General features: G+C 57.5%; 58 protein-coding genes and 1 other RNA gene (1 of these 59 running past the window's edge). 17 read left to right on the top strand and 42 right to left on the bottom strand.

The genetic code is table 11. The annotated features are described in order from the left end of the window. A protein-coding gene (locus tag ACUVTU_RS02810; protein ID WP_445888447.1) for a hypothetical protein crosses the window boundary here: on the top strand, positions 1–93 show its 3' portion. The gene continues 48 nt to the left of window position 1, outside the view; 93 of the gene's 141 nt are visible here — the last part of the coding sequence; its start codon lies off the left edge, out of view; it ends in the stop codon at positions 91–93. Positions 94–175: 82 nt separating this feature from the next. On the opposite strand, the gene speB is transcribed toward ACUVTU_RS02810, so the two are convergent. From speB to ACUVTU_RS02795, 3 genes are all read right to left on the bottom strand, one after another. Next, positions 176–1,036: an agmatinase gene (speB, locus tag ACUVTU_RS02805; RefSeq protein WP_445888446.1), complete on the bottom strand. Its 861-nt coding sequence runs from the start codon at positions 1,034–1,036 to the stop codon at positions 176–178. Positions 1,037–1,055: 19 nt separating this feature from the next. Beyond that, a complete protein-coding gene (gene speE / locus ACUVTU_RS02800) occupies positions 1,056–1,886 on the bottom strand; it encodes a polyamine aminopropyltransferase (protein ID WP_445888445.1) in 831 nt (276 codons plus the stop codon). A 136-nt stretch (positions 1,887–2,022) separates the two neighbouring features. Beyond that, positions 2,023–2,481 (bottom strand): pyruvoyl-dependent arginine decarboxylase, encoded by a 459-nt coding sequence (locus ACUVTU_RS02795; protein WP_445888472.1) that lies wholly within the window; start codon positions 2,479–2,481, stop codon positions 2,023–2,025. Between the two features lie 195 nt (positions 2,482–2,676). On the opposite strand from ACUVTU_RS02795, the gene ACUVTU_RS02790 reads away from it, so the two are divergent. Next, the gene (locus tag ACUVTU_RS02790; protein WP_445888444.1) at positions 2,677–3,168 is read left to right on the top strand and encodes a hypothetical protein; all 492 of its coding nucleotides are present in this window, start codon (positions 2,677–2,679) and stop codon (positions 3,166–3,168) included. A 51-nt stretch (positions 3,169–3,219) separates the two neighbouring features. Here ACUVTU_RS02790 and ACUVTU_RS02785 read toward each other — a convergent pair whose 3' ends face one another. Then, positions 3,220–4,080 carry a TIM barrel protein gene (locus ACUVTU_RS02785; protein WP_445888443.1) on the bottom strand — a complete coding sequence of 287 codons (861 nt, stop codon included), beginning with the start codon at positions 4,078–4,080 and terminating at the stop codon, positions 3,220–3,222. Positions 4,081–4,213: 133 nt separating this feature from the next. Here ACUVTU_RS02785 and ACUVTU_RS02780 point away from each other — a divergent pair, with 133 nt between their 5' ends. The 6 genes from ACUVTU_RS02780 (at position 4,214) to ACUVTU_RS02755 (ending at position 8,953) form a co-directional block, all read left to right on the top strand. After that, entirely contained in the window at positions 4,214–4,702 is a 489-nt protein-coding gene (locus tag ACUVTU_RS02780) for a hypothetical protein (RefSeq protein ID WP_445888442.1), read from the top strand. Positions 4,703–4,858: 156 nt separating this feature from the next. Next, complete coding sequence (locus ACUVTU_RS02775; protein WP_445888441.1) at positions 4,859–5,104, top strand: hypothetical protein; 246 nt, start codon at positions 4,859–4,861, stop codon at positions 5,102–5,104. A gap of 168 nt (positions 5,105–5,272) precedes the next feature. Beyond that, positions 5,273–7,525, top strand: coding sequence for a DNA translocase FtsK 4TM domain-containing protein (locus ACUVTU_RS02770; RefSeq protein ID WP_445888440.1), 2,253 nt, complete (start codon positions 5,273–5,275; stop codon positions 7,523–7,525). A gap of 63 nt (positions 7,526–7,588) precedes the next feature. Then, positions 7,589–7,738, top strand: a complete 150-nt coding sequence (locus tag ACUVTU_RS02765; protein ID WP_445888439.1) for a hypothetical protein — start codon at positions 7,589–7,591, stop codon at positions 7,736–7,738. Positions 7,739–7,892: 154 nt separating this feature from the next. Then, complete coding sequence (locus ACUVTU_RS02760) at positions 7,893–8,765, top strand: Gmad2 immunoglobulin-like domain-containing protein (RefSeq protein WP_445888438.1); 873 nt, start codon at positions 7,893–7,895, stop codon at positions 8,763–8,765. Positions 8,766–8,809: 44 nt separating this feature from the next. Then, positions 8,810–8,953 carry a hypothetical protein gene (locus ACUVTU_RS02755; protein ID WP_445888437.1) on the top strand — a complete coding sequence of 48 codons (144 nt, stop codon included), beginning with the start codon at positions 8,810–8,812 and terminating at the stop codon, positions 8,951–8,953. Positions 8,954–9,025: 72 nt separating this feature from the next. On the opposite strand, the gene ACUVTU_RS02750 is transcribed toward ACUVTU_RS02755, so the two are convergent. Next, positions 9,026–9,295: a hypothetical protein gene (locus tag ACUVTU_RS02750; protein ID WP_445888436.1), complete on the bottom strand. Its 270-nt coding sequence runs from the start codon at positions 9,293–9,295 to the stop codon at positions 9,026–9,028. Positions 9,296–9,423: 128 nt separating this feature from the next. Here ACUVTU_RS02750 and ACUVTU_RS02745 point away from each other — a divergent pair, with 128 nt between their 5' ends. From ACUVTU_RS02745 to nagA, 3 genes are all read left to right on the top strand, one after another. Then, positions 9,424–10,491, top strand: coding sequence for a GNAT family N-acetyltransferase (locus ACUVTU_RS02745; RefSeq protein ID WP_445888435.1), 1,068 nt, complete (start codon positions 9,424–9,426; stop codon positions 10,489–10,491). Between the two features lie 99 nt (positions 10,492–10,590). After that, positions 10,591–10,725, top strand: a complete 135-nt coding sequence (locus ACUVTU_RS02740) for a hypothetical protein (RefSeq protein WP_445888434.1) — start codon at positions 10,591–10,593, stop codon at positions 10,723–10,725. 183 nt (positions 10,726–10,908) lie between these two features. Further along, positions 10,909–12,174: an N-acetylglucosamine-6-phosphate deacetylase gene (gene nagA / locus ACUVTU_RS02735; protein ID WP_445888433.1), complete on the top strand. Its 1,266-nt coding sequence runs from the start codon at positions 10,909–10,911 to the stop codon at positions 12,172–12,174. A 44-nt stretch (positions 12,175–12,218) separates the two neighbouring features. Here the strand turns inward: nagA and ACUVTU_RS02730 are convergent, their stop codons facing one another. From ACUVTU_RS02730 to tyrS, 32 genes are all read right to left on the bottom strand, one after another. Beyond that, positions 12,219–12,344, bottom strand: coding sequence for a hypothetical protein (locus ACUVTU_RS02730; RefSeq protein WP_445888432.1), 126 nt, complete (start codon positions 12,342–12,344; stop codon positions 12,219–12,221). A 103-nt stretch (positions 12,345–12,447) separates the two neighbouring features. Then, entirely contained in the window at positions 12,448–13,197 is a 750-nt protein-coding gene (locus ACUVTU_RS02725; protein WP_445888431.1) for a type 1 glutamine amidotransferase, read from the bottom strand. Next, entirely contained in the window at positions 13,148–14,569 is a 1,422-nt protein-coding gene (locus ACUVTU_RS02720; RefSeq protein ID WP_445888430.1) for a MurT ligase domain-containing protein, read from the bottom strand. Before ACUVTU_RS02720 ends, ACUVTU_RS02725 begins: the two co-directional genes overlap by 50 nt. Positions 14,570–14,677: 108 nt before the next feature. Beyond that, positions 14,678–15,403, bottom strand: coding sequence for a FadR/GntR family transcriptional regulator (locus ACUVTU_RS02715; protein WP_445888429.1), 726 nt, complete (start codon positions 15,401–15,403; stop codon positions 14,678–14,680). Between the two features lie 238 nt (positions 15,404–15,641). Next, positions 15,642–17,126, bottom strand: a complete 1,485-nt coding sequence (locus ACUVTU_RS02710) for an ATP-binding cassette domain-containing protein (RefSeq protein ID WP_445888471.1) — start codon at positions 17,124–17,126, stop codon at positions 15,642–15,644. A 43-nt stretch (positions 17,127–17,169) separates the two neighbouring features. After that, a complete protein-coding gene (gene cbiQ / locus ACUVTU_RS02705; RefSeq protein WP_445888428.1) occupies positions 17,170–17,994 on the bottom strand; it encodes a cobalt ECF transporter T component CbiQ in 825 nt (274 codons plus the stop codon). A gap of 190 nt (positions 17,995–18,184) precedes the next feature. Next, positions 18,185–19,546 carry an acetyl-CoA hydrolase/transferase family protein gene (locus tag ACUVTU_RS02700; protein ID WP_445888427.1) on the bottom strand — a complete coding sequence of 454 codons (1,362 nt, stop codon included), beginning with the start codon at positions 19,544–19,546 and terminating at the stop codon, positions 18,185–18,187. A gap of 322 nt (positions 19,547–19,868) precedes the next feature. Next, complete coding sequence (locus ACUVTU_RS02695; RefSeq protein WP_445888426.1) at positions 19,869–21,602, bottom strand: sigma 54-interacting transcriptional regulator; 1,734 nt, start codon at positions 21,600–21,602, stop codon at positions 19,869–19,871. Positions 21,603–21,719: 117 nt separating this feature from the next. Beyond that, entirely contained in the window at positions 21,720–22,355 is a 636-nt protein-coding gene (locus ACUVTU_RS02690) for a TraR/DksA C4-type zinc finger protein (protein ID WP_445888425.1), read from the bottom strand. 56 nt (positions 22,356–22,411) lie between these two features. After that, positions 22,412–22,729, bottom strand: a complete 318-nt coding sequence (locus ACUVTU_RS02685) for a DUF5665 domain-containing protein (protein ID WP_445888424.1) — start codon at positions 22,727–22,729, stop codon at positions 22,412–22,414. 99 nt (positions 22,730–22,828) lie between these two features. Continuing rightward, a complete protein-coding gene (gene secF / locus ACUVTU_RS02680; protein WP_445888423.1) occupies positions 22,829–23,704 on the bottom strand; it encodes a protein translocase subunit SecF in 876 nt (291 codons plus the stop codon). 12 nt (positions 23,705–23,716) lie between these two features. After that, positions 23,717–24,964, bottom strand: coding sequence for a protein translocase subunit SecD (gene secD / locus ACUVTU_RS02675; RefSeq protein ID WP_445888422.1), 1,248 nt, complete (start codon positions 24,962–24,964; stop codon positions 23,717–23,719). An 84-nt stretch (positions 24,965–25,048) separates the two neighbouring features. Continuing rightward, the gene (gene yajC, locus ACUVTU_RS02670) at positions 25,049–25,336 is read right to left on the bottom strand and encodes a preprotein translocase subunit YajC (RefSeq protein WP_445888421.1); all 288 of its coding nucleotides are present in this window, start codon (positions 25,334–25,336) and stop codon (positions 25,049–25,051) included. A gap of 80 nt (positions 25,337–25,416) precedes the next feature. Further along, positions 25,417–26,544, bottom strand: coding sequence for a tRNA guanosine(34) transglycosylase Tgt (gene tgt, locus ACUVTU_RS02665; RefSeq protein WP_445888420.1), 1,128 nt, complete (start codon positions 26,542–26,544; stop codon positions 25,417–25,419). A gap of 46 nt (positions 26,545–26,590) precedes the next feature. After that, on the bottom strand, positions 26,591–27,625 hold the full coding sequence (queA, locus tag ACUVTU_RS02660) for a tRNA preQ1(34) S-adenosylmethionine ribosyltransferase-isomerase QueA (protein WP_445888470.1): 1,035 nt from the start codon (positions 27,623–27,625) through the stop codon (positions 26,591–26,593). Positions 27,626–27,636: 11 nt separating this feature from the next. After that, positions 27,637–29,031 (bottom strand): SpoIID/LytB domain-containing protein, encoded by a 1,395-nt coding sequence (locus tag ACUVTU_RS02655; protein ID WP_445888419.1) that lies wholly within the window; start codon positions 29,029–29,031, stop codon positions 27,637–27,639. Positions 29,032–29,072: 41 nt separating this feature from the next. Then, positions 29,073–29,297 (bottom strand): DUF2905 domain-containing protein, encoded by a 225-nt coding sequence (locus ACUVTU_RS02650; RefSeq protein WP_445888418.1) that lies wholly within the window; start codon positions 29,295–29,297, stop codon positions 29,073–29,075. Beyond that, positions 29,294–29,842, bottom strand: a complete 549-nt coding sequence (locus ACUVTU_RS02645) for an epoxyqueuosine reductase QueH (RefSeq protein WP_445888417.1) — start codon at positions 29,840–29,842, stop codon at positions 29,294–29,296. Before ACUVTU_RS02645 ends, ACUVTU_RS02650 begins: the two co-directional genes overlap by 4 nt. A 14-nt stretch (positions 29,843–29,856) precedes the next feature. Then, complete coding sequence (gene ruvB / locus ACUVTU_RS02640) at positions 29,857–30,888, bottom strand: Holliday junction branch migration DNA helicase RuvB (protein WP_445888416.1); 1,032 nt, start codon at positions 30,886–30,888, stop codon at positions 29,857–29,859. Position 30,889: 1 nt separating this feature from the next. Then, on the bottom strand, positions 30,890–31,504 hold the full coding sequence (gene ruvA / locus ACUVTU_RS02635; protein WP_445888415.1) for a Holliday junction branch migration protein RuvA: 615 nt from the start codon (positions 31,502–31,504) through the stop codon (positions 30,890–30,892). Further along, positions 31,501–31,995: a crossover junction endodeoxyribonuclease RuvC gene (ruvC, locus tag ACUVTU_RS02630; RefSeq protein WP_445888469.1), complete on the bottom strand. Its 495-nt coding sequence runs from the start codon at positions 31,993–31,995 to the stop codon at positions 31,501–31,503. The genes ruvA and ruvC overlap by 4 nt, the downstream gene beginning before the upstream one ends. 4 nt (positions 31,996–31,999) lie before the next feature. After that, entirely contained in the window at positions 32,000–32,563 is a 564-nt protein-coding gene (locus ACUVTU_RS02625) for a hypothetical protein (RefSeq protein WP_445888414.1), read from the bottom strand. A 170-nt stretch (positions 32,564–32,733) separates the two neighbouring features. After that, the gene (locus ACUVTU_RS02620) at positions 32,734–33,351 is read right to left on the bottom strand and encodes a hypothetical protein (RefSeq protein WP_445888413.1); all 618 of its coding nucleotides are present in this window, start codon (positions 33,349–33,351) and stop codon (positions 32,734–32,736) included. Between the two features lie 99 nt (positions 33,352–33,450). After that, on the bottom strand, positions 33,451–34,182 hold the full coding sequence (locus ACUVTU_RS02615) for a YebC/PmpR family DNA-binding transcriptional regulator (protein ID WP_445888412.1): 732 nt from the start codon (positions 34,180–34,182) through the stop codon (positions 33,451–33,453). A gap of 51 nt (positions 34,183–34,233) precedes the next feature. After that, a complete protein-coding gene (locus ACUVTU_RS02610) occupies positions 34,234–35,676 on the bottom strand; it encodes a TrkH family potassium uptake protein (RefSeq protein WP_445888411.1) in 1,443 nt (480 codons plus the stop codon). A 2-nt stretch (positions 35,677–35,678) separates the two neighbouring features. Next, a complete protein-coding gene (gene trkA, locus ACUVTU_RS02605) occupies positions 35,679–37,025 on the bottom strand; it encodes a Trk system potassium transporter TrkA (RefSeq protein ID WP_445888410.1) in 1,347 nt (448 codons plus the stop codon). Positions 37,026–37,178: 153 nt separating this feature from the next. Then, a complete protein-coding gene (gene yunB, locus ACUVTU_RS02600) occupies positions 37,179–37,835 on the bottom strand; it encodes a sporulation protein YunB (protein WP_445888409.1) in 657 nt (218 codons plus the stop codon). 91 nt (positions 37,836–37,926) lie between these two features. Then, positions 37,927–39,477 (bottom strand): FGGY-family carbohydrate kinase, encoded by a 1,551-nt coding sequence (locus ACUVTU_RS02595; RefSeq protein ID WP_445888408.1) that lies wholly within the window; start codon positions 39,475–39,477, stop codon positions 37,927–37,929. Between the two features lie 9 nt (positions 39,478–39,486). Continuing rightward, the gene (locus ACUVTU_RS02590; protein ID WP_445888407.1) at positions 39,487–41,022 is read right to left on the bottom strand and encodes a glycerol-3-phosphate dehydrogenase/oxidase; all 1,536 of its coding nucleotides are present in this window, start codon (positions 41,020–41,022) and stop codon (positions 39,487–39,489) included. A 12-nt stretch (positions 41,023–41,034) separates the two neighbouring features. Continuing rightward, positions 41,035–42,624: an FAD-binding oxidoreductase gene (locus ACUVTU_RS02585; RefSeq protein WP_445888406.1), complete on the bottom strand. Its 1,590-nt coding sequence runs from the start codon at positions 42,622–42,624 to the stop codon at positions 41,035–41,037. Then, positions 42,596–43,339 (bottom strand): GntR family transcriptional regulator, encoded by a 744-nt coding sequence (locus tag ACUVTU_RS02580; protein WP_445888405.1) that lies wholly within the window; start codon positions 43,337–43,339, stop codon positions 42,596–42,598. The genes ACUVTU_RS02585 and ACUVTU_RS02580 overlap by 29 nt, the downstream gene beginning before the upstream one ends. Positions 43,340–43,510: 171 nt before the next feature. Beyond that, positions 43,511–44,737: a tyrosine--tRNA ligase gene (tyrS, locus tag ACUVTU_RS02575; protein ID WP_445888404.1), complete on the bottom strand. Its 1,227-nt coding sequence runs from the start codon at positions 44,735–44,737 to the stop codon at positions 43,511–43,513. Between the two features lie 201 nt (positions 44,738–44,938). On the opposite strand from tyrS, the gene ACUVTU_RS02570 reads away from it, so the two are divergent. Continuing rightward, a complete protein-coding gene (locus ACUVTU_RS02570; protein ID WP_445888403.1) occupies positions 44,939–47,125 on the top strand; it encodes a transglycosylase domain-containing protein in 2,187 nt (728 codons plus the stop codon). Positions 47,126–47,207: 82 nt separating this feature from the next. Here ACUVTU_RS02570 and rnpB read toward each other — a convergent pair. From rnpB to ACUVTU_RS02550, 4 genes are all read right to left on the bottom strand, one after another. Beyond that, an RNA gene (gene rnpB / locus ACUVTU_RS02565) (RNase P RNA component class B) lies at positions 47,208–47,547 on the bottom strand. 72 nt (positions 47,548–47,619) lie between these two features. Further along, a complete protein-coding gene (locus ACUVTU_RS02560; protein ID WP_445888402.1) occupies positions 47,620–48,408 on the bottom strand; it encodes a helix-turn-helix domain-containing protein in 789 nt (262 codons plus the stop codon). Beyond that, the gene (gene mnmH / locus ACUVTU_RS02555) at positions 48,320–49,486 is read right to left on the bottom strand and encodes a tRNA 2-selenouridine(34) synthase MnmH (RefSeq protein ID WP_445888401.1); all 1,167 of its coding nucleotides are present in this window, start codon (positions 49,484–49,486) and stop codon (positions 48,320–48,322) included. The genes ACUVTU_RS02560 and mnmH overlap by 89 nt, the downstream gene beginning before the upstream one ends. Before the next feature lie 173 nt (positions 49,487–49,659). Continuing rightward, positions 49,660–51,729 carry a DNA translocase FtsK gene (locus tag ACUVTU_RS02550; RefSeq protein ID WP_445888400.1) on the bottom strand — a complete coding sequence of 690 codons (2,070 nt, stop codon included), beginning with the start codon at positions 51,727–51,729 and terminating at the stop codon, positions 49,660–49,662. A 199-nt stretch (positions 51,730–51,928) separates the two neighbouring features. On the opposite strand from ACUVTU_RS02550, the gene ACUVTU_RS02545 reads away from it, so the two are divergent. Beyond that, positions 51,929–52,843 carry a DMT family transporter gene (locus ACUVTU_RS02545; RefSeq protein ID WP_445888399.1) on the top strand — a complete coding sequence of 305 codons (915 nt, stop codon included), beginning with the start codon at positions 51,929–51,931 and terminating at the stop codon, positions 52,841–52,843. A 19-nt stretch (positions 52,844–52,862) separates the two neighbouring features. Here ACUVTU_RS02545 and uppP read toward each other — a convergent pair whose 3' ends face one another. After that, positions 52,863–53,660 carry an undecaprenyl-diphosphatase UppP gene (gene uppP, locus ACUVTU_RS02540; protein ID WP_445888398.1) on the bottom strand — a complete coding sequence of 266 codons (798 nt, stop codon included), beginning with the start codon at positions 53,658–53,660 and terminating at the stop codon, positions 52,863–52,865. A gap of 518 nt (positions 53,661–54,178) precedes the next feature. Between uppP and ACUVTU_RS02535 the strand changes: the two genes are divergently transcribed. From ACUVTU_RS02535 to ACUVTU_RS02520, 4 genes are all read left to right on the top strand, one after another. Next, positions 54,179–54,469 carry a zinc-ribbon domain containing protein gene (locus tag ACUVTU_RS02535; RefSeq protein ID WP_445888397.1) on the top strand — a complete coding sequence of 97 codons (291 nt, stop codon included), beginning with the start codon at positions 54,179–54,181 and terminating at the stop codon, positions 54,467–54,469. Positions 54,470–54,613: 144 nt separating this feature from the next. Continuing rightward, a complete protein-coding gene (locus ACUVTU_RS02530) occupies positions 54,614–55,213 on the top strand; it encodes a hypothetical protein (protein WP_445888396.1) in 600 nt (199 codons plus the stop codon). A 118-nt stretch (positions 55,214–55,331) separates the two neighbouring features. Continuing rightward, positions 55,332–55,805, top strand: coding sequence for a GspH/FimT family pseudopilin (locus ACUVTU_RS02525; RefSeq protein ID WP_445888395.1), 474 nt, complete (start codon positions 55,332–55,334; stop codon positions 55,803–55,805). A gap of 74 nt (positions 55,806–55,879) precedes the next feature. After that, entirely contained in the window at positions 55,880–57,577 is a 1,698-nt protein-coding gene (locus ACUVTU_RS02520) for a GspE/PulE family protein (protein WP_445888394.1), read from the top strand. Positions 57,578–57,671 lie beyond the last annotated feature (94 nt).

Genomic DNA, 57,671 nt, shown 5'->3' with positions numbered 1-57,671 from the left:
TTGATTGCGCAGTCGGTGAGCGCCTCGGCCACCGATATCACGCTGGCTACCGGAGGTTTTGAAGCCAAAGACGACCACCACGGACATCATTAATATTAATTGATTCATTGTGCCTGTTCTTATAAGTGACGTAAAAACCGGCCCGCGGGGGCCGGTTTTTACTTTTCTCCATTGTTCAACGTGGCGGAGCCCAGAGCAGCACAGCTTCTCTGACCAGCTTGGCCGCCAGAATACTGGTCGCCCCGGAGGGGTCATAAACCGGACACACTTCCACAATGTCCAGGCCCACCACCTGCAGGCCGGCCAGCTGATAAAGTGCCTCAAACAGCGTCCGGGGCTCAATCCCGCCCGGTTCGGGCGTGCCGGTCCCCGGAGCAAAAGCCGGGTCCAGCACATCAATATCCAGGCTGATGTAAACCGGCCGGCCGGCCAGCCGCTGCACCAGCTCCTGCAGCTGTGGTGCCTCACAGCGGCGGTACAGATGACAGTGCTCCCGGGCAAAGGCAAACTCCTCCCGGGTTCCCGAGCGTATCCCGAACTGGTACAGATTCCCCGCCCCGATGATTTCGCACACCCGGCGCATCACTGTAGCATGGGAGAGGGTTTCCCCCAGGTACTCGTGCCGCAGGTCGGCATGAGCATCAAAATGCAGTACCGCCAGGTCGGGGTACACCCGGGCCGCTTCTTCAATGGCGGGCAGGCTGACCAAATGTTCCCCGCCCAGCAGCAATGGTATTTTGCCCGCCCGGTAGAGCGGGCGCAAAACCTCCGCTATGCGGCCTAGACTACCCGCCACCCGGCCGGGCTGCATGACCACATCTCCCCAATCGGCAAAGGCCACTTCATCCAGCTGGCGATCCAGTTCCGGGCTGTATTCCTCCAGCCCGGCACTGACCAGACGGATATGCCGGGGACCTTCCCGGGTACCGGTACGGAAACTCACCGTAAAGTCCATGGGGGCACCCACTATGACCAGCCGGGCCGGTTCCGGATCAGCGCCGGCAGCCAGAAAACGGCAGTCTTGCTCCAGGTACAACAGCCTGCCTCCCCGCAGATTACTTGATCAAATTGGCCACAAAGGGCGGCAGTTCAAAACAGGCCCGGTGGATACCCGGACTGTAGTACTTGGTGTTCAGATCCGGGATACGGCTAACATCCACCTGCAGCGGATCGTGCTTTTTGCTGCCCATGGTGAAGGTCCACAATCCCCCGGGGTAGGTGGGGATGCAGGCCAGATACAGTCTGGTTAAAGGAAAGGCGCTGGAAATTTCCTTATAAACCCGGGGAATCAAATCCTGATTGAAGAAAGGTGATTCGGTCTGGGCCACAAACAGGCCGTCCTCGGTTAGTGCTTCAGCCACACTGCGGTAAAACTCACCGGCAAAGAGGCCCACCGCCGGACCAATGGGATCGGTGGAGTCAACAATGATCATGTCGTACTGGTTTTTGCTCTGCTGCACATGCTTGATCCCGTCATCAATAACCACTTCTACCCGCGGATCGGTCAGCGCACAGCTGATTTCCGGCAGGTATTTCTGCGCCGCTTCCACCACTTTGGCATCAATTTCCACCAGGGTGGCTTTTTCCACACTGGGGTGTTTGATGATTTCCCGAATCACACCGCCGTCACCACCGCCCACCACCAGCACCCGACGGGGATGGGGCAGAGTGTTCAGACCCACATGGGCCATCATTTCATGATAAACAAACTCGTCCTTGACGTTGGTCTGGATGATGTTATCCAGAAAAAGCATCCGACCGAACTCGTATGTATCAACCACCATAAGTTCCTGATAGGGTGTTTGTTCATAGTGCAGCATTTTGGCTACCCGGCAGGATAGGCGCAGATTCGGTGTCTGCATTTCCGATGCCCAGAGTTCTTGCATTGGTCTTGCTCTCCTTCCCAGTAAATATTTCCTTTCAACAAATCCTGTATTAATATATACCAAAAACCGTCATAGAAAAAGGGCCTGGTCTAAAAATAATAAAAAAGCGCCCCCGGGAGCGCCCAATAAAGAAAAATTAATACCAGAGCGGAACGGCTGCCAGAGCGCAGCCCACTTTCTGCACCACGTGCTCTACCGCTTTCACTTCGGTGCGCACCAGTTCCATCCCGCGAGTGCGGAAGGCTTCCTCCAGCATGGCCAGTATCCTTTTTTCCGCTTCCTCCTTGCTGCACGTACCGGAAAACTCCATGATCACTCCGAAGGTATCCGCCGAAAAGCCAATTCCCACTGCCGCCGAGATCAGCTGACCGGGTTCTTTGCTCACGATGTACCCGTAAGCTGTGGGGACCAGCGAGCCGGGGGGAATTTTCAGCTCGGGATCGGGCCGGGCACCGGGAGGCAGGATGCTGCTCACCCGCAGGAGGTTGATGTTGCCAATACCACCTGCCAGAAGCGCGTTGTCAAATGCCGTCAAACCGCTTTCTCCTTCAGCAGCAGCGGCCGTGAGAAAATATTTTTGGGGGGTCGGCAGCATGTTCATTCTCCTTCCTCATGTGGATAAGGGCATAATAATGCAATTGTGCAGCATCAACAATGCATTAAAAACACAGCTATTATTATATTTTAACCGGACTCCCTTGACAACAATTTTTTGCATAGCTTTCCCTGAACTGTGAAAAGATATCGAAGGAACAATCATAATCATCTATGCGAGGAGGTTTTTGCTATAATGGCCAATACAGTACTGGGTGTTTTTCCGGATCGACACACGGCGGAACGGGCGGTTAACGAACTGCGCAGCAAGGGATTTGAGCAAGAAATATCCATTGTCGCCAGAGATGAAAAAGGCGAACGCGCTGATTATGTGGCCAGGGGCCACGCCCCGGCCACCGGCATGGACAGCATCACCAATGGAGTAACCGCGGGCGGCGCTGTGGGAGGGCTGCTGGGGCTGGCTGCCGGCGTGGGCGCTCTGGCCATTCCGGGAATTGGACCGGTGCTGGCAGCCGGACCGCTGGCCGGTTTTCTGACCGGTGCCGCTACCGGGGGACTGGCCGGCGGGCTGGCCGATTATGGTATACCCGCCGAAAGAGGGCGTTACTATGAGGAAAAAGTGAAACAGGGAAATGTACTGGTATCGGTAAGATGCGATCATGGCAAGATCAATGAGGCCAGCGATATCCTGCGCCGTTACGGAGCCAGCGATGTAGAAACCCACTAAAAAGGACAGCACTGCCCACCGGGCAGTGCTGTCTTTATTTGGTGCTGCTTTTTATGGGCTGGCATTCAACAGCTTCCGATACTGCCGCTGGTACTCCAGGGCATCCTCCACCTGCAGCCCGTCGGCTTCACAAATGATTGTACAATCCAGCCCGTACTCCACCATCAGCTCGGCCAGATGCTTAAAATCGGGGCCGAATCCCTCATCCCGCGTGGTCCGGTGGCGTTTTTCACCCGCCCGGGTGAATTCAATCTGGCTGAAATGGATGTGCAATCTTTGCAATATCGCCGCGCCCAGCTGTTTTTCTATTTTATCCAGAACGGACGCAAAATGCTCCTTTCTGGTAAAGCCACCCTGACTGGCAGCATGCAGATGAGCAAAATCCACCACGGGCACCACCCGAGAAGATACTGTGCAGAGAGCCAGCACCTCCTCCAGGGTACCCAGCTGGGCCGGTTTGCCCATGGTTTCGGCGCCCAGCAATACCTGGTCCAGACCGGCCGCCTCGGCTTGTTCAACAATTTCCGCTAGCAAACGCTGCGCCCGCAGCAGGGCCTGGGAACGATCCCCCTGTTTGCCCGCCCCGGGATGAAAAACCACCAGCCCAGCCCCCATCCAGTAAGCGGCCTGGAGCGACTTCATTAAATGCATTACGGTTTTTTCCCGGATACCGTCATCCAGGGTAGCCAGATTCACATAGTACGGTGCATGCAAACTCAAAGAGATATTGTTTTCCCTGGCTGCTTCCCCCAGGCGCCGCGCCGTCTGCTCCCCAATGGTCACACCCCGGCCGCACTGATATTCATAGGCGTCCAGTCCGAGCCGGGCCAGATAGCGGGGCATGTCCAGCGAACTCTTGAATCCCCTGGAGTAAAATGAGTCGGGATTACCAGCACTGCCAAAGCGGGGCATCTTTTCACCTTCTCCTGATATTTTACTTATAAAGCCCTGTTATGGCGATTTTATCAAAATTTCCGTGCATACATAAGCAATGAGATTGAAATAATATGGCCAGCAAAACAAATTTATTGGCAGGAGGATGATTATGCACCACACTCAACAATTGCAGCAGCAAATACAGCGCCTGCGGCAAGAGGTAAACGACATCACCCGCCGCCTGCAGCAAACCGCTACCGTACTGAATCAAGAAATGAACCAGATCACCAGCCTGGCCCAAATGCAGGATATCCAGCAAAGCCTGGGGCAGGCCGGGACATTCGCTCAGGCCGGATACGGCCAGCAGGCTTTCGGGGCCACCGGCATGCAGACGATGGGAGCACAGATGCAGCCATTCATTCCAGGTTACAGCCAGAGTGCCCAGTTCCAACCCCAGCAAGCCGGTCAGTACGCCCAGATGCAACCCCTGACCGGGTTTGTAGCCCAGAACTTTTCCGCTTCCCAGCTGCCCACCCTGATGCAGGGCCAGCAACAGCAAGCCGGCCCAATGGGCGCTCAGGCCGGAGCCGGCCTGCAGAGCGCAGGTTATCAGCAGCAATACATGCCCCAGGGGATCGGCCAGTACGGCTTCCGTTAATCGCCAATATGCAGCCACAGCAGACGGCAAAATTTTTGCCGTCTGCTTTTTTATTTTTACACATCTTACCTTTATATAACAAAATTAACCCGTGGGCAAATTACCATATTGTGGTTATTATTATATTATATAAATTCCGGAGGTGGGGTGGATAAATTGAGCCGGGCCATCCGCGAAGGTGCCTCATACAGCCAGAAAGATGTGGTGGATTTCCTGACCGAGTTTTCCAGCTTCAAGGACCGGGTCGAAAAAAAATTCAAGGAAGTGGCCAAAGAATTGAGCGGCAAGCACAACGAACATGAACTGTGGGTAAACCTCTACTTGATTTCCACCGATTACGCCGAAGAACTGGCCAACCGCAAGGGCAAAGCGGCTGAATCACAGATGCAAAAGGTTTCTTGAATCAGGAAGAGCACTTCTTCCTGATTTTTTATCGCACTGACCGGACTTGCCGGAGAGCCCAGTTTATGGTAAGCTCAAAAAAAACGGATGTACGCTGCAAGATGCCTTTAGCTGGTTTATATCCATATTTGACGCCTACCATATCTCATTCAGGGAGAGTACAGCGGCATGGCCACCAGAAGACCGACCAGAACAAGCCCCAAAGCCAGAAAAACCGTCCCCCTGCCCAAATTTTGGCGAGCTTTTAGCCTGCCCGCCCGGATTAAAACCGACCTCATGGCCCTGGCCCTGATGGCCAGCGGGGCACTCTGCCTGACCGTATTGCTGTCCGACGCTGTTGGTTTCGCCGGGCATCTGCTGCGCCAGGCCCTGTTGTTCACCTGCGGCCGGGGTAGCTACCTGCTCCCTCCGCTGCTGGTGGTAACTGGTTTCCGGCTGGTTCGTCAACCGGCGGAACCGCGACCCGGGGAAAGAATGCTGCTGCCTGTACTGGGAACCGTTATTTTAACCGTATGTGCTCTAACTTTAATTCAACTCCCCTATACCGGCGACACCTTCCAGCTATCCGATACTGTACATAACCAGCAGGGAGGAGGAGTCATCGGCGGTGTGGCCGCCTGGTTGCTGCTGAAGAGTTTTGGCCCGGTCGGCAGCTACATTATCATCATTACAGCGGTTTTGAGCGCCGTGCTCCTGCTGGCCAGCCGCCCCATCTCCCAGCTTGTGGCAGCCAGCCGCAGCAAGCTGGGGACGCCCCGCCTGAGCTTTGGCCAGATCATTGATTTCTTTTTCACCGAAGAGACCGCAGCAGAGCCTGTTCTGCGGACCAGACCGGCGCGTTCAGAACCGGAACCCGGGAAAGCATCCCCCAGGTCCCTGTCCGGCGGCGCAGAAACCAACCCGCCTGCCGCAGCCGCAGTACAGACTGCCGAAAAGAAGGCCGCTGTACCGGAAATGCCGGAACAGCAAACCCCGGCCCGGCCCGTTGCCCTCTCCGACGGCCGGCCCTACCGGTTGCCGCCGCTGTCCCTGCTGGGTTCTCCCCCGGCACCGGCCAGCAGCATGAATGATACCGAACTGAACCGGCGCATTAAAATACTGGAAGAAACTTTGGACAGCTTCGGTATCCCGGCCCGAGTGAGCGAAATTTGCGTTGGCCCGGCCATCACCCGCTACGAAATCCAGCCTCCGCCGGGGGTAAAAGTAAGCCGGATTGTGGGGCTGTCTGATGATATCGCCTTGAGCCTGGCCGCGCCGGGAGTGCGGATCGAGGCACCGGTACCGGGCAAGGCCGCTGTGGGCATTGAGGTACCCAACCCGGAGATAACCCCTGTACACTTAAGAGATCTATTGGAGAGCCGGGAGTTCACCCAACCCGCCTCCCGCCTCACCGTAGCCCTGGGCCGGGATATTGCCGGAACGCCGGTAGTGGCCGATCTGGGGAAAATGCCCCACCTGCTGGTAGCCGGCGCCACCGGGTCGGGGAAAAGTGTCTGCATCAACACTTTAATTGCCAGCATCTTATTCCGGGCCACACCGGATGAAGTCAAATTCTTGATGATTGACCCCAAAATGGTGGAACTGGCCACATACAACGGCATACCCCATTTAATATCGCCTGTGGTTACCGACCCCAAAAAAGCCGCCGGTACCCTGCGCTGGGCGGTCAAGGAAATGGAAAGGCGCTATGAGCTATTTGCCCAGCACGGTGTGCGGGATATCACCCGCTACAACCAGGTCAACCAACCGGCTCTGCCTTATATTATCGTCCTGATTGACGAACTGGCCGACCTGATGATGGTCGCCCCGGCCGATGTGGAAGATTCTATCTGCCGGCTGGCCCAGATGGCCCGGGCCGCGGGAATTCACCTGGTTATTGCCACCCAGCGACCGTCGGTGGACATCATCACCGGATTAATCAAGGCCAACATTCCGTCCCGGATTTCGTTCGCGGTATCCTCCCAAACCGATTCCCGCACCATTCTGGACATGGGCGGAGCGGAAAAATTGCTGGGCAAAGGCGATATGCTCTTCTTCCCGGTGGGAGCACCCAAGCCCGTTCGGGTACAGGGCGCTTATCTTTCTGACAGCGACGTGGAAGCGCTGGTCCAGTACCTGAAAGAACAGGCCCAGCCCGTCTACGATGAGCAGGTCCTCCAGGCGCCACCGGCGGAAGACAAAAAGGCAGCGGGCGATGAGTACGAAGACGATTTGCTGCCCCAGGCCGTAAAAATTTTCATCGAAGCGGGCACCGCTTCCATTTCGCTCCTGCAGCGCCGGCTGCACATTGGTTATGCCCGGGCCGCCCGTCTGGTGGACATCATGGAACAAAAGGGCATCGTCGGCGGTTTTGAAGGAAGCAAACCCCGGGCCATCCTGATGAATATGGAACAATACCGGCAGACCTTTCCGGAAAACTAAGTGCTTGACTGCTCAATAATCCAGTGATAGCATGAAAGAAAAAAGAAAGGAGTCGCCCCCGTCATGCCGGAAATGTTTGACTTCAGCATCTTCTACGCCAGCCTGGCTTTCTGCACGGCCATTGGTGTTTTATCGGTAGTTTTTGCCCGTCCCATCAAAGAGATCATCGCCGCAGTGGACCGTCAGTCCGACGGCCGCACTGCGCATCACTAAACCGGCACCTTCCCTCATCTGGGCCATTGTGCGACCTGGCAGAGACATCCAGGCCGCTTTTATTTTTAGCAATATTTAACAGACGGTAATCATTACCTGATACCGGTAAAATGTGTTATTATAAGATATATATAAATCCAAAGGAGAGCACACAGTGAGAAAATACCGTGCTGTCATTTACCTGCTGTTAATATTGCTATTGATCCCGAGCTGCCGTTTCTGGGGATCAGGTAAACCAGAGCCCCAACCGGCCGCACCACCGCCCCCGCCTCCTTCCACCAAAAAACAGACCGCTCAATATCTGGATCTGGCGGTATATTACCTGATGGATGATGGCAAGCAGCCTTACCTGGTGCGGGAAATCCACCGCGTGCCCTATACCACCGCGGTGGCCTCGGCCGCTCTGCATGAACTGATCAGCACCCCTCCCAGCACCCCGGGTGCCCACGCCGTTTTACCGCCCCGAACCAGAGTGCTGGGCATCAAGATTGAAAACGGCCTGTGCACCGTGAACTTTTCTGAAGAAGTATTGAAAGCCAACGTGGGGGCAGCCGGTGAAGCTCTGGGCATTCAAAGCATTGTGAACACACTGACCGAGTTTCCCGAAATCCGGCAGGTATCCTTTCAGGTGAACGGTCAGGTGGATGAAAGAATCAGGAACTGGTGGGGACATGTAGGTCTGTACAACCAGCCTTTTCAGCGCGATTTGAGCAATGTGCTCAAACCGGCCATCTGGGTGACCTACCCCCTGCCCAACCAGGTGGCCAGCGTCCCCCTGCTGGTCAAAGGCTCGGCCATGGTTTTTGAAGGTACCGTAAGTGCCCGTTTGAAAAATGAGCAGGGACAGGAAATAGCCCTGGGCCACACCACTGCGACCCAGGGAGCGCCCGGCCGGGGTGACTTTGAACTGCGCCTGACCTACCCCCAGCCGCCCAGCGGCAGCAAGGGCACTCTAGAGGTTTTCTGGGCCAGCCCCAAAGACGGCAGTGAGCTGGACAAAGTAACCATCCCGCTCATCTGGCCCTGACCACAGGGGTATAACATCTTTTAGAAAGGAAGGTTGGTAAAAATATGAGTCAAGCCAAAGCGGTTCCCCAGACGCTCAGCCTGGAAACCATCCAACAGCGTGTCAAAGCGGACATACTCTGGGTGGTCATAAGTGTGGCCATAGCGCTGGCTGCCGGCCTGGCAGCCGGTAATCTACTCCGGTTCTAGCCCGCAGCGGATGGCTGATCATGGTTAATTCCCGGAACACAAACCAGGGAGCGGTGCTTTCGAGCACCGCTCCTATTTTTTTAGCCACAACCACCAGATCGCGACGGCACACACCATTAAGGCTACCCGGACATAATCCAGTTTCTTCCCGGACAACAGTTTTTTCATTTTGAGCCATTCGGCAACCGCATACGGTACTACAAATATTAGAAAAATCAATCTGGCCACGGGCACAAAGCCGGCATGACCCAGGGTAAACAGCCATAAAATCAGGGACCAGAGCAGTATGGCCAGAGAAATGCGTACCGGACCAGGTAATTGCTGGTACTTCAAAATGCTCACCTCATCTTCGTATTATTAGCCGGAGCAGGCTAATCCAGCGTTAACATAATTTGCCATGAAACAACATATCCTGGTTAAAAGCATAACATATTATTATGTAATATTTTAAAACCCAGGAGGTTTTGGACGTGCCAATTACAGTAACTCCGGTACGATCATTCGGCGACCTGGTGCTCTTTTGCCGCCTCCCCAACCTGATCCGGGAAACCAGATCATATATGGATGAAACCGGTCCGGAAGACCCGGCGCTCTATCTACCTTCATCCAACCCGTCCCTGTCGCATATCGACCTGTCCCTTTACATCGTCTGGCAGGACTCCCGGCCGGTGGGAAGGATTTCCGCCAGCTACGACCGGCTGAATCCCCGCAGCGACGTGGCCTTTTTCGGCAGTCTGGTCTGTAAAAACAGCTCCGCCGTAATGCAGGCTCTGTTAAAAGAAGCCCGGCGCTTTGCTTCCCGATACAATTGCCGGTATTTGATCGGGCCGGCCACCTTCAACACCAACCAGCAGGTTGGTCTGCTAATTGAAGGCTTTTCCCATGGCCCTCAATACATGTTACCCTATAACCCCCCCTATTATCAACAATTATTGGAGGAATGTGGACTGCACAAAGAAGCCGACCTGTTCACTTTCAGCTGGTCCGCAGCCCAGGGCCTACCTGACCGGATCCGGGAAAAAGCGGCCCGGGCCCGGGAAAGCGTGCCTGCCGCCCGGGTCAGGCCGGTTAATCCCACCAGCTTGATTCAGGAAGCACACATTATTAGTGACATTTTCAACCGATCGATGAACCAGGTCTGGGGCTTCATCCCGGTGCGTCCTGAGGAAACGCTGGCCACGCTGCATTCCTGTCTGCCGAATGTACCTTCTTCCCTGCAGCTGATCCTGGAGGTGGACGGAAAGCCGGCCGGGGTTTTGCTATTTTTCCCCGCTCCCGCCACCAAACGAGCAGACAGCAAGTCGGTTCGCGCCGGCATCATGGGTATTGTACCCGCGTATAGAAAAAGAGGTCTGGATGCCCTGCTGATCCAGCGGGCTATAGAGTTATTCCTGCAGCTGGGCTATCATGAAGCCGACCTCTCCCAGGTTCATGATCATAATGTAAATATGCTCAATCTGCTGAGTAAAACCTTTCAATTGAAACAAACCCGGCGGTACAGAGTTTACGCCTGCTCGCTGGAAAATTACCCGGCCTGACCGGGGTACAGCATGGCTCTTAGCGAAAAAAAATTGACAATAAGCTGACCTTTGAGTTATGTTTTTTATAAAACCTTTGAGGGAGGCAGCATCCTCAAAATGACCAGAGTCGATGCACTGATTGCCGAACTGGAAGCGCTGAGCCTGGACGAGCTGAAAGAGCTGTTCGACCGGATGGCCGACACACTGGACCTCCTGGGCTGGATTAAGCTAAATGATGTTAACTTTATTTAACAGGCAAAAAAAAGCCCCACAAAAACTGTGGGGGTGCTCAAAGAGATTTAGGAGGCTGGTTTACTGCTAGCTGCAGTAGTATTATTTTTACCGGTTAATATATAATATATGCACCCGCCCGGGTTAGCCTGGCCCCAAAAAACCGGCAACCACACCTGCCGGGTGCTGTACGAGGTAGTATCTGTGAAAGATTATATCATCAAAGGTGGCAAACTGGTCACTTCCAGCGGTCTGCTGGACAACAGCGGTCTGCTGATCATGCGCGGCAAAATTGCCCTGCCGGGAGCCATGCGCCCGGAAAGCCTGTACAGCGGTTTCGCCTGCACCCTTTACCCGGGCAGCCGTTCCATAGTACAATTCCCCAGAGCCAGTGAAAACCCGGATGCTTATGAATTGATTGATGCCACCGGCCTGTATATTACGCCAGGATTCATCGATCTGCATGTACATGGCGGTTTTGGCTTTGATGTTATGGACGCCAGCACCCGGGCTTTGCGGGAAATGGCCAGGTACCACGCTTCCGGTGGTACCACGTCATTTTTGCCCACTGTAACAGCAGCATCACCCGCCCAAATGCTCAAAGCTCTGCAGGCGGTAGCCGCCCTCTCCCAGCGCCACACCGGAGGCGCGATGATCCTGGGCGCCCACCTGGAGGGACCATTCCTCAACCCGGCCAGTGCCGGAGCGCTGGATAAAAACCTGCTGCGCCATCCCGATATCAAGGAAATGGAGTCCCTGTTATCTACAGCCGAAGGCAATCTGCGCATGATCACCCTGGCTCCCGAGCTGCCCGGGATCAGGGAAATCATCCGCATGAACACCCGGGAAGGTGTAGTAGTGGCCGTCGGTCATTCCCGGGCCAATTATGAGGAAACCAGGCAGGCCATCAAATACGGCGTCAGATACGCCGTACATACCTTCAACGCAACCATACCCATGCATCACCGCGATCCGGGCCTGCTGGGCGCCGTGCTCACGGCGCCCGAGGTGGTTACAGAAGCCATAGCCGACAACTACCACCTGCACCCGGCCATGCTGCAGCTCCTTTTGTCCATCAAGGGCAAGCGGGGAGCCACTCTGGCCACCGATGCCATCCGGGCCGCTGGCATGTCCGACGGCACGTACAAATTTGCCGGCCGGCAGATCACTGTGCATAACGGCAAAACTTCCACTCCCGGCGGAACACTGGCCGGCAGTACCATTACCATGGCCGGGGCTGTACGCAACGCGGTGCGTTTTGGCAACATCTCCCTGCCGGACGCTGTGCGCATGGCCAGCGCCAACCCGGCCCGCGTACTGGGCCTGGAAGATCAGAAAGGTTCTCTGGCCCCCGGCATGGATGCGGACATTGTCCTGCTGGATGAAGATCTGGAAGTGCGCCTGGTCATGGTGCAGGGCGAAATTGTGGTTGACCGCAGAAAACAGTATATGCAGGCAGGAAGCAAATAACGGCCCGGTATACACCGCGCCGTTTTATTATACATGACCCCAAATCAAACCAGCTCACTGACCATATAGTGTTTGTTCAGTTCCCAGATTTCTTTCAGAGCTTCCCGAGTTACAATGCGGTAAAACACTTCGTCGCCTTCCACCCAGGTGATCAAATATTTCCTGGCCATGGGCACCGCCTCCGCATGCTGTATTCCTGTATACAATATTCCTTGTTTTTATCTTAACAAAGTTTTAACACCCAGGCAAGCTCTATTTAATGATCCGGAGAAATTATTTTTTCAACAAACGCTGCACCATCACCTGCACAGCGGCCTCTTCCAGCGTGTTGTCCAGAGGGGGCAGCGATGCCTTAAAGCCCCGCCGGTCCAGAGCCAGCGTGATTAAATGATCGGTCAGCCGGAAGTTCTTGGGCAGGAGGGGCCCATGCAGGTAAGAACAAAACACATTGCGCCAGACCGCACCCTCGTAGCCATCCTGCCCGTTATTCCCGCGCCCGGCCAGCACTCTGCCCAGGGGCTGCACACCATCGCCCAGGTAAGTGCGTCCGGCATGATTCTCAAAGCCCACCAGCTGGCCCGGCACACCCTCAATCAGGCTCTCCAGCACCACGTTGCCAATCATTCTTTCTTTTCCGGCCACGGTATAGACATCCAGAATACCCAGACCAGGGATTTTCTCCCCCCGGGCGGTTTGGTAATACTGGCCCAGCAGCTGGTAGCCGCCGCAAATGGCCAGAGTCACCAGTCCTTCTTCCAGAGCCGCGGCCAGTGCCGCTACCCGGCTGGCCAGATCCCGGGCCAGAATGTGCTGTTCGCGGTCCGAGCCACCACCAATGAACAAAAAATCGAACTGTTTGAAGTCCACACTCTGCCCCAGTTCCACCCGGTGCAGACATACTTCAATATTACGCCACTGACAGCGCTTGATGAAAGCCAGCACATTACCCCGGTCGCCATACAGGTTGAGCAAATCAGGATACAGATGGCAGACGTGCAGCACCAGTTCTTTCTTTTTGCGCATAGGCACGGACAATCCTTTCTACCGGCCAGAGTGCGGTGTATGTGGCCAGCAGATATACCCCCCGGCCGGAAGCCTGCAAAACGGTTTTTACCGCCACATCATAGTCCGGAATGTAAACAATTTGCTTCTCCGCCACGCCAGCATACTTGAGGCGCACAGCCATTTCGGCCCCGCGCTGGCCGGTGCACACAAAACTGCCGGTCCGGTCGGCCAAACGCTCCAGAATTTCAAAATCCACATCCCAGAGCCAGGAGATATCCCGCCCGTCGGCGGCGTTGTCATTGATGGCAATCAATATATCGCAAGGAACCGGCTCCAGGTTCTCGATGAGCTGCAGTGCCGCATTAAATCCGGCCGGATTTTTGACCAAATTTAACAGCACCGGCCTGTCGCGGTAAACAAACCGCTCCAGCCGCCCGGTGGCAGTTTGATAGCCGGCCAGAGCAGCGGCCATCGTCCGGGCGGGCACACCCAGATAAAGACCGGCAGTGCAGGCCGCCAGGGCATTGTACACATTGTAGACACCCTCCAGCGGCAGGTGAATATTAAAAGATTCGCCCTGTTTGACTGCCACCCGGCAGGCCAGGCGGCCGCCCGCCTGATCAACCTGTTCCCCTGTCACAGCGGGTTCCGGCCGAGCGAAGCCGCAGTGCGGGCAGCTGTACCCACCCAGCTGGCTGTAGTTGTAATAGCTGTATTCCAGCATCCGCCCGCAAAAAGGACAAAACCTGCCCTCCCGGCAATCAGCTCCGCTGCAGGAAGATGAATTTGCCGGCAGATCGCTCAATCCGTAAAACACAGCCGGACGCCCGGTTCTGGCGGAAAGCTGGGCTACCAGAGGGTCGTCCGCGTTCAGCACCAGCTGCAGTTCCCCCTCCTGCTTCTCCAGGGTTTGCGCCACAATGGCCACTGTTTGATCCAGCTCACCATACCGGTCCAGCTGATCCCGGAAAAAATTGGTCACCACGACCACCCGGGGAGAGAGGAACTTTAAGACCACGGGCAGCGATGCTTCATCAACTTCCACACTGGCCAAATCCGCCCGCAAATGCCCCCGCCAGCCCGCGGCAGCCAGAAAAGCAGTGGTTACACCGGTGATCAGATTGGCACCGGCCAGGTTGGCCACCACGCTGTACCCGGCGGCACGCAGCAGGGCGACCAGCATGTTGTTGGTGGTGGTTTTGCCATTGGTACCGGTCACGACAATGATCTGCCGCACGCCCTGCGCCAGCCGGCCCAGGATGTCGGGACAAATGGCCAGGGCCAGCCGTCCGGGCAGGGCCGAACCACTGCCCCGCCCCAGCATTTTGCTGGCCCATCCGGCCAGCAGGGCCAGCCAGAGGGCCAGATAAAAGCGCAAACAACCGAGCAATTATACCGCGCCCTTCCCCCAAAAAGTCCTGTGCATTACTTCCTGCACCAGTATAGCACCCACCAACACCTGTTTCAAGCGCCAGGGCCGGGATCAAATCCCGGCCCTTTACTGTATGCCATGCTCCTGACAAATACGCAACAACTCAATTTCCACTTTGCGCAAGTGATTGTACATCAATGTACGGGCCTTCTCCCTGTCCCTGCCGGCTATGGCCCGGTAAATCATCTGGTGTTCTTCATACAGCCGGTACTCGGTTTCGGACGACGCAGACAACCAGAGCTTTCTGGTCATAGACAGGGACTCGCGCATAGCTTCATGAATGGTGTTCATCAACCTGTTTAGCAAATAGTTGTGTGTGGCGCTGGCAATGGCATAATGAAACTGCAGGTCGGCTTCCTCACCGGGCAGACCGCTGGCCATGTCCTGCCGCATCCGCTCCACTGCTGCTGCTATTGCCTGCAGCTCCTCCCCGGTAGCCCGTTCCGCTGCCAATCCGGCCGACTCCACTTCCAGCGCTTTACGTACTTCCAGGACATTGCTGATTCTATCTTTCTCCAGCAAAATAATAAAGGTCAGAGGCTCAATAACCTCATTACCCTCCGGTTTTCGAACATATATCCCTTCCCCGTGACGGATCTCTAAAATCCCGGCCAGGTTCAAAGCCGAAAGCGCCTCCCGCACCGAAGCCCGGCTCACCTGCAATTGTTCGGCCAATTCTCTCTCGGTGAGCAGCTTGTCCCCCGGATGAAGCTGTCCACTGATTAATAGCTCTTTGATCTGATCCAGAATGGTCTCGGAAGTGCGTTTGGTTTTAACAGGCCTGAACTCCATTTTCCTGATACTTCCTTTTTGGTTTAATAAATCTCTTATTCTATTTCTATGAGCATGATGCAACCCGCCCGATTAACATAACGCTATCCCAAACAGCCCCGCAACAATTTATGAATAACCAATCATTAGCAAGTTAATATTACCGCAAACCACTACCCAATGTCAAAAACTTTTCCCGCAAGAGAACAAAAAGGGCTGCCCATAACAGCCCGCAACAAGCCAGTATTGCCGCCAAATATCAACGCACACCCGGCAACAGGTAGGTCGTAGTGTAAATCCCGTGCTCCACAGCCAGCAACCAGTGCCCCCGGGCATTCAGCTCCAGCCGCACTGTCCCGGACTGGTCAGTGGTGGACTGCCAGACAAACCCGGGCTCCTCCCGCAGATGGTAGGTGGCCTTAACCGTCGCCCCGGGCAGCGGCTTTCCCTGCCAGAGCACCTGCAGCTTGACCGTGTCGCCATACCGGTAAGCACCCACCGGGTCGGGCTGCAGCAACAACTCTACACCGCCGGCCGCACGGTCCACCGGCCGGGGGGGCAGGTCGTGGCCCACCGGCACATCCAGAAGCGCTGTATATATTCTTTCCTCACCCGCTCGCAGATGGTCCACCTGCAGGACCGCCCGGTAATAGCCCTCCCCGCCGGCCTCGAAAACCAGATTGTGCACATCGGGAGCAACCGGTGCCGTCAAAGCCCACACCTCCCCGTGCTCCTGACCGGTAACCCGCGCCGTCAGCCGGGCCTGCTGCGGCCAGACGTCGCGCTGCATGGGCACTCCGCACACCGCGCGCAGCACCACTTCCTCCCCGCTGTGGTAATGCAGATGCAGCGGCTCCAACCAGACATGCCTGGACACTGTGTTTTCCTCCTCCCCATGGTCACAGTCCGCACCGGCACCGGCGGGCTCCCCCGCCCGGCCGCCCAGTTCATCCAGCACCTTCACCCCGTCCAGCAACCGCAGGGGCAGAGGTTTTCCCTGCCAGGTTCTGGCCAGCGCAAACAGCTTGCTCACTACCGGCAGGCGCAGCTGGCAGCGTTCCACCAGCGGCCGGTCCACCAGGAGCCCGGCTTCACCCCGGGCCACTACCCGGCCGGACTGCAGGACGATAACCTGATCCGCCCACTCGGCGGCCAGATCCACGTCATGAGTAGCAATAATGATGGTCGTACCGCTCTGGTGCAGGCGGTGCAATATCTGCACCAGTCCGTCCCGGCTGGCCGGATCCAGAAAAGCCATGGGTTCGTCCAGCACAATCACTCGCGGCTGCATGGCCAGCACACCGGCAATGGCCACTCGCTTTTTCTGACCGTAGCTCAGGTGATAAGGGGCTTTGTGCGCCAGTGCGGTCAGCCCCACCGTGTGCAGAGCTTCTTCCACCCGCCGGGCCACCTCGGCGGGGGGCAGTCCCATATTTACCGGCCCGAAGGCTACATCTTCGCGTACAGTATGGCCAAAAACCTGGTCGTCCGGGTCCTGAAAGACCATGCCCACCAGCGACCGGATCAGGGGTGCATTGCGGGCGTTCACCTCATACCCACCCACGGTAACCTTCCCCTGCTGGGGCAGGTTGATGGCATTGAAGTGCAGAAGCAGGGTCGACTTGCCCGCACCGTTGGGACCAAGTACGGCCACCCGGCTGCCCGCCGCAATCTCCAGATCGATTCCTTCCAGCGCCCTGGTCCCGTCCCGGTACTGGAAATGTAAGTTTTCCACTTTAATCATGCTCACGCCGTCCGGCACCTCGCAGTCATATCTCCAGGCACACTTATTTAATCCAGGCCACCCATTCCGGAGCGCTGTGATCCAGCCAGAAAAAGCCCAGGGCTACAGTCATAATTAGCGCAGCAAAAGCTAGATCATGCCAGAACACCGCCTGCGCCTCTCTTGTCTGGACCGGTTTTCCAAAGCCCCGGGCCAGCATGGCGGTATAGACCCGATCGCTTCTTTCCCACGCCCGCAAAAACAGAATGCCCAGGTCGGCAGCCAGTGTGGACATAGTATGTCTGTGCCAGAACACCTTGCCGGCACGGAAGTTGCGGGCCAAACGGGCGGTGCGCATGGACCGCAATTCGGCCTGCAGCACATAAATATACCGCACGGCAAACTCAATAATTTGCACCAGCAGCACAGGCAGCTTCATGGCCCGAAAGCCGGCAAACAGCCTGGACCAGCCGGTGGTCAGGATCAGCAGGTTCATGGCCAGAAAGGCGTTGAGCACCCGACCGGATAAAAGCAGCGCCTTTTCCAGTCCCTGGTGGCTGGCCACCACCGTAAGCCATTTCCCCTGCCAGGTCCAAACAGGCTCACCCGGTGTAATGAAGGGAAAGAGCAGCAGCATCACCACAGTGAAGGGAATGAGCCAGAGCAACCTGGCCAGCAGATTTTTGACCTGAATGCCGGCCAGCAGGTTTACCGCCAGCATGAACCCGCCGGCTGCCAGCAGCAGTCCCGGCGATAACAGGGTGACCATCACGGCCACATAACTGATCAGCACCAGGATCTTGGTGCGCGGATCAATTGATTCCAGCCGGCCTCCCGACCATTTGCCGGCATTATGTTCCACAGGGCCATGCTGGTGCGCCATGCACATCAACCGCTACCTCCTTAAAAAGACAAAAAGCCACAGTAAGTCTCGTTGCTCAGGCAAAACAAGACCTCCGTGGCCCTTTCATGGCTCAATACCATCGCAATGCCTTCGTGGCATTATTATTTATTATAATTCTAGCTGCCGCCCACAGCAAGTAACAATTTTCAAAAAAAACGGCCCACCCCGGGCCGTGTTAAATCAGGTGCATTTTGCGGGCTGCCCGCCGTAGGTCCTCCCGGAAATCCGGATGAGCAATGGAAATCATGGCCAGCGCCCGCTCGCGGGCTACCTTGCCCCGCAGTTTGGCCACACCGTATTCTGTCACCACATAGTCCACATCATTGCGCGAACAGCTGACCACCGCACCGGGCTTTAAAACCGGCACGATCTTGCTCACCGTACCGTTACGGGCCGTGGAGCGCAGGACAATAATGCCCTTGCCCCCCGGTGAGCGCAGCGCCCCCCGGGCAAAATCAGTTTGCCCTCCCGTACCGCTGTACTGGTAGTGCCCCAGACTTTCCGAAGCACACTGCCCGAGCAAATCCACTTCCAGAGCTTCATTGATGGCCACCATCTTGTAGTTCTGACCAATAATATACGGGTCATTGGTGTAGGAAACCGGATAAAGTTCCACCATGGGGGTATCGTGAATGAAATCGTAGAGCCGCCTGGTGCCGGCAGCAAAACAGCCAATCAACTTGCCCGGATGCAGCGTCTTCTTGCGGTTGTTCACCGCACCGCTGTTGACCAGGTCCACCATGCCCTCGGTCAACATTTCCGAATGTATGCCCAGATCCTTTTTATCCTGCAGGGCCAGAGCGACAGCATGGGTGATCCGGCCCAGCCCCAGCTGAATGGTGGAACCATCATCCACCAGGGCAGCCGCATAACCGGCAATGCTTCTTTCCACGGCCGACACCCGGGGCACGGGCAGCTCCAGCAGGGGACAATTGTTTTCCACCAGGCAGTCCACCTGGGAGATATGGATCAGCGAATTCCCCCGGGTGCGGGGCATGTACTCATTCACTTCCAGAATAATGATCCGGGCCAGACCGGCGGCGGTGGAGGAATAATCCACCGATGTACCCAGGCTGAAATATCCCCTCTCGTCCATGGGTGACACCATGGCCATGAACACATCTATGTTCAGGTACTCCTGCATCAAGCGCGGATATTCATAGAAATAACCCGGCATGTAGTCGGCCCAGCCCTCATTCACCGCCTGGCGGTTACCCTCGCTGTTGAACCAGGAAACGTGCCGCAGGTGCCCCGCCAGCTCGGGCTTGAGGTAGGGGGGGCGGCGCAGGGGCAGCATCTGGTGAATTTTTACATCCTGCAGCTGGGCGGCCCGCCGGGTGAGCGCCTCCACCAGCGCCAGCGGCTCGCCGCAGCCCATGGGCAGCACCACGTTATGACCGCTTTGAATTAACTGCACGGCCTGATCAGGACCGGTAACCCTGGCCAGATACAGCTCCCTGGCCGCCTTGCGTCCTGCCGGAAAGGTAACAAGCTGTAATTTTCTGGCTGGATCTTTGTGCATCGACTGTACTGCCATTATGATGATACCTCCCCGTATTGTTTTCATCCTGTCATCGGTTCAGCAATGGGACTAGCAATATTTGTGCCAATTATTTTGAATTTATAGAATATTGAAATGACCGCTTGTGGCGCCCTTTCTCGCGGAGCAGTGGTGCACCGCAGTGTCTACAGTGCATACACCGGATGTCCCGCCTATGCGACAACAGGATAAGTTTTTTGGTACCCGGTGGCTGCTCCGGTTCCGGACAGCGGCACCGGGCGGCCTGTTTTGTCACCTGTCCACCGGGTAGACATTCAGTCAACACATCAGAATGGAAACAGGGCCGGCCCGGGCCCTGTCAATCATCCTTGATACCGTAGCGCTTCAGTTTCTTGTACAGACCGGCTCGCGAAATGCCGAGCAATTTGGCCGCCTGGCGCTTGTTGCCCCCGGCGGCCGCCAGGGCTTCCAGAATGGCCTCTTTTTCCGCTTCTTCCACCAGGTTGGGCAGGCCGATCTGGTGGGAGCGCATCCCTTTTTGCAGGCTGATCTTTTGCAGGTACATGGGCAGGTGCTTTTTCTGGATCACCGGCCCGTCCAGCACATTAAAAGCCCGCTCAATCACATTTTCCAGTTCCCGCACATTGCCCGGCCAGTGGTGCTGCCAGAAAATTTCCCGCACTTCCTCCGAGATGCCGTGCACCCGCTGGCCGAACTGCTTGTTGAACTTGCTGATAAAATGCTCAATCAACTCGGGCAGGTCATCCAGACGCTCCCGCAGCGGCGGAATGGCCAGGGTCACCACATTGATCCGGTAGTACAGGTCTTCGCGGAATTCATGCCGGGCAATCAGTTCTTCCAGATTGCGGTTGGTGGCGCAGATCACCCGCACATCAATACGCCGAGGTTTGCTGTCACCCAGCCGTTCCACTTCCTTCTCCTGCAATACCCGGAGCAGTTTGGCCTGCATGGTAAAAGACATGTCGCCAATCTCATCCAGAAAAATGGTTCCCCCGTTGGCCAGTTCAAATTTGCCGATCTGGCCTCCTTTTCTGGCCCCGGTGAATGCCCCCTCCTGATAGCCGAAAAGCTCGCTTTCCAGCAAATTTTCCGGTACCGCCGCGCAATTCACTTTGACAAAAGGACCCTTGGAACGCAGGCTTTCCGTATGCAAGGCATGGGCAAACAGCTCTTTGCCCGTACCGCTTTCCCCCTGAATCAGCACGGTGGAATTGCTCAAAGCCACCCGTCGGGCAATTTCCTTGACATTTTGCAGGCTGCGGCTGCTGCCGATGATCTGGTCGAAAGAGAAGTGGGTGCGGTGCATCCGTTCCAGTTCGTCCTTGTAATAATCCAGCTGGCTTTTCAGGTTGCGGATCTTTTTCATCAAGGCATACAGGTCATCCACATTGCGAAAGACCACCGTGCCCAGGGCACCCACAATCTGACCGTCCTTGATGATGGGCACCCGGTTGGCGATGATTTCCTGGCCATTGAGGGTGGTAATATAGCCGTACTCGGGCTCACCGGTCTCCATGGCTTTGGGGAAAATGGGGTTGCCATACACCTCATGCACTTTTTTGCCGATGATTTCCTCGGGTGTCTTGTTAAAGAAATTGGCAAAATTGCGATTGACCAGAGTAATCACATAGTCCCGGTTCACCGCCACCACACCGTCGCTGGACAGATCCAGGATGGTCTCCAGCAGGTTTTTCAGTTCCCGGATGCGCTCATTATCACTGCTCAGTTCATCAATCAGGTTTTGAATCTCGGTGATCTCCTGAAAAACCGCGATGGCCCCCACAATCTGGCCGTTCACGATTACTGGAGTGCGGTTGGTGATATACATACCGTTCTTCAGGTGCAGGCGGCGCCCCAGCTGTGGCTTGCCATCCACCATCACTTCCAGCAGCCCGGTGGTGGGAAAAAAATCCTTCACATGCCGGCCCAGAATCTGGTCGGCGGGCAACTCCAGAAAGCGCTCCACCGCCCGGTTCACGTAGATGATCTTGCCCGCCGTGTCCACAGCCAGAATGTGATTGGCAGTATTATCCATCAAAGTATGCAAATCCAGCTGGCTCTTGCCCGGCAACTTACCCCACCCCCGGTTGTGTTGCAAAAAAGAAACACATGTCTATATTGTTTACATTGGACTATTTTCTACACCGATATACAAATTCCTGCTGTAAAATTTATAAACAGGTTAACATTACGAATCTTCATACCAGACTCCATCAATTTTTTCCACCGGGATGTGGTCCACCCCTGCCACCGCCCCGCTGCGCTCATCAATAATGTCCAGATCACCGTAGTAGGCACCATCGCCCGACCCGGCCGCGTGCTCGCCGGTGCGGGCCACACTGCGGAAGGCATCCATCCAGTCAAACTGGACGTTCTCCGAACCGGACCGGAAAGGCTGCCGGAGAATATCCTCCAGCACCTCTTCCTCCACCGGCCGGCCCTGGTGCACCGGTGTACCCTCACTGGCTTCCTGGCAGTCCCGGCACCTGGTGGTCTGGGGCACGGCCTGCAGCCTTTCCCAGGGTATGCGCCGGCCGCAAACGGTACAGATACCGTAGGTGCCTTGATCCATGCTTTGCAGAGCCTGGTGGATCGCTCCCAGTGTTATTTTTACCCGTTCTTTCAGGGCCAGATCCTTGCTGCGCTCAAATATTTCCGTGGCCACATCGGCCGGATGGTTGTCATAAAGCGAAATCTCGCCCAGCGATTCGGCCATGGGCTCGTCCAGACCGCTTTCCTGCAGGGAAGCAGCCAGTTCCTCCAGCTCGGCTTTCTGTTTTTCCAGCTGGCGGCGAATGATGTCCAGATGTCTTCTGGTTCCCATTGATCACAGCTCCTTGTTGTATGCTGGTGGTACGCCTTAAAGGCCCGCAGGCACGGTTAGTATTTGCGGCTTTCCAGCTGGGCCTGCACAATATCCACAATGTCGGCGATAAAATTGCCCACCACAGGCAGATTGAGCGTCACTATTTTGCGCAAGATCAGGATCACCACCGCCCCCAGTAGGGCAAATCCAATGGCTATCCCCAGGCCCCGGGCAATCCCCGAGATGAAGTTGACCCACAGGAGGCGCGGGGTGTTGTGCAACAAATCCACATATTCGGCCAGTTTCATTTTCTCCAGGTTGATCGTCAGCCGGGTTATTTTATCCTGCAACGCCTGAAGAAGCTCGGTCTGAACCGGTCTGCCCTGCCGCATCGGCCCATCCCTCCTGGAGATAATTTACCCGAAAAAGTAAAAAAAGACCCGTGCTGGCAGCACGGGCCTGCGATCTATATATTACCAGTCAGCTTTCTATCAGGCGGTGCGCAGTGATTTCTTCTTCTCCATCATCTTCAAGTCGTACCACACCGGGCTGGCGTTGAAAATAGAGGAATAGGCCCCGCTGGATACGCCAATCAGCATGGCCAGCACGAAGTTCTTGATGGGGGTACCGCCCAGGAAATACAGGGCCAGCAACACAAACAGCACGGTCAGCACCGTGTTGATGGAGCGGGACAGGGTCTGCCACAGGCTGACATTGATCAGTTCGCCCAGTTCCTCAACCCGCCGGTGCACGCGCATGTTCTCGCGGATCCGGTCAAAAATAATGATGGTATCATTGATCGAGTAACCAATGATGGTCAGCAGGGCCGCCACAAAGGCGCTGTCCACCTCGAACTGAAAAATGGAGAAAAGGCCCGTGGTCACCAGCACATCGTGCAACAGGGCGATAATGGCGGCAATCCCCTGCTTGAATTCAAAGCGCAGGGTGATGTAAACCACCATCAACACCGAGGCGATTAAAAGAGCCAGCAGGGCGTTGCGGGTCAGTTCCTTCCCAATCACCGGCCCGACGTGGGCACTGCGCAGCAGGGTGACCTGGCCCTCATTTTTCTGCAGGGCATCCAGCAGCTTGTTGCTCTCCTCCTGGCTTAAAGGGCGGGTGCGGATGATAAAATCCCGCTCACCGCTCTGCTGCACATTGCGCCCGCTGCCCAGGTCCAGATTCTCCACCACCTGGCGCACCCGATCGATGGTCACCTGCTGAGCAAAGCGCACTTCCAGAATATTGCCGCCGGTGAAATCAATACCCAGATTCAAACCCCGCACCATCAGGGAAAAAAGACCGGGAATAATAATGACCAGTGATAAGATATACCAGTATTTGCGCAGTTTAATAAAATGAAACACCGTCTTCCCCCCTTACGCCCCGTATACGCGCGGATTTTTGGAAATATTGGCCGCCGCCACCAGGCGCAGCAGCCAGCGGGTCAGAGTAATGGCCGTAAACATGCTGGCGGCAATACCAATGATCAGCGTAACCGCGAAGCCGCGGATGGGACCGGTACCCAGATAATAAAGCACAATGGCGGCCAGCACAGTGGTGGCATTGGAGTCAAACACCGCCACAAAGCCGCGCTTGAACCCGGCATCAATGGCCGCGCCAACGCTCTTGCCGGCCCTGAGTTCTTCCTTAATCCGTTCAAAAATGACCACGTTGGCATCCACAGCAATGCCCAGCGAAAGCAGAAAACCGGCAATGCCGGGCAACGTCATGGTCACATGCATGCCCACATAAATGAACAGCACGATCAGGGCATAAACCAGCAGGGCAAAGTTGGCAATCAGCCCCGGCAGGCGGTAATAGAAGAGCATGAAGACCAGAATGGCCACTGTACCCACTACAGCGGCATGTTTGGACTTGGCCAGCGAGTCGGCGCCCAGGGCCGGGCCCACCGCCCGCTTTTCTTCCACATCCACCTTGACCGGCAGAGCACCGGAACGCAACAAGATGGCAATGGTGTGGGCCTCATCCAGACTGCGATAACCGGTGATGCGGGCCCGGCCGTTGAGAATGGGTTCCTGCACCGTGGGCGCCTGCAGCACCTGGCCATCCAGCAGGATGGCAATTTGCTTGTTCACATTGGCGGTGGTGGCATCGGCAAATTTTTTCGCCCCGGCCGGCGTAAACTCCAGGTCCACTTCCACCGCGCCTGAAGTAGGATCTTTGGCTTCCCGGGCATCTTTCAGGTCGGCCCCCGTGAGAATGGTCTGGCCGTCCATGGTTTTAAATTCCAGATAAGCCACTTTCACCAGATCGTTAACCGCTTTTTCCGGGTCCTTGATGCCGGCCAGCTCCACAATCAGCCGGCGCTCGCCCTGCTGCTGGATGACCGGTTCGGCCACCCCAAACTGGTTGACCCGGTTCTCAATCACCGCCCGCAGCTGGCGCATGGCCTCTGGTGTAACTTTGGCCTCGGGGGTATCCTTGGCTTCCAGCACCACATGTACACCGCCGCGCAAGTCCAGGCCCAGATTAATGTCTTTAACTACTGGAAAATACTTGTTCCAGGTGGCATTTTTCACCCCCAGCGGCACCACCGCCACCACGGCCACGGCCGCCACCAGCAGCAGGACCACTGCCAGGGTCAGAAATTTGCTCCATTTCATTTTCCGGTTTTCCCCCGCTTTCAAGCAGATGTTGCTGCAAAAACCATAAAAAAGAGAGCAGCCCCGGCCACTCTCTCCCGCAGTCTATTCGTTGGGCTCAGCGTCACCCGACTGGATGACCTGACTGATGGCGGACTTTAAAAACTCGACACGAACATTGTCAGCCAGACGCAAGATCACGCTGTCTTCTTTAATTTTGACAATGGTGCCATATATGCCGCCAATGGTAATCACGCGGTCATTTACCTGCAAACTTTTCAACATTTGCTGGTGTTTTTTCTGCCGCTGCTGCTGGGGACGGATCATCAAGAAGTACAGCAGGGCAAACAGGGCGACAATATAAAAAAGACTGACCAGCTGTGAATTATTCAACTCTCCAAGCCTCCTTTCCCAAATGTGTGTTATTCTCCCCTTTCGGGCCAATTTCCTCTCGGCAGCAGATTAAATTTGACTCATTTTTCTTCACAGGCGGTGTCCTGCCAGGCGGCCCAGAATTCCTCCCGCCAGCGGGCAAAATTTCCTTCCAGGATGGCCTGCCTGATTTGTCCCATCAAATTGTGCAGGAAGTGCAGGTTATGGATGGTGGTGAGGCGCAGGCCCAGGATTTCATTGGCCTTGATCAGATGCCTGATATAGGCCCGCGTGAAGTTCCGGCAGGTGTAGCAGGTACAGCCCTCCTCCAGCGGGGTGAAATCTTCCCTGTACTCGGCATTGCGCACCACCAGCCGGCCCTGCCGGGTGAACACGGTACCGTTGCGGGCAATGCGGGTGGGCAGTACGCAGTCAAACATGTCTATGCCCCTGGCCACTCCCTCCACGAGGCAATCGGGCGAGCCCACCCCCATCAAATAACGGGGCTTGTTTTCCGGCAAGAGAGGCACGGTATAATCCAGCACTTCGTACATCAAGGATTTGGGCTCTCCCACACTCAAACCACCCACCGCATAGCCGGGAAAATTCATGGCCACCAGCTGCCGGGCGCTTTCCTCCCGCAAATCGCGATAGGTTACGCCCTGGACAATGGCAAAAAGCGCCTGATCCGGACGCGTGTGCGCCTTAAGGCAGCGCTCCGCCCAGCGCGTGGTGCGCAGCATGGCCCGGCGGGCATACTCGTAGTCGCAGGGATAAGGGGCACATTCGTCAAAAACCATGGCCACATCACTGCCCAGCGCTTCCTGGATCTGCACGGCAAACTCCGGACTGAAAAAGTGTTCCGATCCGTCAATGTGGGAACGAAAGCGCACACCGTCCTCCTCCACCCGGCGCAGGGAGGACAGGCTGAAAACCTGGAAACCACCGCTGTCGGTCAGGATGGGCCCGGTCCAGTTCATAAATCGGTGCAGTCCGCCGGCCCGCCGCACCAGCTCGTGTCCGGGACGCAGGTAGAGGTGGTAGGTGTTGCTCAAAATCATCCGCCCGCCGACCTGGTAGACCTCTTCCGGCGTCATGGTTTTCACCGTGGCCTGGGTTCCCACGGGCATAAACACCGGAGTGGGCACATCGCCGTGCGGGGTGTGCAAAATGCCCGCCCGGGCCCGGCTGTGGGGATCGCTCTTAATCAACGTGTAGGTAACAGCCATATGGTCTCCTCTTTTTCTAATAATTACCCAAGCTGCCAGAGACTATTCAAATAATCAGCATGGCATCGCCAAAACTGAAGAAACGGTAAGAGAGGCGTACCGCTTCCGCATAGGCGGCCAGAATCTTCTCCCGGCCGGCCAGAGCACTGACCAGCATGAGCAGAGTGGAGCGGGGCAGGTGGAAATTGGTGATCAGCCCGTCAATCACTTTAAACCGGTATCCCGGGTAGATGAAAATATCGGTCATCCCCCGGCCCGCCTGCACTGTGCCATCGGGCGCGGCCACACTTTCCAGACAGCGGGTGCTGGTGGTTCCCACGGCAATCACCCGTCCCTCTCCGGATCTTTTCACCCGGTTGATCACCCGGGCCGCTGCTTCGGTCAACTCATAATACTCGGCATGCATGGTATGTTCTTCCACCCGGTCCACCTGCACCGGGCGAAAAGTGCCCAGCCCCACATGCAGGATCAGGCGCACAATTTGTACGCCCTGGTCCTGCAGCTGTTCCAGCAGGCGGGGAGTAAAATGCAGGCCGGCTGTAGGTGCCGCCACCGACCCGGGCACCTGGGCATACACCGTCTGGTAACGGTGGGGATCGGCCGGCTGCTCCCTGATATAGGGCGGCAGCGGCAGGCTGCCCAGTTCATCCAGCACCTCCAGCAGGGGCCGCGGGCTGTCAAACCGGATCACCCTCCCGCCGGCGGCGGTCTTTTCCAGCACCAGCCCCCGGATGGACTGCTCCGCACCGCCCAGCAGCAGTGTGGTGCCCGGCGGCACCTTGCGTCCCGGACGCACCAGCGCTTCCCAAACATTGGGCTCGATCTGGTGCAGGAGCAGCACTTCCACCCGCCCGCCGCCCGGCTCGCGCACTGCCCGGAGCCGGGCCGGGATGACCTTGCTCTCATTGAGCACCAGACAATCTCCTGCCCGCAGATAGGCGGGTAAATCCTTGAATAATCTGTGCTCCAGGGAAAATGGCTCCCGGTGCAGCACCATCAGTCGGGACAGCTCTCTCTCCACCGCCGGCTGCTGGGCAATCAGCTGCGGCGGCAGGTGGTAATCAAAATCGTCTACGCGCAAAGTCATTCCCCTTAATCCTGAAAGATACTGGCTAACTGAACGTCTGTAAAATAGTATGACAGGATCTCCCGGTAGTTATAACCTTGCTGGGCCATCCCCCGCGCCCCCCACTGGGGCATCCCCAGGGCATGTCCCCAGCCGCTGCCGGTGAAAACCACGGCCACCAGGTTATTCTGCTGGTCGTACTGTTTTTGCACATCAAACGGGGCGCTCTTTAAAGCCAGCACACGGCGCAGCCGGTCGGCATTGGCAATTTCGATTGGTACAGTATTGCCGGACTGATCCAAACCGGTGATCTGGAGCCTTTTAATGCGCCGGCCCACCGCCGTGCGCTCTTGCACCTGCACATCGGTCACGGTGGTCAGATTATACTTGCTCCAGTTCAATTGTCTGGCCAGCTGGTCAGCCGTAAAATTGACCTGCCAGTTATAATGACGATCATTTTGATCATAGGGATCCGGTTTGCCCCGCAGATAGGCTACCGGGTTCTGCCACATATCTTCGCTGTTTTCGGTGTATCCCCCGCTGCTGCTGTGAAACAGGGCATCAATCACCTGATCCTTATATGTGAGTATCTGTCCCCGGGTGCCATCCACCGCCGCAGCGGTAGCCGGGTTTTCCACCCGCAGGCCCAGATACACCTGGCTGCGCTCATCGGGCCAAACATCGAAGCCCCGGCTGGCCGCATTGCCGGACATGATCTGCTTGATGGCATAGGTGCGCGCGGCCACCGCCTGCGCTTTCAGCGCCTCCGCCGGCCAGCTGGAAGGCATTTCCGCTGGCACCACACCGTACAGATATTCCTCTACAGGCAGTTGATTGACCAGCAGGTAACCATTATCCCGCCCTAGAAACAGCATATCTCCCCGGTAACCGCCGCTCAGCGGTTCGCCGGAAAACTGCACATGGCCGCTGGTGCCCGGCTCACCGGCCAGCGGCTGCTGGCCCGCCGCTGTGATCAGCACCGGAACAGCGTTTAAATCGGCCATCCTGTACAAACCGCCGGCGGCCTGCACATACAGACCACGCTCCCCGCCGGGGAAGGCTGTTGCGGTTTGCCCGCTGGCACTCTGCACCAGCAGCGGCCGGCCGCCCCGGCGCAGCCAGAGATCAGCGCTGCCCTGCCAGAGGCAGCGTTCCCCCTGGTAAAAAGCCAGCTCCCCGTCCTGCACTTTAACCCGGTAATCCTTTCCTTCCTCCAGCACAGCCAGCGGCCGGGCGCCATTCAATTCCAGCAACAGGTAGTTGCCCTCTACCTGAAACTGCTGCTCGGATACATTCTGGGCCAGCCCCACTTTAATGGTCGCGGGCCAGTCCTGGGCCCGGGCGTTCGCTGGAGCCAGCAGCACCATGCCCGATACAACTAATAAAAAAACACTCCACAGCCGGATAAAAAATTTGCCCATGTTGTACAGCCCTCTTTTGCAGTTAGTCCAGCCGGTAACCATCAGCGCCGGAAAAAAATATTCAGTAACAAAGTCAGCAAAAGGCTCAGCACTATACAGGTGACAATGGGGAAATAAAAGGTCACCGGACCTTTCTGCCAGACCACATCTCCCGGCAGACGCCCCAGAGAGAGAAATTTCCCTCCGAAAAGCAGCAGCAGGCCCAGCCCGGCCAGGATCAGCCCGCTCCAGAGCAGCCAGCGGCCCAGCATATCCAGGGGGGTCATGCCCTGCTCACCTCCGGTTCCCGGTAATAGCGCTCTTTTTCACTGTAGATACAGCCGCAATAAGGCTGCCGGTACAGCTGCAGCTGACGGGAAAGCGCCGTGGCCTGTTTGTAACCGGGACGCCAGTCTTCATAATAAAACGGCACCCCGGCCGACCGGCCGATTTCCTCGCCCAGCCGGCGGATCAAATCGTGTTTTTGCCAGGGACTGACCAGCAGGGTGCTGGTGAAAGCATCACAGCCCTCCCGGCGGGCCATTACGGCTGCCTCGGTAAGGCGCATGGTATAGCAGTGCAGACAGCGCTCATTTTCCCGGTGCGCCACCGCTCGCAAAAAAGTTTCCAGCTCGTAGCGCCCATCAAAAATCACCGGCAAATCAATGCTCCGGGCATAATCCTGCAGGGTGTCCCGCCGGCGTTTAAACTCGGTATAGGGATGAATGTTGGGGTTGTAAAAATAGCCCTGCAGGGCGTGCCCGTCCTGGCGCATTTTCTCTACCGGCCAGATGGCACAGGGGGCGCAGCAGATATGCAGGAGAATACGCAAGCTCTTCACCTCTTTTAGTCAAACAGCGCTCTGGGCCTTCCCGGCACCGGCAGGCCCAGATGCTTGTAGGCATGCGGCGTGGCCACCCGCCCGCGCGGCGTGCGGTCAATAAAGCCCAGCTGTAACAGGTAGGGTTCGTACACATCTTCCAGAGTGCCGGGCTCTTCCCCCGTGCTGGCGGCAATGGTGTCCAGTCCTACCGGTCCGCCGTGGAATTTTTGGATAATCACGCTCAGGATACGGCGATCGATGCTGTCCAGACCCAGCGGATCCACCTCCATAAATTGCAGGGCCTCTCGGGCCACCGCGGCCGTAATGGTGCCATCCGCTTTCACCTGAGCATAATCGCGCACCCGCCGAAGCAGCCGGTTGGCCACCCGGGGTGTTCCCCGGGAACGGCAGGCGATCTCGGTCGCCCCGGCGGGCTCAATAGCCACTTCCAGGATGCGGGCCGAGCGGAGAATGATCCGGGTCAGGTCTTCCACCCCGTAGTATTCCAAACGGCTAATCACACCAAACCGGTCGCGCAGCGGCGAAGTGAGCAATCCGGCCCGGGTGGTCGCCCCCACCAGGGTGAAACGGGGCAGGTCCAGGCGAATGCTGCGGGCCCCCGGTCCCTTGCCAATGATGATGTCCAGCGCGAAATCTTCCATGGCCGGATAGAGCACTTCCTCCACCTGCCGGCTCAAGCGGTGGATCTCGTCAATGAACAGCACATCGCCAGGCGCCAGGTTGGTTAAAATGGCGGCCAGATCACCCGGCCGGTCTATGGCCGGGCCCGATGTAACGCGCAGATTTACGCCCAGTTCATGAGCAATAATGGATGCCAGAGTGGTTTTGCCCAGTCCGGGCGGTCCAAACAACAGGACGTGATCCAGCGGCTCGCCCCGCTGCCGGGCCGCCTGGATGAAGACCGAGATGGTCTCCTTCACCTGATCTTGCCCAATATACTCGGCCAGGCGGCGCGGCCGCAGTGAATACTCCCCTTCCAGATCGTCCTGGTGCACTGCCGGGGTAACAATTCTCTCCCGACCACCCTTCTCCATGCTACACCACCTTTCCGGCTGCCAGCAACTTCAGGGCAGCCTTGATCAAATCGGCCACCGGCATGGTTCCCTGCTGCTGCATTACGGCCACCACTGCCCCTCTGGCCTCGGACCAGCTGTAACCCAGGGCCTGCAAAGCCAGGGCGGCTTCCCCGGCCCCCTGCTCGACCATCCCCCCGCCGGAAGCACCGGCCACCGCTGCGCCTGCCGTCATCTGGCGCATGCGATCCTTTACTTCCACCACAATGCGCTGCGCGGTTTTTTTCCCCACGCCCGGCGCATTGGTCAGCAGGGCCAGGTTTTCTTCCGCTATGGCCACCGCCAGTTTTTCCGGTTCGGCCACCGAGAGCAGCGCCAGGGCCGCCCGGGGCCCCACCCCCGAAACGCTGATCAGCAGGCGAAAGATCTTTTGACCCTGCTCACTATCAAAACCATACAGGCTGACATCATCATCCCGTACCAGCAGGCAGGTGTACAGCATTACTTCTTCCCCGGGGGCGGGCAAACGGGCCAACAGCCGCCGGGGTACCTGAATATGATAACCAATCCCCTGTACATCCACCAGCACATAGTCGCTACCGGTTTGAAACAGCTTGCCGCGAATAAAACCAATCACTCCGGCCACACTCCCCTGTTCTGGAGCCTGAAGGCATGACACAGCCCCACCGCCAGGGCATCGGCCACATCATCCGGCCCGGGCACTTCCGGCAGGGACAGCAGCATGCGCACCATATATTGTACTTGATTTTTGGCAGCCCGGCCATGCCCCGCCACCGCTTGTTTTACCTGCAGCGGGGTATATTCATATATCGGCAGCCCGGCCCGGGCCAGAGCCAGCAAAGCCACGCCCCGGGCCTGCCCCACGGTCAGGGCGGTGGACACATTTTTATTGAAAAACAGTTCTTCCAGAGCCGCCTCGGCCGGTTGATATTGTTCAATCAAGGCCGTGAGCTGGCGGTAGATTTCCTCAAGCCGCTCCGGCAAAGGCATACCGGCCGGGGTCTTCAGCGCTCCATAGTGTCGCGCCCGGATCCGGCCATCCGCCCGCACTTCCAGCAGAGCATAGCCGGTGATAGCCAGACCAGGATCGATGGCGATGATCTTCATCAATTTATTGACCCGCCTGTTTGGTAATTGTTTGTAATATCTGGGCCCGCCGCTCGGACTTGGCCGTTTCATAGGCGTTCCGGGCCCGCTCCACCACAGCCGTGGACAGGTTGTTGCTTTGCAGCTCCTGCGCAAAACTGGCCAGGATAGCGTCCACTTCCGCATCGCACTGGCTTTCCAGCGCCCGCCCGGCCCCCAGATATTTGCGCGCTATTTCCCTGAGCGAGCCACCATTCTTTCTGGCGGCCCGGTACTCCTCCCTGGCCGCATATAAAAGCCCGTACAGCCGGCTTTCATAACTGCCCACGCGGGTTTGCAGCAAATCCAGATAGCGGTTTTCTATCTCCTGCTGTACACTGGGCCCGGGGCCCTGCCGGTTGCTGTTGCCCGGCGCCCCGGGTGATGCCGGATGGCTATCCCCGGACTGCACTTGCTGGCGCATTTGCTGCATATCCTGCTGTATTTGCTTTTGCACCGCTGCCGACACCACCTGTTTTTCCGCCCGCTGCAGCGCATCCTGCGTCAGCTGCTTGGAAACACCCCTCCAACCAGTATGGTATAAATACAAGACCAATCCTCCAGCAATAAAAATGACCATTATGCCAGCCGCAAGCAATTTTTTCAGCATCTTCCAAACCTCGTTTACAAAATTTACCCACCCGGACACCCGAGCATCTTAATAAATTTCTTGCCAGCAGCGGCTTATTCCTGCCGCAAAAATAAAAACCCGACCGGTTGTCACCAGTCGGAATTTTCCTCGTCCAGATTGTCCAGAGCCGCCTGCAGAGCCAGTTCATCGGAAAATTCCAGTTCTTCCTGCAGGCGTAATTTTTCATCCTCAGGTAACTGCCGGTAATTTTCCGCTTGCTTGATCCTCTCCTGCCACCGGGCCGGTAATGACTGGATATCCTTACCCTCCAGCACCTGCAGCAGTTTCTGGTTATAGCCCAGCGGCCCCTGATAAATGGCCAGATGCTGCCCTTTTAGTCCCAGGTGCCGGTAGGCCGTATGCTTGCTGCAAAAGCCCTCAATGTGGCGGTCCAGATGCAAACAGCCTTTTTCATCTACATAGACCTGCCATCCCTCGGCTGCGGGAAAGATTTCTTGGATCTGAGCCAGGCTTTTCCCCTGCAGCTGTCTGTATATCTCCCCCTGATAAACCAGGTGAGTTTCGCCACACCAGTAGATATATTTTTCCTGAAGCAAATTTTTGTCCGGCACCCTGCCGGCAGCCAGCTGGTTTAAACCGGGCAGCTCAGCCAGCGACAGGCCCGGCGCCACCCCCAGCCCCAGGCCCAGATACACTGCCAGAGATGTTATGACCAGCAACAGGCCTGCTTTAAATACGCTTTTCAAAACGCCGTCCTCCTGCCAGATAAAATCGCCTTATTACCCAGTAATTATTCCCGGCAGAACAGACGTTTAAACAAAAACCACCCTTAAACATAAGGATGGTTACTGTTCATCTATAACAAAATTGGCATATACCTCCTGCACATCATCGTGCTCTTCCAGCGCTTCCATCAGCTTGAGCATCTGCTCCGCTTCCTTGCCGGAGAGTTGCACCGTGGTCTGGGGCAGCATGGTTACCTCGGCAGCCGCCACCACCATGCCCTGTTCCACCAGCTTCTGCCTGACCGCCTCCACCTCCTCCGGCGCGGTGTAGATCTCATAGCTGTCCTCTTCGGTTTTCATGTCCTCCGCACCGGCATCCAGAGCAGCCAGCAGCAGTTCGTCCTCGGATATACCAGCGCCCGGCTCCACCACAATCAGGCCCTTCTTCTGGAACTGCCAGGCCACACAGCCGGTCTCACCCAGGTTACCCCCATTTTTGGCAAACAGGTGCCTGATTTCCCCCGCGGTGCGGTTGCGGTTGTCGGTCATGATTTCCATCATTACCGCCACCCCGCCCGGCCCATATCCTTCATAGATCAGCTCTTCGTAATTACCGCCGCCCAGTTCACCGGTGCCCTTCATGATGGCCCGCTGGATGTTATCATTGGGGATATTGGCTTCCTTGGCCCGCATGATCGCCGCTTTCAGGCGCGGGTTATTGTCGGGATCGCCGCCCCCCAGCCGGGCGGCCACAATAATCTCTTTGGAAAGGCGGGTAAAGATCTTGCCCCGCTGCGCGTCAACCTTCGCCTTTTTTCTCTTGATTGTCGACCACTTGGAGTGCCCGGACAAAATGCTCATCTCCCTTCCCGCATTGCCGAAAATATTTTAGCACAAATTACGCTAATCCCGCCAGGTTTTTATGCTGAAAAACACCAGCACCGTATAGATCTCCAGACGCCCGGTCAGCATGCACAGTGAGAGAATCCATTTGGCCACTGCCGGCAGATCGGCATAGTTGGTCATGGGCCCCACCAGACCGAAACCCGGCCCCACATTGCCCAGAGTGGCCGCCACTGCCGACAGGGAGCTGACCATATCTGTACCCAGGGCGGCAATGACCAGGGTTGCCGCAGCCAGAATCAAGATATATAGAAAGAAAAAATTCTGGACACTTTCCACCACTTCCCGGCTCACCACCCCCGTACCCAGCCGCACCGGCACCACGGCCTGGGGATGGAGCAACCTGGTCACCTGGCGGGAAACCGCTTTGACCAGTATGAGCAGGCGAGCACTTTTAATGCCGCCCCCGGTGGAGCCGGCACATCCCCCGATGAACATCAGGGCCAGCAGGACAAATTTGCTGAAAGGCGGCCATTGATCAAAGTCGGCCGAGGCAAAACCGGTAGTGGTAATAATTGACGATACCTGAAAGAGCGACTGGCGCAGGGCCTGTCCCCAGGACAGGTCCAGAGAACTGCTTAGCTCCCAGCCAATCAGCAGGGTGCTGGTGGCAATAATCCCCAGGTACAGCCGGGTTTCACTGTCTTCCCAGAGAGGACGCCATTTGCCCTTGAGCAAATAAAAATGCAGGGCAAAGTTCATGCCACAGATGATCATGAAGAAGCTGATAATCAGCTCTATGGCCAGACTGTCATAGGCCCCGATGCTGAGGTTTTTACTGGAAAACCCGCCGGTAGCCACCGTGCCGAAAGTGTGGATCACCGCATCGAACAAATCCATGCCGGCCAGTTTGAGCAGGACAATTTCGGCCGCTGTAATGATCAGGTAGACCTTGTACAGCTCCCGGGATGTGTTCACAATGCGCGGCACCATCTTGCTCTTGGTGGGACCGGGCACTTCGGCTTTGAAAAGCTGCATGCCCGCAATCTTCAGCGAGGGAATCAGCGCCAGGGTGAGCACAATGATCCCCATGCCGCCCAGCCAGTGGGTGGTGCTGCGCCAGAGCAGCAGGCCGTGGGAAAGCGCCTCCACGTCCCGGATCACCGAAGCCCCGGTTGTAGTAAAACCGGACATGGCTTCAAAGAAAGCGTCCGCCAGGCTGTTCAGCGTACCGGTAAACAGGTAGGGCAGAGATCCGAACAGGGCACAAAAAAACCAGGCCAGCGCCGCAATCACAAAACCTTCCCGGTAACCCACCTGGGTACTGCGGGGCCGGGCCAGCATCATCAGTCCACCGGCGGAAGCGGTGAGCAACAAACAAAAAAACAGCGCCCGGGCATCGGCCTCCTGTCTGGCCAGGGCCAACAGCCAGGAAGGCAGGAGCAAAACCGCTTCGCACAGCAGCACCAGTCCCAGTGTTTTGATGATCAGCAGTCTGTTCAAGCTCAGATGCCTCCCGCTGCACACATGGCTTCCACCAGATGCACGTTGTGTCCCAGAGCAAACACCACCAGGCGATCTTCGGGCAGAATCATCTCCTGACCCCGGGGAATGATAATCCTGTTATCACGGCTGATGGCCCCCACAATCACGCCCCGCGGCAGTCCAGCCCTGGCCAGCATCTTGTTGGCCAGCCGGCTTCCCGCCTGCACAATCAGCTCCATGACTTCGGCCTGCTCGTTCAGCAGCAGCACCAGCGACAGCAAGCGCCCGCCCCTGATGAAGCGCAAAATTTCTCCAATGGTAATCAAGCGGGGGCTAATCGCCGCATCCACCCCCAGCTTTTCCACCAGCGGGGCATAACTGGGCCGGCTTACTTTGGCGATGACCCGTTTGGCCCCCAATTGCTTGGCCAGCAGGGCAATGAGCAGGTTTTCCTCGTCAATGCCGGTCACCGCGATAAAGCCATCGGTTTCCCTGATTCCTTCCCGCTTTAACAAATCCACATCGGTACCGTCACCGCGCAGCACCAGCACATTGGGCAGTTTTTCCGCCAGTTCCTCGCAGCGCTGCGGGTTTTGCTCAATGATCTTTACCCGCATGCCCCGGTCGGAAAGATGATCCGCCAGATAGTAGGCGATGCGGCCGCCACCCATGATAATAATGTTCTGCAGGCGCCGCTGTTTGCGCTTGAACTTGCCGCCCAGCTTTTCAATGCTGCCGGCCTTGCCCAGCCAGTACAGATGATCGCCCGGCAGGAGCAGATCTTTGCCCGAAGGGATAATAATTTCCCCCCCGCGGGAGATGCCCACTAGCAGCAGATCATCGGGCAGCACCAGATCTTTCACTTTCCGGTTCACCCAGCCGGCATGGCTGTCCTCCAGCGTCACCTCCAGCAGCTGCACTTTGCCATTGGCAAAAGGCTCCAGGTGCACCGGCAGGGCCAGCGTTAAGAGGCGCACTATTTCCAGAGCCGCCGCATACTCCGGATTGATCACCAGATCAATCCCCAGATCTTCCTTGGAGATAATCAGTTCATGGGCATACTCGGGGTCGCGCACCCGGGCAATGGTTTTGGGAATCCCCACCCGTTTGGCCGTCATACAGGCGATCATGTTGATTTCATCGCTGCTGGTCACAGCCACCAGCAGGTCACTGCCGGCAATGGCGGCATGGGAAAGCAGCAGAGCGCTGGAACCGCTGCCGCGCAGGGTCAATACGTCCAGGTGTTCGCTGAGCTGGGTGAGCTTGTGCTCATCCCGGTCCACCACCACCACATCGTGCCCTTCCTCAGTTAAACGGCGGGTGATCTCCAGACCAACCTTGCCCGCACCAATAATCGTGATTTTCATAACCAGTAATCCCTCCGCGGCGACCCCGGATGATCAGTCCATCTAAATAAAAAAATAAAAAACTGCTCCCTCTGCAGCAGCACTGTCTATGATTATTTATACTAATTGGTTGTCCATAAAGCAAGCACAATTTTTGGATGAGCCCGGTATATTCTATTTACCGGCCGGTTCCAGCGTCTGCCAGCCGGGAAGGCCCAGGTACACCCGCGGCACATCGCCCACCACCACACTTTCTGCTACCGGCACAGTGGTGGTGAGAGGGACGGTTTCATTCCAGACCGGAGCAACCAGCTTAATATCGGTAACCAGGCACAGCGCCAGCACATGCCTGGTCTGATTGATCCCCACCGCTTCAAATTTGTCCTGCCAGCTGACCCGCAGCTCACCGGCCGGCAAAATGCGGACCGCAAGGCGCGGCCCGTAGTCGGCCAGCCAGGTCAGACCGGTAATCAACCCCAGAGGCAACATGACGGTTTGTTGCGGCAGGCTGGCCAGCCGGCGATTCACCGCCAGGCTGACCCGGGTGGCAAACATGTTCATGCGCACTGTATTGGCCTGCATCAGCACCACCCGGCCCTGCTGGTCCTGGTGCACATTGATAAAATCCTGATACTGATAATTGCCGGCCTCAAGTTCCTCCTGCACGGCCTGGTTCACCACCGCGGTGGCCAGCTGGGAGGTCCGGTAGGCGGCCAGCCGGAAAAAGGCCGGACGCAATGCCGCATCCAGCCAGTACAACCCGGACCCGATCACCAGCAGGAGCAGCAGCACCGCTAACCAGCGCTTCCAGGGACGGCGTCTTTTGAACACGCTCCATCACCACCGGACAGGTCCACCCCGCACCCGGACAGGCTGCCGGGCAGGGTATCTTGTTCATATTATGCCGGCAAAAGCTGCTTGATTACAGCAACTGGAGTTTCTCCAGCACCCGGTAGAGCGGCCTGACCCGCCCGTACAACGGCTTGTACACTCGCTGGTAGAGTTCCGCATAGACGCCGGCAGCGGCCCGCTCCGGTAAAACCGGTTCCTGATAGCGCACCATGGCCCCGGCCGCCGCAGCCACATCATGGTACAGCCCCATGCCGGCCGCGGCCACCACTGCCGCTCCCAGGGCGGAGGTTTCCCAGGTGTGCGGCCGGTATACCGGCATATTGAACACGCCGGCGGTGATCTGCAGCACCTGGCTGCCGCGCGAACCGCCACCCGATACACATAGACGGGTAATGGGGCAACCGGTTCTTCTTTCCAGCCTCTCCCTGCCTTCGCGCAGGGCAAAGGCCAGTCCCTCCAGTAAAGCCCGGTAAAAATGCCCCCGGGTGTGCACATCCCGAAAACCAATCACACTGCCCCGCGCCTCCAGTCCGGGCAGGCGCAAACCGGGCGACCAGTATGGCTGCACCACCAGCCCCTGGCAGCCCGGAGGAATGTCCTGGATCACCCGGTCAAACACCTCTTCCGGCGCCCGGCTGCTTTCCCGGGCCGCAAACTGCTCCGGCAAACCGAACTCTTGAATAAACCAGGAAATCAGCCAGAACCCGCGGTAGATCTGCACCTCCAGGTTATAACAGTCGGGTACAGCGCTGGGGTAAGGAGGCAGCAGGGGCAAGGGCTCCCGGTAGCGCTGGCTGGTGACATTGATGGTCGCCGTAGTGCCGTGGCTGATGCTGGCCTGCCCTTCCTCCAGGCATCCCGCACCCAGCACCTCGCAGGCTTTATCCGCCGCTGCGGCAATCAGGGGCAGGCCGGGCGGCATCCCGGTGGCCGCCGCGGCCGGCCGGCTCACCTGGCCCAACACCTGCCCCGGTTTTACCAGACGGGGCAACTGCTCCGGGCGCACGGCCAGAGCGTGCCAGCGCCAGTCTTTGGGCGCAGCCCAGACCTGCCGCCGGTAATCAAAAGGCAGATAACCCACCTGGCAGCCCACCGAGTCAACCAGCTCGCCGGTTATAAGCCAGGTCAGATAACCGGAAAGAAAGAGGACCTTATCCGTCCTGTGCCAGATATCCGGACGGTGAGCGGCAAACCAGTTCACCTCGGCCTGCGCTTGCAGATATTGCAATGTGCGCCGCTGCCCCAGCAGCCCGAACAACCAGCGCCAGTACCAGGGCAGAGCTGGCACCAGCCGGGCCTGCCGCTGATCCGGCCACAAAACCGCGGGATACAGCAACCGCCGTTCTTGATCCAGCAGCAGGACGGTGCTGCGCTGGGTGGTCAGAGTGGCGCAGAGCAGCCGCTCTTTGACTCCGGGATGCTCCCGCCAGAGCGACTGCACCGCCTGGCAGAGACTCTGCCAGAATACCGCAGCCTCCTGCTCCGCCCAGCCGGGCTGCGGTGCCTGCCAGGGCGGCAAGGACACTTTCTGCATGGCCACAATATTGCCGCGCAGATCAAAAAGTACCGCCCGAACACTCTGGGTACCAACGTCTATAGAGATAATCAGCTGGTCAGCCATTTTACAAGATCACCTCCCCGCCGGCAAGCTATAAGCGGATTGGCGCAGTTTCAGGTAACGGTTTACTTCTTCCTGCCAGCGATCTTCATTCCACCCCAGAAGTGCCAGCACCCGTTCCTTAATAACCGGCAAGAGCGCCGCACCCCCGTCGGGTAACAGAATTCCCAAACGCAGCCGGCGCAGCAACAGGTCGTCCAAATGCACCACCATCTCCCGGGCGGCCACATGCGCCAGTTCTCTCCAGGTATAGGGCGTACCGGCTATCAAATCATCCGGACCACCCGCTCCGCCCGTTGTTGCCCCGTTCCAGAAGATCCGGGGCAAGTCCAGCCTCGCCGACGGAATAGCCTCTGTCTCCCCCTTACCGGTTGCCAGCCTACCAGGCACACCTGCTGCGCGAATACCAGCCATTGCCAACGCCTTTTGAGCCATTAACCGGAAAGTGGTCAGCTTGCCACCGGTAACCGTTATCAGACCAGACTCATCTTTTACCAGCATATCTCTTTTTTCCCGCGAGGGATCTTTTTTACCACTGCCCACCACCGGGCGCACCCCAGCAAAAGTAGCCAGAACGTCCTTTTCACTCAGTCCCAGGTGAGGAAAGGTAAATTGGACAGCTTCCAGTAAATATTCTTTCTCCTCGCAGCTGATGCAGGGTTCCTCGGACAATTCCCCCCGGTGATCCAGGTCGGTAGTACCCACTAAAACCGCTCCCAGCCAAGGAAAAATATACAGCGGTCGTCTGTCCCGGGGATGGAACAAGTTAATGCCCTGCTCCAGAGGTATTTTGTGGGCAGAGAAAATCAGATGGCTGCCGCGCAGCGGCCTGATCATGGGCGGAAGACCCAGGCGCCGGCGCAGGCTGTCCACCCAGGCTCCGGTAGCATTGACCACAGTGCGGGCGGCTATCTCCAACTCCCGGCCGGTTTCGGCATCGCGCACCGCCAGCCCGCAGACGCGTCCGGCCCGGTTCACCAGCAGATCCAGTACCGGCATGTAGTTCAGCGCCCGCCCGCCCAGAGCCAGCGCATGACCCAGCACCTGCATGACCAGGCGGGCGTCATCAGTTTGGGCATCCTGGTAAGCCAGCCCCTGCTGCCATTTCCCAGCCGGCAGCAGGGGAACCGCCCGCTCCAGCTGCCGGGCATCATAATGACAGCGGCTTTTGCGCCCGGCCAGCCGGTCATATACGGCCAGGCCCAGGCGGCAGGCCAGAGCTGGCCACGTCTGGCCCGGGGCAAAGGGGATCACAAAAGATTGCTGCTGCACCAGTGCGGGAAAGGTACGCAACAGCCATTCCCTTTCCCGCACGGCTGCCCGGGTGAGGGCGAGCTGTCCCTGGGCCAGATAACGCAAACCGCCGTGCACCAGCTTTCCCGAGCGGCTGGATGTTCCCCAGGCAAAATCCTTTTGCTCCAAAAGCAGCGCCTTCATTCCCGCTGCCGCGGCCAGCCAGAGAACGGCCGCCCCGGTAATCCCCCCGCCGATCACCACCAGATCCCAGGAACCTGCCAGCTGTTCCATCAGTTCCCGACGCCATTCCACTTTCTCACCCCGCTAGCATAGCTTGCCCGGATTCATTATCCCATGCCGGTCCAGCAAACTGAACGCGCCGGCCAGCAGCTTAAGGCCCGGTTCGCCTTTTTCCACCGGCAAATAGGGCTTGTGATCCAGGCCCACACCGTGCTGGTGGCTGATAGTGCCGCCGTGCTGCAAAATAGTCCGGCTGGCCAGCTCTTTGAGCTGCCGCCAGCGGCGCAAATTTTCCTCCGGATGCCGGGCCAGGCGAAATAGATAGGTCACATAAATACTGCACCCGTCGGTGTACACATGAGAAAGGTGGCTGTAAGCGTGCACTTTTTCCCCTACCCCGGCCAGTCCCTGCTGCAGCTGCCGGACCAGCTCGCCGGCCAGAACAGCCGCCCGGCGCCAGGGCACCGCGGTTTCCAGTGTATCCACAGCGTAACCGCATTCCCAGAGACTGTTGCGCCAGTAGGGCACCCGAAAGCGGGTCCGGTACCACTGCCGGCCCGGTTTGCCGCCCAGCATCATTCCGCCCCACCGGCGCACCGCCGCAACCACCTGCCGGCGGGCGAAACTCACCTCGGGCTCACTGCCGGCCGCACCAAACAACAATAAACATTTATTCTGTTTCCAGCCCCGCCAGCTCAGGTATTTCTCCAGCCAGCGCATCAGCCGGGCCTGCCCGGCCATGGCCAGGGTGGTGGCGGTTTCCAGCGGATCGCTCAGCCGCAGCATCACCAGCGGCAGGCGCTGCCGTACCAGTTCCTGCACGGCGGCCATACCGGCCTCCAGACCGGGCAGCAGACAGCCGCCAAAATATTCTGCGGCTGGCCGGCGGCGCACCCGCACCGTGACCTCGGTCAATACGCCACATCTTCCTTCCGAACCCAGGACCAGCTCCCGCAAATCCGGACCGGCGGCGCTGGCCGGAAATGGCGGCAGATACCATGTCCCCCGGGGCGTTTCCAGCCGGCCTCCGGCAAACAGCCGCTCGATGCGCCCGTACCCCAGGGACTGCTGGCCGCTGGAGCGGGTGACCACCCAGCCCCCCAGCGTGGAATACTCAAAGGATTGCGGATAATGTCCCAGTGTGAACCCCTTCCCGGCCAGCTGTTCTTCCAAGCGCGGACCGCTCACCCCGGCCTGAAAGGTGGCCAGATGGCTCAGCTCATCCATTTCCAGCAGGCGATCCATCCGGCCCAGGGCCAAAGCCAGCACCGGCGCGTCACCAACCGGCGTCAGGTGCCCCACCACGCTGGTTCCCCCCCCATAGGGAATCACGCTGATCCCATATTCCTGAGCATATTCCAGGAGCTGCCGCACCTGCTCACTGCTTTCGGGGAAGGCCACCCCGTCCGGTACGCGCCCGATCCGGCCGCTGCGCAGCTCAATCCAGTCCGGCAGGCTCTGCCCCCGGCTGTGCCGCAGGCGGATCTCGGGATCCGCGCTGATCAGGGGATGATCCGGCAGGCGCCCGGCCGGTAACCCGGATAGCACATCTTCCAGCCGCACCTCGCCGGGCGGTGTACCCGGCCCCAGGAGCTGCACCAGCATTTCCCGGGCTCCGGCCGGCAGAGGGTAATTAACTTCTTCCTCACCCCAACCGTTCCAGCGGCGCACCATGATCGGCCACCTCCTCCCCTCCGGCACGCTGCAGCTCCTCCCAGCAGTGCTGCCAGAGCTGGATCGACTCCCGCATCGCTCTTTCCGTACAGCTGTATGCTGCCGGCCCATCGCCGCGCCGGGCCGCATCTTTCAGATCGCTGTAAAAGCGCCCGGTAGCCTGGCGGCAGGCGGAATAGCGGAAATAAACCTGCCCCATTTTCTGACCCAGAACAGCAAAACTGTTCAACAGCAGCGGGTAAACCCGGTTGCCGGAATGCCGGGCCAGAGTAAGATGCAGCCGCCAATCATAAGCCGCCAGCTCCCCCGGCAGCATGCTTTCATGAGCTGCCTCCAAAAAACCGGCAATTTCCTGCGGCTGACGCTCCACCGCCGCCCGGGCGTACAGCGGCGCCATCCCCAAACGCACCTCCAGGAGCTCCCCGATAAAAGATAATGCCCCCAGCGCCCCGGCCTGGGCATGCTGGACAATGGCCGCCAGCACGTGCAGGTCACCGGTTTGCCAGAAGTCATTCACCAGCGTGGCATGACGCTCCGCCACCCTCAACCACCCGGCAGCAGCCATTTTCTGCAAGACAATCCGGATATTTGTTCTGGTAACCCCCAGCCGGCCGGCCAGTTCCCTCTCTCCGGGCAAACTGCTGCCCACGGCAAACTCTCCAGCCAGAATGCGGGCAATAATAAATTTTTCAATTTCCTCCAGCTGGCGCGCCATCCTTGCTCCCACCCCCGTTATTCCATCTGGTATCACCAGATTTAATCTGGTAATACCAGATTAAATCTGTCCGGCTCAAATGTCAATATATTCAGAAAACAAAACAAAAATAATAACCGGGCGCAGCCGTCTCCTCCGGACAACCACCCCGGTTGTTTACCGCATTTTCCCTTACTGTGACACGCGCAGGCGCAGAAACTTGCGTTTTCCCACCCTGAGCACGCTGCCGTCCACCGGCCGCAGCAGCATCTGGGGATCATCCAGCTTCTCGCCATCCAGTTTAACGCCGCCCTGCTGGATTAATCTTTTGGCTTCGCTGTTGCTGGCCGCCAGTCCCGACTGGTGCAGCAGCCGGGAGAGCTGGATGGCCCCACCTTCCAGCAGATCGGGCGTCAGCACATATTCCGGCACCTCGTCGGGCAGGTCGTGCTGCTGGAAAATGCGCTTGAACTCCTCCTCGGCTTCCTGCGCCGCCCGGGCTCCATGATAAAAAGTAACCAGCTCCCGGGCCAGGCGCATTTTGGCATCGCGCGGGTGCAGGGTGCCCTCTTGCAGCCCCCGCGCGATCTCCCTGACCTCTTCCAGAGCCAGGGGTGTGACCAGTTCGTAATAGCGCACCATCAGTTCATCGGGCAAAGACATGGTCTTGCCGTACATTTCCCGCGGCGGTTCGTCTATGCCGATGTAGTTGCCCAGACTCTTGCTCATTTTGTGCACGCCATCCAGGCCTTCCAGAATGGGCATCATGATGGCAATCTGGGGTTCCTGGCCGAACTCTTTTTGTAGATGACGCCCCATGAGCAGGTTGAACTTCTGGTCGGTACCGCCCAGCTCCACATCGCAGGCCAGAGCCACCGAATCGTAGCCCTGCATCAGGGGGTAGAAAAACTCGTGAATGCTGATGGGCTGCCCTTCCCGGTAGCGCTTGCTGAAATCCTCTCTTTCCAGCATCCGGGCCACGGTGTATTTGGCCGCCAGTTCGATCACCTGGGCAAAGGTGAGGGGAGCCAGCCAGCTGCTGTTAAAAACAATCCTGGTCTTATCCCGGTCCAGGATCTTGAAAATTTGTTTTTCATATGTTCGGGCATTTTCTTTTACCTGCTCCTCGGTCAGCTGCCGGCGCGTTTCCGATTTGCCGGTGGGATCGCCGATGCGACCCGTAAAATCGCCCAGAATAATGATCACTTCATGCCCCAGTTCCTGAAACTGGCGCATCTTCTGCAGCACAACCGTATGCCCCAGGTGAATGTCGGGAGCGGTGGGATCCAGACCAAGTTTTATTTTCAGAGGACGCCCGGTGGCCACCGCCCGCTGCAGTTTGGACACCAGCTCCTCCTCCGGCACTATTTCCGCCACACCTCTTTTGATAATTTCCAGTTGTTTGGCTACATCCAGCATACAGCTACTCCTTTCCGCGATACATTACCCGCGCCCGGCCCGGGCCCAGGGCCGGCAGGAACTTGAGCCGGGCGGACATTCAGCCCAATTCTCTTAATTATAGCAAACGGCAGCAAAAACTGACAAGGCGGACATCTTCCCTGTTGGCCTGAATGTGATATAATGCTGCATATCAGGCAGAACAGGGGAGGTTGGAAGAACTTGACTGCCAGAAAAAGACGTCGCCGGCTGCGGGTGGGGCGGCTGATCACTGTCATGGCTCTAGGATTTGCCGGCCTGATGCTGCTGTCCGGGCTGGGGCTGCTCCTGGTCAGCCTGCACGACCTGCCTTCTTTCGACACCGCCGCCTTGAGCACAGCCAATGCGACCACGGTTTATGACCGCGACAACAAACCGGTAGGAACAATTGGAGCGGAAAACCGGGTACCGGTAAAAATCAAAGATATTCCCGAACAGGTGCAGCAGGCCTTCCTGGCGGCAGAAGACCGCCGCTTTTACGAACATCACGGCGTGGACCTGATTGGCATCTTCCGCGCGGCTGTTACCGACGTACTGGGCCGCGGGCTGCACCAGGGCGCCAGCACCATCACCCAGCAGCTGGTCAGACAGTCCTTCCTGACCCCGGATAAAACCTTCAAGCGTAAAATCCAGGAAGCAATTCTGGCCATCCAGCTGGAAAGGCACTATACCAAGCCCGAAATATTGGAAATGTATCTGAACAAAATCTATTTTGGGGAAGGTGCCTACGGAATTCAATCGGCCGCCCGGCTGTATTTCAACAAGGATGCAGCCAAACTCACTCTGCCGGAGGCGGCCTTGCTGGCCGGTATTATCCAGGCCCCTTCCTACTATTCGCCTTACCAGAACCCGGAAGCGGCTCAAAAACGGCGCAACCTGATCCTGGACAACATGTCCCGCTATGGCTTTATTACCGCCGAGGAGGCCGCGGCAGCCCAAAAAAGCAAATTGGAACTGGCCACCGGCACACCGGACAACCGCAAGTACCCCTATCCCTATTTCATTGATTACATCACCAGCCTGCTGGTGGAAAAATACGGGTCGGATCTGGTCTATAAGGGCGGGCTGAGAGTATACACCACGCTGGACACCAGAGTACAAAAAATTGCCGAGGAAGTACTGGCCAACAGCAAAAATTATCCCCCCGTACAGGATGTCCAGGGAGCCATGGTGGTGCTGGACGCCCGCAAGGGTTACATTCTGGCCATGGTGGGCGGCCGGGAACACAAGGGACGGCTGGCCTGGAACCGGGCCGTGCGCTCCCCCGGCCAGCCCGGTTCGGCTTTCAAACCAATCATCGCCTATGCCCCCGCCATTGAATTGAAAGGCATGGGCCCGGCTACAGTGGTGGACGATATTCCGGTCAACTATAACGGGTATCAGCCGCAAAACTCCGACCGGAAATACCGCGGACTGATCACCCTGCGCACCGCCCTGACCCACTCGGTCAATGTGGTGGCGGTGAAACTGGTAATGGACAGTGTGGGGCTAAACCAGGCCATCGACTTTGCCGGGCGCTTCGGATTTAAAATTGATCCGGCCCGTACCGGTGCCAGCATCGCTCTGGGCACCTGGGATGTTTCCCCGCTGGAACTGGCCAGCGCCTATACCGCCCTGGCCAATGAAGGCATTCAGAGTCAGCCGCTGGCCATCCTGCGCGTCGAAGACGCCAACGGCCATATCCTGGAGGAAGCACGGCCCCGGCAGAAACAGGTGATCAGCCCCGCCACCGCTTTTCTGGTTACCGACATGCTGCGTTCGGTAGTGGAGAGCGGCACCGGCCAGAACGCCCGCCTGGCTCGTCCGGTGGCCGGCAAGACCGGCACCACGGAAAAAGGTACCGACCTCTGGTTTGCCGGCTATACCCCCCAGATGGTGGGAGTGGTCTGGGTGGGGACTGAAAATAACCGTTCCATGCCCCGGGCTTACGGCGGTACCTACCCGGCCGCGATCTGGCGTCAGGTGATGGCACGGGCCCTGCAGAATGTACCGCCCCAGGACTTCAGCCGTCCGGCCGATATCACCACGGCCACCGTGGACAGCAAGTCCGGCCTGCTGCCCGGTCCCAACACGCCACCCGAGCATCAGGTCACCGACTACTTCGCTGCCGGCACAGTGCCCACAGAAGTGGATAACACCCATGTACCGGTGGAAGTATGCGCCACCTCGGGTTTGCTGCCCACCGCAAACTGTCCGGAGCGGGTGGTGCGCCATCTGGTCAAACTGCCCTACGAAGTCCCGGAATTTGTCCTGGACTATCTGGACCGGGTACCCACCAAAACCTGCCCGGTGCACAACCCGACCGGCAGCCTGCTGCCATCTGATGCACCTACCGTTCAGACACCGGCCGAAGGCGGGTTTATCCCCTAGAACAACCAAAAAGACGGGAGCGGGTCTTTAAGGACCTGTCCCGTCTTTGATCCACTGTCAGGCAAAATCAAACAAAAAGCACGACTGTAAGCGAGATTCTGTTATTTCAAGCAGCCATCTATCTAGGGGGGTCCACTGGAACCCGCCCTCCTCCCCTTCGAGAGGTGCCCCTACCCGCAGCCAGAGCTGCCTATTTGGGTTGCACGCCGGTGGAGTTTACCCTTGCACTCACCGGTCGCCCGGTGAAATAGTTTCTGTGGCACTTTATGGCTACTCGGAACTGCGAGAGTTCCTTTTGCCGTCGTCGGGTCGCCCCGCCCCGGCTTGCGCCGGGCACCGTTTTACACGCCCTTGCCGGGCGTGTGCGTGTCTCGACTTTCCTCTGCGCTGTTCAAATGACAGCACAGCGGCTGCTCATCGTACTTTTTGTTTTCATTTTGCCTGGAAGTTAATTATAACTTATTTTCGGCCGCTTGAGCAAGTGACAGTTCATGTCAGCTCTGGCCGGTAGAGGTAAATTCCCGTTTAATCACCTGGCCCACGCCGCCCAGCACACCCAGATTGCGCCCGTTGTACTGCACCTGCACCACACCGGCGTTGCCCAATTTGACGTAAATCCTCTCCTGACCGCGAAACTGCTTCATTTCACCGGCCTGCAGGATACCGGTAAATTCCTCCCGGCCGTCCACCACCACCTGCATCCAGCTGCGGCTGTCGGTAACATTGAGCACCAGATCCACACCCTCCGGTGCCGGGTTTACGGAAGGCGGGCTGACTGAGGGAGGTAAAGTAGATTTATCGCCTTTCTGAGCCACCGGAGGCGTCGGAGCAGGAACCGGTTTTCCCGGTTGCCAGGCCGCATACAGGGCCCATCCGCCCAGTAAAACCAGCACCGCACCGGCCAGGGCTATCCAGGTCCGCAAGCGCACCGGTCTGGCAGCGGGCTCCTGACTACCCCCGGCTTTGGGCCGGCGCTCCGCCGGGCGCTGCTTTCGCCTGGTTTCGGCTGGCTCCGCCTCCCGGGCACCGCTTTGTTCACCCGGCAAACCGGTTGGCGCCAGCGACCGGTCCATTTCCTGAACCATTTCCTCACCGGGCAGGCCCAGATAACGGGCATAGTTGCGCAAAAATCCCCGGGCATACACCGTACCGGGCAACTGTTGGTAGGCTTCATTTTCCAATGCCTCCAGGTATTTACGGCGAATTTTCGTAGCATTCTCGGCATCCTCCAGGGAAAGGCCCAGTCTCTCCCTGGCCTGGCGCAATTTTAGACCAACTGACATCCTGCTCACCTCCCCGCACCGGCTGACCAAATTCCGGCAAGGATTTGACAAAGGAAGCAACTATATCCGCGGCCCGATCCAGATCTTCTGTATCCACACACAGGTGGTAATCGGCACTGGGAGCAGAGGGATACTTGTACAGAGGATCGTAGTAATGGTGCAGCAAAAATTCCACCGCCGGACGGTATTGTCCGGCCGCAATCCACTGCTTGAGCTGCTCGACCCGAGTTTTTCCCAGATACTTCACCAGAGCATCCACAGCCTCCAGTAACGGCTGCAGCGCACCGGACGAATCTTCCAGCAGGTATCCCCCCAGGCTTCTTTCCACCCGGACGGGCATACCGGCATACAACAACACCCGGTAACCATCGCGGATGGCCTGCATCACCGGCGGCGGCACCAGCAGCCGCCCCAACCGCCGGCTTTCGCATTCTACTACAAAAATACCATATTTTTCAGCAGCACGCAAAGCCTGTACAATCAATCCCTCAAACATTTTCTGGCCGGGGGAAGCGGGCATACCCACCTTGCCGAATACCGAACCCCGGTGGGCAGCCAGGGTTTCCAGGTCCAGCACCGGTACGCCGTAAGCAGGTAATCTTTTGAGGATCTCGGTCTTGCCCACCCCGGTCAATCCATGCAAAACCACCGCCCGGTGGGGCAGCGCTGTGCCCAGGTAGCTATTGACATAACGCCGGTATGACTTGAAGCCCCCGATAATGCGGCAGACCTGGAAGTTCATCTGCTCCAACATATAAGCCACAAACTGGCTGCGCATCCCCCCGCGCCAGCAAAAGAGAATCACTTTTTCTCCGGCCGGCGCCAACTGTTCAAACCTCTCCAGCAGGGCGGGCAGTTTGGGCGCCACCAGCCGCAGACCCAGCCGCCGGGCAGCGGTGGGCGATACCTGTTTATAAACTGTCCCGATCTGGGCCCTTTCTTGATTGTTAAATAAAGGGATGTTGACGGCCCCGGGTATGGTCACCTCGGCAAATTCACCTTCCGAACGCACATCCACCAGCACCGCTCCGCAGTCCAAAGCTTCCAGCGCTTCCTGCACAGTAAGATTCCTGATCATTTGCACCCGACATCTCCATCATGTTAGTGCTCATGTGTCCCTGTCAGTTCACCAAAAAGAGCATAATATTCCCAAAATCAGTGTCCGTTCTATCCCAGGATAATTATAAACAGCAAACCGGCGGCTATCAACAGGCCCGGCGGTCAAAACCAAATTATTTCACCTCGCCGGAACTAATCGCTGAAACCGCCCACCCGGTCAGTTTGCTCCAATCCAGCCGCCGCCTGCTCCCGGCCCGGCGGATTCAGCAGTACCCTTCTTTTCCTTCTACTACCATCCGGTCCGAGTATGCCCATACTTTCCATTGTATCCAGCAAGCGCACCGCTCTGTTATATCCAATCTGCAGCCGGCGCTGCAGCAGGGTGGCTGAAGCCTGGCCCTGGGTGGACACCAGGTTGATGGCCTGCTGCAGCAATTCGGCATCATCCTTGCTGCCCGCCTGGTGTTCCGGACGGCCGGCTTTGCGCCAGAAATCCACCAGGCCGGTCAGTTCCTCATCGGAGACATACGCTCCCTGCACCCTGACCGGACGGCTGGATCCGCCGCCAAGCAAGAGCATATCCCCTTTGCCCAGCAACTTCTCCGCCCCGTGCTGTTCCAGAATTGTACGGGAATCTACCTGGGAGGAAACGGCAAAAGCAAGGCGGGCCGGTATATTGGCCTTGATCTGACCGGTAATTACATCCACAGACGGGCGCTGGGTGGCCACAATCAAATGGATGCCGGCCGCCCGGCCCATCTGCGCCAGCCGGCAAATGCTCTTTTCCATATCGCCCGGTGCCGTCAGCATCAAATCGGCCAGTTCATCAATCACAATCACTATGTATGGCAGACCAGCCCCTTTTTCCCCGGCCTCTGCCCTGATGAGCTGATTGTACCGGTCGATTTGCCGCACCCCCCGGGCCGCAAACTGCCTGTAACGGCGTTCCATTTCCTGGATGACCCAGGCCAGTGCCTGACTGGCCTGCCGGACACAGGTGATCACAGGAAAAATCAGGTGGGGCAAATCGCGGAAAACCGCCAGATCAACTTTCTTGGGATCCACCACCACAAAACGCAACTGCTCCCGGCTGGCGCGAAACAACAGGCTGGCCACCATGGTGTTCAAACATACGCTCTTGCCGGCACCGGTAGACCCGGCCAGCAGCAAGTGGGGTAACCCGGCCAGATCCACATACACGGGCTGGCCGGACATATCCCGGCCCAGAGCCACTGTCAGCAGGGAGGGACACTGCCAGTACGCCTCCTCCTCCAGCAGTTCCCGCAAATACACCACGCTGCGCTGTTCGTTGGGCACCTCGATGCCCAGGCAGGCTTTTCCCGGCACCGGTACCTCTATGCGCACGGCGGGCACTGCCAGAGCCAGAGCCAGATCATCGGCCAGCGACACAATACGGCTGATTTTCACGCCCGGCGGCGGGGCAATCTCATACCGGGTGATGGTCGGCCCGCAGGATACACTGACCACTTTCACCGGCAGGCCAAAGCTTTTCATGGTCTCCTGCAGCAGGTGGCTGCGCCGGGCAACCTCCCTGGTCCCGCCAGCTCCCTTTCTTTCCGGACGGCGCAGTAAATTCAGCGGAGGCAGCAGGTGCATGCCGGATGCGGCACACCGGAAAGCAGCACCGGTCTCCGGATGCCCCGGATGATGCTCCTCCGCTGATACCGGCTCCCCCTCTTCCGGCAGTTCATCTTCCAGAAAATAGCCGGTAATGTTTGACCATAATTGCCCGACCTGCCGCCACCCGCTCCAGCCTTTTTCTTGACCGGCAGTGCGCACCGCACTGCCCCGGCAGAGCTTTCCCCCGATCAGGGCCAGAGCCAGCAGGCAGATCAGCAGTCCGGGCAGACCGAAGGCCCATTTTCCCGCCCGGACGATGGCTGCACCGGCTATCCCCCCGCCCCGTCCCTGCAGCGCCGCCTCCCATTCCTGACCGGCGAACAGCACCAGATGGCAGACCGCCAGCAGCACCAGCAACAATATCACCCGGCCGGTCTGCTGGCGCACACTGCTGGCCCCGGATCGTCCCAGGAGGCGATGATAGCCTTTAACCAGCAACCAGACCGGCAACAGATAGCGCCCGTAACCCAGCAAAACCCCGCTGGCAGCCGAGAACCAGGCGGTAACCAGGCCGGCCGAAGGGCAGATAAAACAAAAGGACAGCAGTATACCCAGAGCCAGCAGGGCGATACCGGTCACTTCATGTTTCAATTTTTCATTAACCCGCTCCTCACCGTGCACCGTAACCCCCTCCATTTCTCTGGTAAATTATAACATATAACAGGCAGATATGCTTGTATATGGGAATATTTGTATAACTTTTTTCCACCGCCAGCCGCCGCTCTGGCCGGAAATAAAAAAACCGCACAGTACGGGGAGGTTTTTTCCCGTCTGCCGGCGAAAATGTACGCATTAGTTTACATTTGAGGGAGAAATGTTCGTGGAAAAAAAAGGGTTAGCACTGATCATCCTCGCTGCCACCATGTGGGGGATTGCTGGCACGGTGGCCAAATTCATGTTTAACAACAACGCCTCGCCCTTTGACCTGGTGCAGATGCGCCTGCTCATCTCCTTTTTTATTTTGCTGACCTTGCTGTCTTTGACTAACCGGTCGCTGCTCAAAATTAGCCGCAGCGATCTCCTGTATTTTCTTATTTTTGGTACACTGGGCGTAGCCATGGTCCAGTTCACTTATATGTACACCATCAGCCTGAACAATGTGGCCACGGCTATTTTCCTGCAGTATCTGGCCCCGGCTCTGGTTCTGGTTTACGGACTGCTCACGCGCAGTGAAAACCTCACCCCGGCCAAATGCGCCGCACTGGCCTGTGCCATAGCCGGTGGCCTGGGCATTGTGCGCGGCAATCTCCAGGGCGGCCTGGCCGTCAATACGACCGGGCTGATTTCCGGCCTGGCTTCCGCTCTGGCCTTTGCCTTTTATACCATATACGGTAAACGCGGCCTGAGCAAATACAATCCCTGGACCATGCTCACCTGGGGGTTCGGGATTGCCGCGCTGGTCTGGAGCTTCTACGCGCCACCCTGGCAGACCTGGCTGGCCGCCACCTGGACCACCAGACTGTTTTTTCTGTACATAGCAATTTTTGCCACCACACTGCCCTTTGGCCTGTTCTTCCTGGGTCTGAAATATATCAACCCGGTCAAGGCGGGCATCACCAGCACCCTGGAACCGGTCATCGGCACTCTGGCTTCATTTTTCTTCCTGGGTGAAGTGCTTGCTCCGGTACAGATAGCCGGGTGTTTGCTGATTCTGGTAGCCATAGTGCTGATCAATCTGCAACAAAATAAGCCGGCAGCCGCCTCCACCAATCTCGGCAGCCCCGACAACCCGTAACGCCACGCTAACGCGGCGGCTAGATGTGCAGTTGCCCTCTGAGGGCAGCCAGCACAATTACCGCCAACCCCAGCAAGATCCGGTAACCCACAAAAATGTTGAAAGTATGGCGCACCAGATAGCGCAGGAGAAATTTAATGGCCAGGAACCCCACCAGCGCCGATACCGCCACTCCCGTAATAAAAGGCAGCGTCAGGTCGGCAGCGGTCAAATCCTTCATCTGGAGCAGCCCCGCTCCCACCACAATGGGCGTGGAGAGCAGGAAAGAAAAACGCGCGGCCGTCTCCCGGGACAAGCCCAGTATCCGGCCCATGCTCATGGTCACACCGCTGCGCGAAACGCCGGGGATGATGGCCAGGGCCTGGGACAGACCAATCAGCAGGCTGTCGGCCAGTCTCAGCTGATGCATCCTTTTATAACTGGCCGCCAGCGTGTCGGAAAGGTACAGGATAACCGCCATGACGATCAGCATAATTCCGATAATCAGTGGAGAGCGAAAAATAGTTTCCGCATAATCCTCCAGGAAATATCCCACCAGCGCTCCCGGCAGGGTGGCCAGCAGCAAATACCAGAACAGCCGGCCTTCTGTTGACTGGCGCCTGGTAAATCCTTCATAAATAATCACCAACCAGTCCCGCCAGAAGTAAACCAGCACCGCCAGCAGGGTTCCCAGATGCAGTGCCACATCAAAACGCAGCCCCGCATATTGCCAGCCGAAAAACCAGGGCAGCAAAACCAGATGAGCCGAACTGGAAATGGGCAAAAACTCGCCCAGCCCCTGCACAACCCCCAGCAGAGCTGCTTCCCAAACGGTCAAGACTATCATCCCCCCGACTCGCAAACTGTTAAAATTATACCACATCCGAAGAAAAAAGCTAGCAATAAACATTTCTACAACCAGGAACAGGCTCATATAATGATTTCAGAAATTTACGCCACTTTACTGTCTCCACTATTTTTGCTATGATGATGCTCAAAGGGGGGAATTTAAACTTCCGTGGAATCTGAAATAGGTTTAATATTGTTGAGCGCCATACCACTGATTATTGTCATCGGAACGTTTAAACTGGTCTTCCTGAAAGATAGATAACCTGACCTGCCGTCCAGGCAATCCCGGGCTACCCCGCTGTTTTCACGCATCAAAATGCAGGTAGCCTTTTTTATTTTTGTATCGACAACCAGCCAAATCGTGTATATAATAATAGCAACTGGTTTGCGACTCCCGGCAAAAACTTTTCCCTCCGGTATCCTGGTCTGGTATCCCTGGAGTAGGAAGGTTTTGCTCAAGCGTGTCCCCAAGACCAGGAATTACCCAGGAGGAGGTTTTCCCCAACCATGTCTTTTGCCGACAAAACACTGGTGTGCCGCGACTGTGGCGAGGAGTTTGTTTTTACCGCCGGTGAGCAGGAGTTTTTTGCTGAAAAGGGCCTGACCAATGAGCCCAGCCGTTGCCGCCAGTGCCGCCGCATGCGCAAGTCGCAGCGCGAAGCTCAAACCGAACGGCAGATGTATGAAGCTGTCTGTGCCGAATGTGGTGCAGTGACCGAGGTGCCGTTCAAGCCTTCGGGTCGCCGGCCCATTTACTGCAGTACCTGTTACAGCAACTACCGCCGTACAGCGTATTAATAAACTCATACAACCCACCGTGCCCGGCCAACAGGGATGTTTAGAATAGCTAAGCATCCCTGTTTTTTATTATTTTCTAGAGGTAATTTATTACACACAGAGAATATATTACCATTACCATTTTGCTACCGGGAGGGTTAGAGTATGGATTTTGGGCGTTACCGGAAAGTACAGCAAGAATTGCTCCAGCTGGGGCAAAACATTCTGGCATTGTCGGCCGAAGATGGAGAAACAATGCTGCAGCTCCTTAAGGAAAAGGAAAACTTGAGCCGGAAAATACTGCAGCAGCTGCAGAATAAACTGCAACAGTGTCTGACCCGGGTGACCCAAATGCAACAGCAGATTACCCCTCTGCAGGAAAGCCTGAGCGCACTGGAGAACTCCCCTGTCTGGCAGGAAAAGGATATAAACTCTCTGCAGGAGCTGGACCAGCGGCTGGATACACTGCTGGCCGCCCTGTCGCTTTTGGAGAGCAGCCCGGTAGCCCGTTCCGCACCGGGGGCATCCGCCGGCTTCCCGGCTGCCGCCAGCCGGGAAGAAGATGGGCCGGTGTTGCCCGCCTCCAGTGACCCCAAGACCGGTCCCTCCTCCGGACCCCGAAAAAATCACCCGGGTTCCCCGCCCCGCCAGTCGAAGCTTTCACTGCCCGGTGTACGCTGCCCGGCACCGGCCACCCTGGCCGAACTGGAACAACTGGTGCAGGCTGAACTGAAAAAACAGCAAACCGGTCTTCTGCCCACATAATTTGGCCAAACCAGGGCAGGATTTTGCTGAAAAAGCCAGAATAACTGCTCAAAGCAGCCTGAAATCATGAAAACATATTAAATATACCCAGAAATATCTCAGTTAAGGATTGGTTTTTTTGTCTGGCAAATCTGCCTTTACACTGGTGGAAATAATCATTGTGCTGGCCATTGCCGGCATTCTGGCAGTAATCATCGCACTGCCCGTGGCAAAAGCATATCACAGACAGGCCCTGTACATTGCCGCCAGACAACTGGAAGCCGACATCCTGGAGCAGCAGCAGGCGGCCATCAGTCAACCGGATGCCGGCAACACTTATCAGCTCCTGCTGGATGTGGAAAGAGACCGGTATATCCTGCGTCTGGGGGCATTTACCGTCATTAAAAGAGTCCCGCTGCCGCCCGGTGTGGATATGGAGGAGGCCAGCGGTTTTGGCCCCAATTTAAGCAATAAACTGTTAGAGTTCAATTATAACGGTATCCCCAGACAGTCCGGCCACATCACTCTGCGCGACAGAAATTCGGACCAGCGTTATTATGTGATCATTACACCGGTTACCGGCCGGGTGCGCACCTCCCGTACACCACCCTGATGCCCGCGGCAAACTGGAACAATGTATGGGTAAAACACAGGCCAGGGCACAGCATTAGCAAAGGAGCGTTGAATATGCCCCCCCGCCATCCCGCACCACCCCGGCGCCTGGGCGATTTGCTCATAGACAGCGGACTGCTTACTCCAGAACAGCTGCAGCTGGCCCTGCGCGAACAGAAGCGCACGGGTGAACGCCTGGGCCGCACCCTGATCCAGCTGGGTATGGTCAGCGAGCAGGACATCATGAATGTGCTGGAGATGCAGCTGGGCATCCCCCAGATCCAGCTGAGTAAACTGCTGAATGTGGAACTGGTGCGCAGCTTTCCCGAGGAACTCATCCGGCGCACCCGCATAGTTCCGGTGAAAAAAGAGGGACAGAGGCTGATTGTCGCTCTGGCCGACCCCCTCAACGTGGTGGCCCAGGACGATTTCCGGGTGGCCACCCGCCTGGAGATCACCCCCATGCTGACCACCGAGAGCGAGATCGATCAGGCCATCTCCCGGGCCTTCGCCATGGCCAATCTGGAAAGAGAATTTGCCGGCCCCGCTCCCGAGGATACCGGACGCCCAGAGACCATCCGCATCTCTTTTCAGGAAAACATGGGCGCAGGCGAGGCACCGGTAGTGCGCCTGGTCAACTCCATCTTCACTCAGGCCGTCAACGAACGGGCCAGCGATATTCACATCGAGCCCCGGGAAAAGGGGCTGCTGGTACGCTTTCGGGTGGACGGCATCCTGCGCGATGTACTGGAACTGCCGGCGCAGGCGCGTATTCCGGTTACTTCCCGGCTGAAGATACTTTCGGGTATGGACATTGCCGAAAGGCGCCTGCCCCAGGACGGCCGGCTACAGCTGGACTTCTCCGGCCGCAGCATCGACATGCGGGTGTCCAGCCTGCCCACTGTCTACGGCGAAAAGATCGTCCTGCGCCTGCTGTACAAAAGCGACCAGCTCTTCGACCTGCCCCAGCTGGGGTTTTCCGCTCCCAACCTGGAGCGCTTCCGCAGCATGCTCAAAGCCGCCTATGGACTGATCCTGCTTACCGGCCCCACCGGCAGCGGCAAAACCACCACCCTCTACGCCGCCCTGCGCGAAATCAGCTCGGTCGAGCGCAACATCATCACCATTGAGGATCCGGTGGAATACCTGCTGCCGGGCATTAACCAGACCCAGGTCCACGTGCGGGCCGGGCTGACCTTTGCCACCGGCCTGCGCGCCATCCTGCGCCAGGATCCCGATGTGATCATGGTTGGTGAAATCCGCGACCGGGAAACCGCAGAAATCGCCGTGCGGGCCGCCACCACCGGTCACCTGGTCCTGAGCACGCTGCACACCAATGATGCGGTTGGGGCTGTGGGCAGACTGATGGACATGGGGGTGGATCATTTTCTGGTTGCGGCTTCGCTGCTGGGTGTCACCGCCCAGAGGCTGGTACGCCTGTTATGCCCGCACTGCAAGCAACCCTATCAACCCGGCCCGGAAGACCGGCTGTTTTTGGGTGCCCACTGGCGGGAAGATACGGTTCTCTATCAGCCGGCGGGATGTGCGCAGTGCCACCAGACCGGCTACCGGGGGCGCACCGGTATCCACGAGGTGTTGCTGGCCTCGGGCGTACTGCGCGAAATGATCAATAACCGCCAGCCCCATGCCGCCATCAAGAAGCAGGCCACCGCCGAAGGAATGGTCCTGCTGCAGGAGGACGGCATCCAGAAGGTGCTCCAGGGTCTTACTTCCCTGCAGGAAGTGCTGCGCGTGGCCTATACCCGGGAATAAAATACATAATTGAATTTTTCCACCCCGCTAACTATAATAAACCTGAATCCGTGAAATAAATTTTTAAAAAACCCTTGATATTCTGCGATATTTA

This window comes from Desulfurispora sp., from assembly GCF_052744395.1.
Note: the sequence above shows the minus strand (reverse complement) of the source record. Positions and strands in the feature narration are given on the sequence as shown.

Coding starts and splice junctions, on each gene's coding strand:
- ACUVTU_RS02535 (WP_445888397.1), top strand. CDS start 54,179: ATGTCTTTTGCCGACAAAACACTGGTGTGCCGCGACTGTGGCGAGGAG.
- cbiQ (WP_445888428.1), bottom strand. CDS start 17,994: ATGTGCATGGCGCACCAGCATGGCCCTGTGGAACATAATGCCGGCAAA.
- secD (WP_445888422.1), bottom strand. CDS start 24,964: ATGAAATGGAGCAAATTTCTGACCCTGGCAGTGGTCCTGCTGCTGGTG.
- ACUVTU_RS02690 (WP_445888425.1), bottom strand. CDS start 22,355: ATGGGAACCAGAAGACATCTGGACATCATTCGCCGCCAGCTGGAAAAA.
- ACUVTU_RS02700 (WP_445888427.1), bottom strand. CDS start 19,546: ATGGCAGTACAGTCGATGCACAAAGATCCAGCCAGAAAATTACAGCTT.
- ACUVTU_RS02560 (WP_445888402.1), bottom strand. CDS start 48,408: ATGTCAGTTGGTCTAAAATTGCGCCAGGCCAGGGAGAGACTGGGCCTT.
- trkA (WP_445888410.1), bottom strand. CDS start 37,025: ATGAAAATCACGATTATTGGTGCGGGCAAGGTTGGTCTGGAGATCACC.
- ACUVTU_RS02710 (WP_445888471.1), bottom strand. CDS start 17,126: ATGATTAAAGTGGAAAACTTACATTTCCAGTACCGGGACGGGACCAGG.
- ACUVTU_RS02740 (WP_445888434.1), top strand. CDS start 10,591: ATGACCAGAGTCGATGCACTGATTGCCGAACTGGAAGCGCTGAGCCTG.
- ACUVTU_RS02780 (WP_445888442.1), top strand. CDS start 4,214: ATGCACCACACTCAACAATTGCAGCAGCAAATACAGCGCCTGCGGCAA.
- ACUVTU_RS02685 (WP_445888424.1), bottom strand. CDS start 22,729: ATGCGGCAGGGCAGACCGGTTCAGACCGAGCTTCTTCAGGCGTTGCAG.
- tgt (WP_445888420.1), bottom strand. CDS start 26,544: ATGGCTGTTACCTACACGTTGATTAAGAGCGATCCCCACAGCCGGGCC.
- mnmH (WP_445888401.1), bottom strand. CDS start 49,486: ATGATCAGGAATCTTACTGTGCAGGAAGCGCTGGAAGCTTTGGACTGC.
- ruvC (WP_445888469.1), bottom strand. CDS start 31,995: ATGAAGATCATCGCCATCGATCCTGGTCTGGCTATCACCGGCTATGCT.
- ACUVTU_RS02715 (WP_445888429.1), bottom strand. CDS start 15,403: ATGGAGTTCAGGCCTGTTAAAACCAAACGCACTTCCGAGACCATTCTG.
- ACUVTU_RS02725 (WP_445888431.1), bottom strand. CDS start 13,197: ATGCGCAAAAAGAAAGAACTGGTGCTGCACGTCTGCCATCTGTATCCT.
- ACUVTU_RS02765 (WP_445888439.1), top strand. CDS start 7,589: ATGCCGGAAATGTTTGACTTCAGCATCTTCTACGCCAGCCTGGCTTTC.
- ACUVTU_RS02785 (WP_445888443.1), bottom strand. CDS start 4,080: ATGCCCCGCTTTGGCAGTGCTGGTAATCCCGACTCATTTTACTCCAGG.
- ACUVTU_RS02650 (WP_445888418.1), bottom strand. CDS start 29,297: ATGACCCCCCTGGATATGCTGGGCCGCTGGCTGCTCTGGAGCGGGCTG.
- ACUVTU_RS02790 (WP_445888444.1), top strand. CDS start 2,677: ATGGCCAATACAGTACTGGGTGTTTTTCCGGATCGACACACGGCGGAA.
- tyrS (WP_445888404.1), bottom strand. CDS start 44,737: ATGCTGGATGTAGCCAAACAACTGGAAATTATCAAAAGAGGTGTGGCG.
- ACUVTU_RS02655 (WP_445888419.1), bottom strand. CDS start 29,031: ATGGGCAAATTTTTTATCCGGCTGTGGAGTGTTTTTTTATTAGTTGTA.
- ACUVTU_RS02520 (WP_445888394.1), top strand. CDS start 55,880: ATGCCCCCCCGCCATCCCGCACCACCCCGGCGCCTGGGCGATTTGCTC.
- ACUVTU_RS02595 (WP_445888408.1), bottom strand. CDS start 39,477: ATGGCTGACCAGCTGATTATCTCTATAGACGTTGGTACCCAGAGTGTT.
- ACUVTU_RS02755 (WP_445888437.1), top strand. CDS start 8,810: ATGAGTCAAGCCAAAGCGGTTCCCCAGACGCTCAGCCTGGAAACCATC.
- ruvB (WP_445888416.1), bottom strand. CDS start 30,888: ATGGAGAAGGGTGGTCGGGAGAGAATTGTTACCCCGGCAGTGCACCAG.
- ACUVTU_RS02730 (WP_445888432.1), bottom strand. CDS start 12,344: ATGGCCAGGAAATATTTGATCACCTGGGTGGAAGGCGACGAAGTGTTT.
- ACUVTU_RS02530 (WP_445888396.1), top strand. CDS start 54,614: ATGGATTTTGGGCGTTACCGGAAAGTACAGCAAGAATTGCTCCAGCTG.
- speE (WP_445888445.1), bottom strand. CDS start 1,886: ATGCAAGAACTCTGGGCATCGGAAATGCAGACACCGAATCTGCGCCTA.
- ACUVTU_RS02795 (WP_445888472.1), bottom strand. CDS start 2,481: ATGCTGCCGACCCCCCAAAAATATTTTCTCACGGCCGCTGCTGCTGAA.
- ACUVTU_RS02585 (WP_445888406.1), bottom strand. CDS start 42,624: ATGGTGCGCCGCTGGAACGGTTGGGGTGAGGAAGAAGTTAATTACCCT.
- ACUVTU_RS02770 (WP_445888440.1), top strand. CDS start 5,273: ATGGCCACCAGAAGACCGACCAGAACAAGCCCCAAAGCCAGAAAAACC.
- ACUVTU_RS02580 (WP_445888405.1), bottom strand. CDS start 43,339: ATGGCGCGCCAGCTGGAGGAAATTGAAAAATTTATTATTGCCCGCATT.